The following is a 57671-nucleotide window of genomic DNA, read 5'->3' on the forward strand; positions in this document are numbered from 1 at the left end:
CTTACATTAAAAGAATTACTGCCTTTGACTTGGCAGTAATTCTTTTTTTTACATATGGGTATAGCTACTGTATTCTATCCCTAAAACAATCGTTTGACTAAGTGGTAAGAACGCAATACATGCAATAATTGTAAGTACTAAGATAATAAGTGAAAAACACCCTACTTCTTGCATTTTTATTCTCCCTTACAGTTTTTTTAGTAAATTAATGTAAAATTTAACACATTCAATAAAGTCGTCTTTGTGAATTTTTTCGTTTACGCCATGAATGGTTTTTAGTCCTTCTTTTGATAAACGCATTGGGCTAAATCGGTAAACATTTTCACTTATTTTATGATAGTGTCTAGAATCTGTAGTGGCCATCATAAGATAAGGGGTTGGAATGGTTTCTTCAAAGGTTTCATAAATTGTGTCTACGATTTTTTGATAATTTAAGTCTCTTTTAGATAATGACGGTGGGTCACTTAAATAAAGCGTATTGACTTGTATGTGATCATTGTTAATAATTTTTTTGATTGATTGAATGGTCTTTTCACCTGTTTGGTTTGTTAATAACCTGTAATTAATTCCAACACTTGCTTTTGTTGGTAAGACATTTATGGCTTCACTACCTTCCATCATTGTAAAAGCTTGGGTTGTTTTCATGAGTGATAATAATTCACCGCCTGAACGGCTAGCCATTTGTTTGACTAATGGTGAAAACACCCATAAGTTCGCAAATATCATTCTAATAATAAAACTTTTTGAATAGCGAGCAACCGTATCAAACATTGCGTATACACCTTCTGTTAAGGTTAGTTTGAAATGTTTGGGTTGATTAAGTTTAACAACTGCTTTAGACAGTTGTGTAATGGGGGTGTCTTTTGGCGGCATCGCTGCATGCCCTCCAGATGAAGATGCCGTAAGTTTTAAACTTAATACGCCTTTTTCACTAATGCCAATAACCGCAATAGATTCTTTTACGTTAGGAAATATATCTTTTACGACTGCGCCGCCTTCATCTAAAACGAGTGCTGGTTTAATATGGTGTTTATCTAAGTAAGCGACCATATTGTGTGCGCTTTTGCCATAAACTTCTTCATCGCCTGAAAAGCATAAATACAAATCTTCTTTAAATGTATACAGTTTTTTTAAGTGATGTTCTACGGATTCCATCACAGCACATAAGGTGCCTTTTGTATCGAGTGTACCTCTACCGTAAATATAACCCTCAATGATTTCACCTAAAAATGGATCATGTTCCCATAGTCCGTTTTCAGGGACAACATCAAAATGAGACATGAGCACCGTTGGGTGTTCATGGGCATCCCCTTTAATTTTAAAGATAAGTCCCATCGGTTCAATGCGGATAATTTCAGCGTGTTTTACAACAGTTTTATAGCGTTGCATTAAATATTCAATAAACATCTCAAAAGGTGCATTATCTATTTTTGATGGATCAACATGTGATATGGTTTTAAATTTTATCATCGCCTTTAGCGATTCAATTGCGTGCGTTTCATCTAGTTTAACTTTATGTTTTGGGTGAGATTGAAAGTTCTCTTTAAAATTAATGGTTCTAATGATGATAACACAAATAAGAATAAATAATAAACTCATACTTATATAAAAAGTAATCATTTTAACCCCTCCTTATGCTTTTTGTTTATTGTAAATAATTCTTGCAGTAAATACCGCAATCAAACAGCTTACTGGGATAAATATCCCTAACAATCCACTAGAACCAGGAATCGTGAGAAATAATACACTCATAAGGATAATGGACGGTAATGCAATTTTAAAGTTTTTCGCTAAGTAAACCATACCAAGTGCCCCGAACAAAGCTGGGGTTGTATTTTCAAATGCTGGAACTAAAAATGGGGATTCAAGCAGTGGCGTCATGGGTAATATAAGGATTGCCCCTAATAAGATAATAATCGTAGTAATAATACTACTTGCAGCAATGGCAATAGTTGAGATAACTTCCCCTTTTTCGCTCCCCATTTCTACATTTAAATTATTGAGTGCATTCATGGCTGCAGGAACTTTTAGATTGGTTAAGTTTCCTGTAACAAACCCTAAGTAGGTTCCACCACTACCAAGCATCGGAGAATAGGTAAATACTTCAATCGTCGTAACCACCCAAAATATGATGGCTGTTAAATAAAAACCATATAAAAAATCATTTAATTTTGGCCAAGTACTAAACCCAATACTGATAATAACCGGAATAAGTAACATTAAAAACAACGCACTTAACATCCAACTTCTACCCCAAAAATGAATTTTATCGTTATAATTATTCATCGGATAACCCCCATACTTGCATAAACAATCGCTAAAATCATCGCACCAATCATACTAATAGGAATTGCGTAATTTCTTAACCAAGTTTGTTTATATTTATTAATAATAATTCCTATGATACTAATAATTATTGCTGCAGATAAAAAGGTTAGTATGGCTAAATAAGAAATATAGGTTTCTCCTGTTTCTTCTATGGTTCTTGGGGCAATTACATAGCCTAAAAAAGCCGAAATCATCCCAATGAACATGGCTTGCATAAATAATTCGCCCCATGCTTTATCTTTTTCACGCATTAAACGGACTCTAGCCTGGATTTTTTTAAGAAATAAGGGAATGATAATCATTGGGGGTAATACCCCAAACGTCATGACCCAAACAACCGTTACAAACATTTGCGGATCTGTGATTCTTAAACTCATATTACTAGAAAACACTTGTGTAACAACGTTAATCGTTGCAGGCATTTCATAAGTCACCGCACCTAGTACACTCAAACGGATCCAGGGCACGACAACCCCTAATGTTTTTGAAAGCAATAATAAGCCTAGTAGTATCGCCACAGATGGTGCAACACTAAACACCATCGCTTGAATTACAGTTTTTTTTATGTCTTCTTTAGTAAAGCCTAACTCTTTTGCTCTTATGGATGCTTTATTAAGAAAAAAAATAGATTGACTTATAACAAAAATAACAACGATAAAGCCTAAGACAAATAACCAAGACGCTTCAGGATTGAACATAATGACCCCCTAGAATATAGTATAAAATTAATTTTATTATACTTTAATCGCCTCATATAAACAATTCTTTATATAATTAAGCCCTTTGAGTAATAAAAAAAGCCTCTTTCAAGGCTTTAATTTTCTGATTGGATTGTTGGTTTTACTTCTGATTTTTTAAACATATAAAAGTCATGGACATAAATTAAAATCTTAATTACTAATAAAAAGAATAATAAGTATAATGTAATGTCTTGAGCCACAATTTGGCCTTCGTGCATCACTTGTTTAGATAAAAAACCTGTTGTTTCTAAATTAGTATAAATACCCTCAAGTGCAAAGAGCTCAGTAACATAATATACTTTAGCAACAAGAACAACTGCAAATCCATAGATTAATGCAAATTGTTTTGACTTTTGTAATACTAAGTAAATCAGTAATAAACTGTAAATAACAGTAAGGGTTGGAAAGTAAATTTGGGTTATATTTAAATCTACAAAATGAAAACGCATAAGTAAAAATGAACGGCTTACTTCAATTGCAGTTGCAGTTTCTGGGTTTCTAAACGGATAAAACGAAGAAAATGCTAACTGTAATACAATTAATAAGACTAAGAAAGCAATATCTTTTTGGTAATGATTTAGTTTTTTCATAATCGCACCTCGTTTTCATGCGTCTTCATTTTATCATAGCTTAAATTATTATGACAACAACTTAACACACTCTTAACATTTATTGATTTTGTTGTTTTTGTTTTTCTGTTAATACAATCAATTGTTTGTATTCGTGTGGCTTAAGCAAGCGCACTTCGCCTTTGTGCATATTTTTTAATGTAACGGTTCCAAAACGAACACGTTTAAGTTTTATAACTTCATGGTCAAACATTTCAAACATTCTTTTAACTTGATGGTATTTACCTTCTGTGATGATGACGGTTAACTTAGTGGTTTCTCTTTCTTTATTATAAACCACGTTTTTAATACGGGCACGTTTGGTTTTCACGCCATCAATGACAATACCTTTTTCAAGTTTTTTACTTGATTCTTTTCTTAAAAAGCCTTTTAATGTGACTTCATATTCTTTTTCAATGCCACTTTTTGGATGAATCATCAAGTTAGTGAAATCACCGTCATTTGTTAATAACAATACACCTGAGGTGTCATAATCAAGTCTTCCAACTGGAAATACTCTTAAACTAGTATCCACTAAATCTATAACTGTGCGTCTATTTTTTTCATCACTTGTTGTGCTTACGTAACCTTCAGGTTTATATAACACATAATAAACTGGGGCTTCTTTTTTGATTGGTACCCCATTAACTATAACTTCGTCGTTTTTAGTTACTTTAGTTCCAAGTTCTGTTACTTTTTGGCCATTAACTTGTACTTTACCAGCAGTAATTAGTTCTTCTGCTTTCCTTCTAGAACAAAGACCACTAGAGGCGATAACTTTCTGTAAACGTTCCATTTTATTCCTCCTCGTTTCTTTCTTCTAACTCTAAGATCTCTTTTAATTGAATATGAACGTATTTTATACGTCTATCTTTAATTTCTTTAATAATAAAAGTTAACTGAACGACTTTTGGGGTTTCATTGTGATGATAAGTTATGAGTTTTTGTTGCATGGTATAAGTCATATCAACCTCAGGAATATCTTCAAATATATCATAAAGCCAAGCTCCTATGGTTTTATCACTTGAAGGTGGGTTCCCTATCTCTAATTCTTCAAATAAATCGGCTAAATACATATCTGCATTAACCCCGTATTCATTTTCATTTAACATTTTTAAATGGTCTTCATCGATGTCATCATGTTCATCATAAATCTCACCAACAAGTTCTTCTAAAGCGTCTTCCATTGTAACAATACCACTGGTTCCACCGAACTCATCACTGACGATAGCAAGGTGAGAATTTTCACGTTGTAAGGTTTCAATTAAAGTGTCTACTCGCATCGATTTAGATACGAATATTGGCGTTTTCATCATTTCTCTAATCTTAAAGGATTCGCCTTTAATTAAACAAGTGAAGAAATCGCGTTCGGTTAAAACACCAATGACATTATCTCGATACTCCTCGTATACTGGTAAGCGTGAAAATTGATGTTCAAAAAAGACTTCTTTAATTTCTTCTAACGTATCTTCTACTTCAATCGCAATCATATCCACACGTGGTGTCATGATCTCATAAACTTTACGCTGACTTAAATCAAGTACGCTTTGTAGCATTTCAGCTTCATCTTCATCAATCGAACCTTCTTCTTCCATTGTATCAATGATGGTTTCAAGTTCATCCTCAGTAACGCTTATTGTGACACGGTTATCTGGTTTAATAAACCATGACTTAATCAGAATAAAAATCGCAGTAATCGGTCTTAATAGTTTAATCACTATGTATAAGAATCCACTAATCTTTAGTGCTAAAACATCCGAATGTTTTTTAGCCAAACTTTTCGGGATAATCTCACCAAAAATTAATATAATCGTGGTCATTACAAATGTGTTAAATACCATTACTAACGTTTCTGAGTTTTCAAATATACGCGAAAAAACGCCCACGCTAATGGTGGCAAGGGCGATGTTGGCTAAATTATTACCCACTAATATCGTTGAAAGCGTAAGATCAAAATGATCATGAATCCAGTACGCTTTTTTACTTCCTTTTTTGTGATCTTCAATAAATGTGCGAATACGAATAATGTTTAGGCTTGAAAAAACAGTTTCGCTCATAGAAAAGAAACTAGAAACAAGTAAAAACACGATAATTAATGCTATGCTAATCCAAGATATGTCGGAAATAGCTAAAAGCCTGGCGGGATAATCCAATTGTCATTCACTCCTTTATGCTTTAGTGCTATATTTACCGGTTTGAGTATTGACGATAATTTCGTCGCCCTCTTCAATAAATAATGGCACTTGTACACGATAACCTGTTTCTAAAATTGCATCTTTAGTCGCATTCGTTACCGTATTACCTTTAACACCTGGTGCTGCTTCTACTACTTTTAAAGCAACTTTTTCCGGTAGGTCAACACCTAAAATTTCATTTTCGAAAGAAATTATGTTTACTTCCATCATTTCTTTTAAAAAGTTTAATTGTTCTTCAATATTTTCTTTAGGAATTTCGATTTGTTCATACGTTTCGTTATTCATAAATACATGCATGTCACCATTGGCATATAAATATTGCGTTTTACTTTTATCGATCATTGCTGTTGCAACTTTTTCTCCAGCACGCCATGTTTTCTCAATTACTGCTCCAGAACGTAAATTACGTAATTTACTACGTACAAACGCACTGCCTTTACCTGGTTTAACGTGTAAGAACTCTAAGACAACGTAGAGGTTACCGTCGTGTTGGATGGTAAGTCCTGTTTTAAAATCATTTGTAGTAATCATTGTTTCACTCCTTGTCTAGAAGATATTATATATGTTTTAAGCAGATTGTGCAAACAGTTTATTATTTTTCAAACCAACTGTTTTCTACTAATTTATTCCATCCTACAATAACTTCTGTAAACGCGAACCTAACACGTTGCTTTTTAACACCATGAGACATAATAAACTCAATGTGTAACCCAACCTCATGTTCTTTTGTCTCAGCTTCAAATATAATCGCATTTTTAGTTGTATCTCTTAGGGTTTGAATATTAATCCCTAAAATGGTTTCTCTATCATTTTCACCACTGATATTTAAGACTTCAACATCTTGAACATTTTCAAAAATTACAATGGCTTCATCTGTTTTTTGCGCTTTAAATTTGGTGTTTTCTGGATGATTGGGTTTTATATCTAAGTGAGAAAGATAAAATACAACATGTTTAGCCTCTGTTAACTGTATGCGTGAAATTTGATTATTATAAAAAATAATCTCTTCAAAAAACCCTGGGGTTAAGAAGTTATATTTGTTAATATATTTTTCAAATAAATGCGAAGTATCTTGATTCATTACACCAATAAGTTCTTCTACTCTAATTTTATTATTTTCAAAAATCACTTCGTAATCAAGTGGTTTTTCGTTAAAGAATCCTCGATATTTTAAAATCGTAAGAACCTCTTTTAAATCACTTTCATATAACGAGAATTTTAATGCAATTTTTTTATCATCTGAAAGAAGAACCAAACGTTTTTCATGATCAGTTAACATGCGTTGAACTTTACTAAAAGGAATCCCAACCCAATCGTTTTTATAGGTTTGTTTAAAGATTGCTTTCTCAGTAAACACAACATTTTGTCTTTTATAATAAAATATATAGATGATTGGACCCACTAAACAAAGTACAGTAACAACGATTAAAAATGGAATTGTTACAATGGCTGTATCAATCACATTGAACAGTTCCACAATAAATAACGATAAAACAAGAACAAATAAAAGTAATAAAACATATGCTTGTGGATTAATACGCTTAATCACTTTAAACTGTTTATAGGTTGATAGTGGTCTTTTAAATAACTCAAAATATTTAGCTTCGATAACTTTCATAATACACCTCTACACTTTAAAAATACTAAAAAATAAATTGATTAAAGTAACCCCAAATAGTGCCCCAATAGGTGGAAAAAATAAAGAGTGCTTTAATGGTTTAATAAGATGACTGAATGTATCAGTTTTACTATAATAATACATAATAATAAGGAAAGTAAGGATATAAATTGGCCAAAGTAAATAGGCACTACCTATCAACAGGTTGCCCCAACCTTGTTGATTGTAAGAAAACACATGGGTTCCAATTATAAATAATGTAACCATTTTGAACCCAATATAGATTCCTAAAAAATATGGCCACAGTATCTTTTTGCTTTCCAAGATGCCACCTACTTTAATTTGATGAATATATTATACCATAGTTTCACGTGTTTGAAGGGAAATCTAACAGGTTTTTACAAACTTAAAAGCGTTGACTTTTAAATGAGGCATCTTTATAATAACGTTGAATGGAGGTTAAATGATGGAAAGATATTTACAATACTTAATTTCAATTATCTTAGGACTTTATATTGGATGGTGGCTAAGTACACGTAGTGAACGCAAAAAAAGTTTGAAAAAAGTAGAGTCTTTAGATGTTGAAACCTTTAAGAAAAACATGCGTAAAGGTCAATTAATTGATTTAAGAAAAGCGGATGATTTTAAAAAAGATCGTATTAAAGGGGCAAGAAATTTTAAAGCAGGCTATTTAAAATCTAAACGCACCACCCAAGTAAGAAAAGACCAACCGCTGTTTATATACTGTAATAGTGGATTAAAAGCTAATCGTTTGGCTAAAAAACTTGCACGCAAAGGGTATGTGTTTATCTATGTGTTAGATGGCGGATTCAAAGCATATAAAAATGAAGAAAAAAGCGCTAATTAGCGCTTTTTTTAATCGTTTAACTCGATACTTTCAAAGATAAATTCACTGATTTCACCTAGTGAAGATTCCAAAATTAGATGCAGTAAATTACCTTCTTTTCTAACATCTATATCGTGAATAATCATAATATAGGCATCACTACTATCGGTATTAAAGCGAATAGAGTGAATCTTTTTTAAATGAAGTTTAACTTGTGTATCGTTATTTAATAGTGGATTATTTTGTGCAAGTATTTTGATGTCTAAAATAACGGTATCTGCATTGATTAAAACATGTTGTAAATAACCATCATTAAAAATTGGTGGACCGCCAAGTTTTTTAGCTAATTTTGTTGATTTAATTACATCTAAAGGATACATATATGCCTCCTACAGGTTTTTTACTTAATTATAGCTAAAGTGTACATTATTTTCAAGATTCAAACGTGTATCCTCTTGGCGCAAATGCAGCTTCGTTGCGTTTTAAGCGTTCAAACAATGGAGTTGGTAGTGTGTTTTTAGATAATAATTTACTCGGTGTTAATCCTTGCTCAATCGTAAGAGGCCAGTTAGGATCTGATAATAAAATCATTCCCGCTGCAACTAGGTCATAGCCAGATTTAATCGCATCTTCTACGGCTTCTTTTGTTTCAATTTGGCCAACACCAATAAACGGGATTTCGTGATTTAACGCTTCTTGAATATGATCAATAATTTTAACGTTATCCTCTGCATCTTTATTAGAGGTTTGATTATATTTTCTTAATGAAATATGGAGATAATCTAGTGGTAATGTTTTAAATTTTTGAACGAGCTTTTTGGTATCATCAATGGTTATACCTGGTTCTTCTAGTTCTTCAGGTGAGAAACGATACCCTAAGATAAATGGTTCATTTGTTGTCATGCGCATAATTTCGTGTGTTCTTTTTATTAATAATTCGATAAACTTCATGCGGTTTGTTAGTGTGCCTCCAAACTCATCGTTACGACGATTTGAATGGGGTGAGAAAAATTGTTGCAATAAATAAGTGTTCGCACCATGAAGTTCGACACCATCAAATCCAGCGAGTAATGCCCGTTTTGCAGCTTGTGCAAAGTCTTCAATGGTTTGATAGATTTCCTCTTTTGTCATGGTACGAGGGGTAATATAAGGATCTCGTTCGGCTTTCACATTACTAGCTGAAACGATATTTTCATGATCTTCATATAGTTTCGGATCATTCATTCTACCACCATGATGGATTTGAACAACGGCTTTTGCTCCACCATCTTTAATGGCTTTAGCTAATCGTTTCATTGATGGTATATAAGAATCATTTTTCAATGTTATTTGTAAAGGAAATGCTTGCGCTTGTTCATTGACACTTGTTGCTGCTGTGATGACCATACCTAATGATTGACTACGTAAATAATAGTAGTTTAACTCTTCATCTGATACCGTTAAATCTAGCTGACTACTATACGTGGTCATAGGTGCCATAACGAGTCTATTTCTTAATGTGATGCCTTGCTTTAATTCATAGGGTTTAAATGGATTCATAATGGTCCCTCCTCAAAGGCATTATAGCATAATAGCGCGTTTGTTTTTCTGAAAATACTCATTGTTTTAAATAACGAAATAAAAGCGTTTTCATTTTAGGGTTTATTTTTAGTGCTTAGTTGTGTATAATGGTTTTATCAGATTATGAGGAGTTGGATTATGGATAAAAAATATATGGCAGAACCTTATCGTATAAAAATGGTGGAGCCTTTAAAACAAACGACTAAAAGTGAGCGTGTACAACTTTTAAAAAATGCGGGTTATAACCCTTTTTCTTTGAAAAGTGAAGATGTATACATCGATCTATTAACCGATTCAGGCACCGGTGCAATGAGTCAAGATCAATGGGCAGCTTTAATGCGTGGAGATGAAGCATATGCAGGAAGCCGAAGTTTTTACCGATTAGAAAGCGTTGTTAAACACATAACACAATATAAATATTTTATTCCTGCCCATCAAGGGCGTGGGGCTGAACAAGTTGTCCTTCCTCAGTTAGTCAATAAAAAAGGGATGTATTTTATCTCGAACATCCATTTTGATACGACGCGTGCTCATGTAGAGATTGCTGGTGCACGTGCGATTGATTGTGTGATTAGCGAATGTTTTAATACGAGTGAATATCATCCGTTTAAAGGAAACTTTGATTTAGAACTACTTGAAAAAATCATTATTGAAAAAGGTAAAGAAAATATAGCTGGGATTATTATGACAATTACGAATAATTCTGCGGGTGGCCAACCTGTAAGTATGGAAAATCTCCATGCCGTTAAAGCCATTGCTAAAAAATATGATCTTACCGTTTTAATTGATGGGGCTCGTTATGCAGAAAATGCTTATTTTGTTAAAGAGCGTGAAAAAGGTTATGAAGATAAAAGTATTTTAGAAATTGCTCAAGAAGCTTTTTCACTTGCTGATATATTTTTAATGAGTGCTAAAAAAGATGGTTTGGTTAATATGGGCGGAATCATTGCCATTAAAAATGATGACGCATTATTTCAAAAATGCCGTACATTTGTAGTACCGATGGAAGGATTTCCTACATATGGTGGAATGAGTGGACGCGATATGGAGGCTTTAGCTGTTGGCTTAATGGAAGCCTTAGATGAGGCTTACTTAAAACATCGTTTAGATCAAGTCCGCTACTTAGGCGACCGTCTAAAAGATGCTGGTGTTCCTGTACAATATCCTATTGGTGGGCACGCTGTATTTGTAGATTGTAAAGCCTTTGCCCCTCATATTCGGTTTGATCAATTTCCAGCACAAAGTGTTGTAAATGAACTCTATCTTGAAGCTGGCGTTCGCGCAGTTGAAATCGGTTCTTTCTTACTTGGTAGGGACCCTGATACAAAAGAAAACTTAGAAAGTCCGATGGAGTTTATGCGTTTAACCATACCAAGACGTGTTTATACTTATAATCATTTAGACGTTGTTGCAGAAGCTGTTATTAATGTTTATAAAAACAGAAACAGTTTAAAAGGACTTACATTTGAATATGAAAGCCCTGTATTAAGACACTTCACTTCTATTTTAAAACCAATTAAATAAAAAAACGCTTAAGGCGTTTTTTTGCTTTAAAGACTTAGTAAATATCAATAAATATTTTTTAAACTTTTCCTTGAAATATAGTTGTGGTGAAAACGCTAACATGTTATAATGTATCGTGTTGTTTAAATGGAAGAAATAAGGAGGACAATATGTCATTAAAAATACTTGCAATAAACCCTGGTTCTACGAGTACTAAACTTGCGGTTTATGAAAATGAAACTTGTGTGTTTAAAGTTAGTGTTAAACACGAAAGTGATGAAATTACTAAATATGAACGCATTATAGATCAATATGAGTTTCGTGAAAAAGCAATCTTAGATGCATTAAAAAAATCCGATATCAACCTTAAAGATTTAGATGCGGTTGTGGGTCGTGGTGGTATGCTAAAACCGATTGAAGGTGGAACTTACGCGGTTAATGATGCGATGATTGAATATATTAAAAAAGCACCTCGTGGTGAACATGCATCTAATTTAGGGTGTGTAATCGCTAAGGCGATTGGTGATGAATATACTATCCCATCATTTATAGTCGACCCAGTCGCAGTAGATGAGATGGAAGATATTGCTAGATACACTGGGATGCCTGAAATTAGACGTGATAGTTTATTTCACGCTTTGAATCAAAAAGCAGTTGCTTTAAAAGCTGCTAGAGATTTAAAAAAACCTTATAACAAACTTAATTTAATTGTGGCTCACCTTGGTGGGGGCATTAGTGTTGGTGCTCATCAAATGGGCCGCGTTATTGATGTTAATAATGCGCTGGATGGGGACGGACCCATGTCTCCAGAACGTAGTGGTTCAGTTCCTTTAGGTCCCCTTTATAAAATGATTTTTACTGGTGATTACACCTTAAAAGACATTCAGAAAAAGAATTACGGACAAGGTGGATTGGTTGCATACTTAGGCACAAATGATGGGTATGAAATTGAAAAAAGAATTAAAGACGGCGACGAACACGCTAAGTTTATTTATAGTGTTATGTGTTATCAAATCGCAAAAGAAATTGGCAGTTGTGCAACGGTATTAAAAGGCAAAGTTGATGCCATTATTTTAACTGGTGGGCTTGCTTATGATACATTTGCTATTAACTTAATAAAAGAACGTACCGAGTTTATTTCACCAATCATGGTCTACCCTGGAGAAGATGAAATGGAAGCATTAGCTCTGGGTGGATTAAGAGTCTTAAAAGGTGAAGAAATCGCAAAAGAGTATAAATAAAAAAGAGGGATGATGTTTTATGATTAAAACCATGAACGATTTGGTTGAACGTGCACAAGCCTTAGAAACCAAAACACTTGTTGTTGCTGTTGCAAATGACCATCACGTTTTAGAAGCTGTACATAAGGCTAAAGAAGCCAATATTATAAGGCCAATTTTAGTAGGTGATGAAGCAAGTATTCTTGAAACACTAGAAGATTTAGGCATTGAAAAAGAAGGCTATGAAATTGTTCACATTGTAAGTGATGTTGAAGCATGTGAGACTGCCGTTAAACTTGTTAGTCAAAACGATGGTTACTTCTTAATGAAAGGCTATGTTGATACAGCTGTCATCTTACGTGCTGCTTTAGATAAAGACTATGGTCTGCGCACTAAAAACCGTATTTCACATGTTACAGTTATGGAAGTACCAAATTATCATAAACTACTTATGATGACTGATGGCGCTATGAATATTGACCCAGACGCTGCAATTAAACAAGAGATTATAGAAAATGCGATTGTAATTGCAAATGCCATTGGCATTGACGAACCTAAAATCGGTGTCCTAGCCGCTGTTGAAAAGATTAATCCTAAAATGCAAGCAACATTAGATGCCGAAACATTGGTTGCTAAAAATCAAAAAGGTGAAATAAAAGGGTGTATTATCGGTGGGCCGTTTGCACTAGATAACGCCATTAACAAAGATGCCGCTGAAACAAAAGGGATTACTGATCCAATTGCTGGTAATGTTGATATGTTATTGATGCCGCAAATTGAATCCGGTAATATATTTTACAAAAGCATGATGTTCTTAGCTGGTGCAAAAAGTGCTAGTGTCATTGCTGGGGCAACTAAACCAATTGTCTTAACAAGTCGTGCTGATTCAACAGACAGTAAATTTTACTCGATAGCTTTATCTGCTTTAATTGCAGATATTAAACAATAAAAAATAAGGAGAACGCGATGAAAAAGAAAGATGAATTAACCAATGATGTATTCAAATACACAAATAGTGGGTTTGAACAAATTATTTATTTTCACAATAAAGAAACAGGGTTAAAAGGAATCACTTGTATTCATGATACTCGTTTAGGACCTTCTTGTGGTGGAACTCGTTTTTTTAATTATTCTTGTGAAGAGGAAGCATTATACGATGTAACCCGTTTAGCTAAAGGAATGACTTATAAAAACGCAGCTGCTGGTTTAAATATTGGTGGGTGTAAAACTGTTATTATTGGCGATCCTAAAAAACTAAAAAGTGAAGAGTTCTTCCGTTCATATGGACGTTATATTCAAAGCTTAAATGGTCGTGTTTATACAGGGCAAGATATGAATATCACGTTAAAAGATTGTGAATACATGGACATGGAAACTGATTACGTTTCAGGGGTTTTAAGAAAAGGAGCAGGTTCTACTACTATTTTAACTGCTCGTGGAACATATGTTGGAATTTTAGCTTCTGTTAAAGAAAAATTAGGTAAAGATAATTTAGACGACTTAACCATTGCTTTCCAAGGGGTTGGAGCTGTTGTGCAAGAAATGGTTCAGTATTTAAAAGAACATAACCTTCGTCGCATTTATTTTACAGATATAGATAAAGAGCGTGTAGAGCAATTTAAAAAATTATATCCTCTTGCAGTGTATGTAGAACCAGATGAAATTTATGGTAAAAAAGCGGATATTTTCTCGCCAAATGCGATTGGGGCAATCATCAATGATGAAACCATTCCACAGTTAAGATGTTCAATTATTGCAGGAGCTGCAAATAATGTCCTTAAAGAAGAACGACATGGTGATAAATTACATGAATTAGGTATTTTATATGCACCAGATTATGTAATTAACGCTGGTGGCGTTATCAATGTGTATCATGAAATGATTGGTTACCATGAACCAAGTGCGATTCAAACAACCGAAAGTATCTATGACCGTTTAATGGAAATATATCGCATTAGTAAAGATGAAAGTATTCCTACTTACAAAGCTGCTAATATTATGGCTGAGCGTCGTATTGAAAAAATGATGCGTGTAAAAAGCGATTACGTTCATGCAAGAAATAAATTTAAATGGAATATTGAGTAATAAAAAAGCAGTTTACTGCTTTTTTATCGATAGAAAGGAAGTTTTTTCATGGCAACTAAACATCAGTTAAATCGTACAGATATCGGATTGAAAAGTCCAAAACTGTATAACCGTATTCGTACAACCATTGAAACGGCATTTTACAAAAACAATGTTATAAAAATCACTTCTCTTGAAGAAGCTTACCAGTTAGCGAAGCATTCACCTGGGACAATCATTACGGACCTACCCGTACACCGTGCAGATGAACTCGGATTACCAATAGATGCTAAAGTCTTACTTTTTAATGATGGTATCATTACAGGAAGACAAGCTCAAGCACGTCGTTTAATCGATAAATCAAACCTAGATCATTATGCGAACATTATTCGTGATTGTATTTACGAAAATCGTGACCGCACAATGTATCATGCAACCGTTGTAATCGGATTACATGAAGATTTTACAGTTAGAGCCCATTTGCTTATTCCTGAAGGGTTTGAAAACACCATGTATTCTTGGATGCTGAACTTCCAAGTAATGGATGAAGAAACACTAATGATGTATAAGAATTCACACGTATTTGACGAAGGTGATATCTTCTTATATTCTGATCCAGACATATTTGTAGACGGTTTTGAAGATGGGTTGGCATTATTTGACCGCGACCATAACTGTGCTGCATTATTTGGTTTACGCTATTTTGGTGAACACAAAAAAGGCTCACTTACAATGGCCTGGAGTATTGCCCAACGTAATGGATTCACCGCATGTCATGGTGGACAAAAACGTTTTAACTTAAAAGATAAATCGTATGTTATGGGTGTGTTTGGACTATCTGGTTCTGGAAAGAGCACAATTACCCACTCAAAACATAATAATAAATATGATATTACTGTTTTACATGATGATGCATTTGTTATTTCGAATAAAGATGCCTCGAGTGTGAGTTTAGAACCAACCTATTTTGATAAAGTTCAAGACTATCCAACAGACAGTGAAGATAACAAGTACTTAATTACGATGCAAAATACTGGCGCTACTTTAGATGAAAACGGATTTGTTGTGCCTGTTACTGAAGATATTCAATCCGGTAATGGACGCGCAATTAAATCTAAGTTTTGGACCCCTGCACGTCTTTATAAATTCGATGAAAAAGTCAATGCGATTTTTTGGATTATGAAAGATGATACACTACCACCACTCTTAAAAGTTAACTCAAGTACATTAGCCTCTACTTTAGGCGCAACCCTTGCAACGAAACGTAGTAGTGCTGAACATGGTGCTGATACAACTAAACTTGCGATGGTACCTTATGCCAATCCATTTAGACTTTATCCACTTTCCCATGATTTTGATAAATTTAAAGATTTATTTGAAAATCATAAGGTAGAATGTTATGTTATTAATACCGGACATTTCTTAGATAAAAAAATTCCACCAAAAGTTACCCTTGGTGCAATTGAAAGTATCGTGGAAGGTTCTATTAAGTTTGAAACATTTACACCACTAAAAGATACTGCATTCGCAGTGATTGATGGCTTTATCCCACCTCTAAGTGATTCAAAATACATTGATTCATTTAATGAGCGTATGCATAGTAGAATAGAATATTTAAAAGCTTTAGACCCACGTGATATACTCCCTGATGAAGCCTATGAGAGTATTGAAAGTCGTCTAAACAAATAGCACGAGGTGACTTAAATGAAATTATTTATAAGTGAAGTTGTTCATGATAAAGAAATTGTTGATACTGTATTTGAGGCAAGTCAAGGTGCCATAGATGCGAGTAAAAAATATGGTCCAGAAAACGTTGTAAATGGCGCTTTTGGAACCTATTTTGACGAAACTGGAAAACTGTTAACTTTTGATACAGTCTATCGTACTTTTGATAAAATTGATGATATTACAAAAGCACGTTATGCCCCAAGCATTATGGGCTCACCTGATTTTCAAGAAGCAGTTAAAGACTGGTTATTTAAAAGTGTAGGCTTAGATATTGACTGTGATGTCATCGCAACACCGGGTGGAACAGGCGCTTTAAGTAGCACTATTAAGAATACTTTAGTTCCAGGTCAAACCGTTATTCATCCTGATATAGGATGGGGGCCTTATACGACGATTGCTAAAGAACAAAGAACGCCGATTGAAACCTATACCTTGTTTGATGAAAACGATCAATTTAATATTACTTCTTTTAAAGAAGTTTGTACGAAAGTAATGCAAGAACAAGGTAAAGTATTAGTCTTTATTAATGACCCGTGCCAAAACCCTACTGGTTATACGATGACCGAAGATGAATGGACACAAGTGTTAGATGTTGCCAAAGAATTAAGTGAAAAGGGAGCATTTATCCTTTTACATGATATTGCGTATATCGATTTTAATTTAACTGGTGATGACTATAAGAAAATATTCCAACGCTTCGTTGGGTTACCTGAAAATATACTAACCGTTGTGTCATTTAGTATATCTAAAACATTATCAGCTTATGGCATGAGAGTAGGCGCACAAGTATTAATTTCAAGTAATGAAAAACAACGTTTAAAATTACGTAATGCTTGTGGCAATACTGCAAGAGGGTATTGGTCTACTGTTAATACTGGCGGAATGAAATTATTTTCTGATATTGCCTTGAATAAAGAACTAAAAGCAACCTATTTAAAAGAAAAAAACTTTTATGTTGATTTATTAAAAGAACGCGCTGAAATCTTTGTTAAAGAGGCTAATGAGGTCGGATTACCAATCTATCCTTACAAAGAGGGCTTCTTCGTTACTATTAGAATCGACAGACAAGTTATTAAAAATGAACTTCACTTAAAATTAAAAACATTAAACATTTTCTTTGTTAATGTTTATGGTGGATTACGTGTTGCCATTTGTAGTATTCCAAAAGATAAAACTTACGGACTTGCAAAACGCGTTAAAGATGCACTAGATGAATTATTAGAAACTAGAGAATAAGCAAAAAGGCTCGATAATCGAGCCTTTTTTTATATACGCGGTTTCGCGCTATAAGAGGTGTGAAGAAGTTTATGGGCTTTAGGAGACCCTGGTTTATCTAAGAACTCTTCATAGAGTTTTAAGACCATTTCATTTTCATGTGATTTTCTACGTGGAGCGGCTTTATCAATAGCATATAATGCTTCTTGTCTTTTTTTAAGTGTTTGAATATTACCGTGGTGATAGGGTTGCCCTCCACCACCAATACATCCACCTGGACAAGCCATAATTTCAATAACATCAAAGTGACTTTTGCCATCGCGAATCGATTCAAGTAATTTTCTTGCATTCCCTAGTTCATGTGCAATGCCAATTCTTAAAGGCGTACCTTCTATATCAATCGTCGCTTCACGAATGCCTTCAAAGCCTCTCATTTGTTTAAAATTGACTTCTTTAAGTTCTTTACCTGTAATCATTTCATAAGCAGTACGTGTTGCAGCTTCGATGACGCCACCTGTTGTACCAAAAATTGCAGCTGCACCAGTTGACTCACCTAAGAGCATATCAAAAGGGGTGTCATTTAATTGTTTAAAATCAATGGCTGCTTCTTTTAGCATTCGTGCTAACTCACGTGTTGTAATAACAAAATCAACATCCATAAGACCATCTTCATTAAGTTCTTCTCGTGCAGCTTCTGCTTTTTTTGCAACACAAGGCATTACTGAAACGGAGATGATATCTTTGGGATTAATATTATTACTTTCTGCATAATAAGTTTTAATTAATGATCCTACCATTTGCTGTGGTGATTTACATGATGATGGGACATCTAACAACTCAGGAAATTGATGTTCGATAAACTTAACCCATGCAGGACAGCACGATGTTAACATTGGTAAGCGTCCACCATGTTCAATACGGTGCATTAACTCAGTCGCTTCTTCTACAATCGTTAAATCTGCACCAAAGTTTGTATCAAATACACTATCAAATCCCATACGTTTTAACGCTGTTACAATTTTTCCAGTTGAGATTTCACCTGGTGCAAAGCCAAACTCTTCACCGATTGCTACTCGTACAGCAGGTGCAACTTGAACAATTACATGTTTATTAGGTTTGTTTAATGCACGCCATACCTTAGGAGAATCATCCATTTCAGCAAGTGCAGCTGTTGGACAAACCGAAATACATTGTCCGCAGTACGTACAACTTGTATCGGCTAAATCAAGATGAAATGCAGTTGCAACAACTACATCAAATCCACGCTTTAAAGGACTTAAAACCCCAACCGTTTGAACGTCATCACACATCGTAACGCATCGTCTACACATAATACATTTGTTTGAATCTTTAATAATCCCACGTGAGGTATTATCCTTAGGGTGATTCATTTTTTCCCCTTGATAACGAATCTCTTTTATGTTCATTTCATGCGCTAAAGATTGTAACTCGCAATCAAGATTTTTAACACAGGTTAAGCAATCTTGTGGGTGATTTGATAAGAGCAGTTCTAAACTCGTTCTTCTACCCATAACAGCTTTTAGTGAATCGGTTTGAATACGCATCCCTTCAAATACTTTTTCAGCACATGAAGGAACTAGTACATTTTTATTTTCCTGTTCAACCACGCAAATACGGCAATTGGCACTTTTATTTACTACACCAATATCATGTAAGTCTAAGTGACATAATGTAGGAATATGGATGCCAACTTTTTTTGCTGCTTCTAAGACCGTAGTCCCTGCTTCGACATTAACTTTTATATCATTGATGTATACTGTAATCATTTTTTCTATAAGTTTCATCTTTGCATCCTCCTTTACGGTCTAATAATGGCATTGACTGGACATGCATCATAACATGCACCACAAGCAATACATTGACTTTCATCGACAATATGGACTTCTCTTACTTTTCCAGAAATACAGTTTACTGGACATACTCGTGCACATTTTGTACACCCAATACATTTTTTTGCATCAACAGCATAAGTTGTACGTTTAGTTCTATAAGCATAGGCTTCATATTCTTCTTTAAAAAATTTCATTGTACTAAGTACTGGATTGGGAGCAGTTTGTCCTAACCCGCATAAAGATGCATTTTTAATGTTATTTCCTAACACTTCAAGACGTTCTAAATCGGCAGGTTCTCCTTCCATGTTCGTTAATCGTTCTAAGATTTCGAACATGCGCTTAGTTCCAATTCGACATGGTGTGCATTTTCCACAAGATTCATCTTGGGTAAAGTCTAAATAAAACTTTGCGATTTCTACCATATCACTATCTTCATCCATTACAATCATTCCACCAGAACCCATCATGGCACCAATGGCTAAGAGTGAGTCATAATCAATAGCGGTATCAAAATAATCTTCGACAATTACCCCACCACTAGGACCCCCAATTTGAATGGCTTTAATACGTTTACCGGTTGGATGGCCACCACCGATATCATAGATAATTTCTCTAAATGTTGTTCCCATTGGAACCTCAACTAATCCGATATTTCTAACATGACCAGCAAGTGCAAATACTTTTGTTCCTTTAGAGCGTTCTGTACCAATAGAAGCAAACCATTCTGCGCCATTTAAAATAATAACCGGAATATTGGCAAGGGTTTCTACATTGTTTACACATGATGGTTTACCACGATACCCGCTTTCGCTTGGGAATGGTGGTTTTTTATTTGGTTCCCCTCGATGACCTTCCATCGAGCGAATCAATGCTGTTTCTTCGCCACAAACAAATGCCCCTGCACCAAGTTTTATCTCTATAGTAAAATTAAAATTGGTATCAAAAATATTTTTTCCTAAAAACCCCGATTTCTCGGCTTCTTTTAACGCCATACGTAAACGCTCTGTGGCAAGACCATATTCAGCACGTATATAGATAAGTCCTTTGTTTGCGCCAATTGCATAGCCTGCAATTGCCATCGCTTCAATGATTGAATGTGGGTCACCTTCTGCTATACTACGGTCCATGAATGCCCCTGGATCACCTTCATCAGCATTACAAATAACGTATTTTTCTTCACTTTTTACTGCGGCAGTGTATGCCCATTTAAGACCGGTCGGAAAGCCACCGCCACCGCGTCCTCTTAAACCACTTTGCTTAATAATATCAATAACCTCATCAGGTGTTTTTTCAGTTAAACACTTTGCTAAGGCTAAGTACCCATCATTCACAATATATTGTCCTATATTTTCAGGATCAATTTCACCACAATTTCTTAGGGCTACGCGTAATTGCTTTTTATAAAATCGCATCCCTTTAGAATCTTCAGTAGCTTCTTTTTGGTTCGGTTCTTTATAAAGTAATCTTTTAACCGTTGTCCCTTCAAGAATATGCGTTGTAAATATTTCTTCTACATCTGATACTTTTACTCTTACATAAGTAATATCGTCTGGTTCAAATTTAATGATTGGGCCTTGGCCACAAAAACCAAAACATCCTGTTTTCACAAGATTAACATCCATAGATAAATTATTTTTTTCTATCAAATCATGAAGTAACTCAACGATCAAATCACTTTCAGAAGAGATACAAGAGGTTCCAGCACATACTAAAACAGATATATTATAATCAGATTTTTTAGGTAACTCATTTTTACGTTTAATTAACGCTTCCATTGATTTAATCAACACGTGTTTCACCTCTATATCTTCTTATAATTTCATCGACATCTTTAGCTTTAACATTTCCAAATACTTTTTCATTTACTGTCACAACTGGTGCTAAACCACATGCCCCAATACAACGAACATCTTTTACTGTAAATAAACCATCATCAGAAATTTTGTTTTTTTCTGTTTTGGTTATATCTAAGATGCGTTCTAATACCTTATCTGCACCTTTAACAAAACATGCAGTCCCCATACATACACTAATGGTATATTTCCCCATTGGTTCTTCATTAAAATAAGAGTAAAATGTTACAACACCATTTACTCTTGCTCCAGATAAATCAAGTTTTCTTGCGATATAAAGTTGTAAGTTTTGAGGGAGATGTTTAAACAGTTGTTGTGCAAAATGCAAGACATGAATTAGTTGTTCTTGTTTGTCACCTTCAAGTGCATCAATATAAGTATCCAAGTCATTTAAAAGGGTTGAATCTAATGTACTTATATCTAATATTTTATTTTTCATTTTGGACCTCCATTCATTCATTAATCACGTTTTTATTATAGGGTATTAAATAATTTAAGTAAACACTTTTCGAATGAAAAACGTTTACATTTGTAATACAGATTTTCTGTATTACTTATTTTTTTGTTGTAATACATCTTTTTAATGCGTTATTTAGGCATTATATAAAAAAAGACCATTTTTATTATGGTCTTTTAAGATGGAAATCAATATGCTTTTTTACTTCATTTATTGTTTGATCAAACTGACTTAAGTTTACGTTAAACCAATGAACCTTTAATTGGTTATTGAAATAGGTATATTGTCTTTTAGCATATCTTCTAGTATTTCTTTTTATGAGTTCTTTTGCTTTTTCTAAATCATAATCCCCATCAAAATAGGCATAAAGTTCTTTATATCCGATGGCTTGTACTGATTGAGTATTTATGTTTTTTTTATATAGGTCTTTGACTTCTTTTACTAGGCCTTCTTTAAACATTTCATCGACTCTTTGGTTGATACGTTCATAAAGCAATGCCCTCTCCATTGTTAACCCAATGATAAGATAGTCATATAAGGGTTTGTTTCCTGACTTTTCTTCACTTATTTTGATGTCTTGTTCAGCTCTATATAGTGCTTGTAATATTCTTTTACGGTTATTTACATGAATTTCACTAACCGCCTCTGGATCTATTGTTTTGAGATGGTTATATAATGTTTCGTTATCAACTGTATTAAACCGTTTTTCAAATGCTTCATCGCGATGAGCACCATCAAAATTAAAATCATGAAGCACGCTTTTTATATATAACCCAGTTCCTCCAACAACAATCGGCATTTTATTTGTTTTTTGAATTAACTCAATTTTTTGTCTTACCATTTTTTGATATACTGCCACACTAAATGGTTCTGTTGGCTCTAATATATTTATCATATGATGTTTAATATTTTGCATTTCTTTCGGAGTTATTTTAGCACTTCCAATATCTAACCCTTTATACACTTGGACACTGTCACCTGATATGATTTCTGTACTGTAATATTTGGCGAGTTCTAAAGATAGTTTTGTTTTTCCAACGCCCGTAGGACCTATAATGACGATGATCATGATTGGATCCTTTTGAATAGTTTTTCAAGTTCGTTTTGGGTAAAATGAATAATCGTAGGTCTTCCGTGTGGACAGTGATAAGGGTTATCTGTTTGGTTTAGATCTTTGATGATGGCATCAACTTCTTCTTTTTTTATAAACTGGTTTGCTTTTATTGAATGTTTACAGGAAAGATCAATCGCTAGTTGATCAATAAGTTTTGATTTAGAAGGCAAATCATTTTGTAGTAGTGTTTTAATGATTGTTTCTGTATAGGCTTCTTCTAATCCTTCTAAAAACCAGTCTGGAATTTCTGTAATTTGTAAAGTTTTATTATCTTTTATCGTTGTAAAAACACCGAATGCTTCAATGGCATCTTTATAACTTTCATAGGCAATAATTTCATCGCTTGATAGATGAATATCAAAAGGAATAAGTAACGGTTTTGTGATAGTAGAATTTGCAGACATTCTTCTAGCGTATCGTTCATACCTAATTCTTTCAGCGGCTGCATGTTGGTCAATCATATAAAACCCATCATCATTTTGAAAAAGTAAATAGGTACCTAAAGCTTGACCAATATATTCTAAATCAGGTAATTTTTTAGCAGAGGTTTTTTGAAAAGATAATGATTCAATCTCCAAATTTTGTTCGTTTACTTGATAATCATCAACTGTGATATCTTCTTCTTCAACTAAGTTACCATAAGTAAATTCAATTTTAGTTTGATTTGGCTTTTCCACTGATTTTTGAGATGGTGAGACGCGTTGAATGAGTTCTGCGTTTTTTAGGGTTTTTTGGATGGTTTCTTTTATTAAGGCTATTAATAGATTTTCTTCAGTAAACTTTATTTCTAGTTTTTGCGGATGGATATTTACATCAATTAATAGTGGATCTACCTTAATTTCAATATAAGCAATTGGATATTTTCCAATTGGTAAATACGTTTTAAACGCTTCAACTACCGCAGATAAAACACGATTATTTTTAATTAATCGATTATTAGCAATTAAAGTAATGTGTTGTTTGCTAGAGCGGTTATATAATGGTTTACAAACATAGCCTTTAATTTTAAAATACGTGTTTTTAGCTTCAAATTTTAACATACTTTTGACAATATCTAAGTCATACACTTGATACAATATTTTTAATAAATCACTATCCCCATTTGTGTGCAAAATTGTACGTTTGTTATGTGTTAACGTAAAACGAATATCCGCATGAGACAAAGCAATTTTATTTACATAATCAACAATCATAGATAGTTCTTTTGATTCGCTTTTTAGATGTTTTAATCGTGCAGGTGTATTATAAAATAAATTTTTTACGGTAATAGCGGTGCCTTTTCTAGCACTTGATAACGTATCTTCAGTGATCTCGCCATTTCTTAAAGTTAATCTTCTACCACTTTGATTATCTGTAGAGGATTCAATGGTAAGTTCTGATACACTAGCAATACTTGGTAGTGCTTCACCTCTAAATCCAAGTGAAGCAATGTGAAATAAATCGTGATGTGTTTTTATTTTACTTGTTGCGTGACGTTTAAAAGCCATCATTAAATCATCAGAATCCATACCGGTTCCATCATCAATGATCTTTATTTCTTTTAAGCCATAGTCTGTTAAATGAATTTCAATAACCTTAGCTTCTGCATCAATTGCATTTTCGGTCAATTCTTTAACCACACTTGCCATATTTTCAACAACTTCACCTGCAGCTATCATGTTAGATAAAGCTTCATCAAGTTGAATAATTTTTCCCATTATATCACCTTTTTCTCCCTTATATTTTAACATGAAATGCCGTCAATGCGTAAGATAAATCTAAGATTATGTAAGTGATTATGATATGTTGAATTTTTCGATTTATAAGTTCTATAATGAAGTTAGATTAAATAGGAGGTTTTACCATGCGAAAATTTCTAATACTAACAATGACATTTTTTACTATTATATTTTTAACTGCTTGTCAATCAAATCGTGTCTTAAAAGATGAAACTGATTTTGGATTAGCGCAAGTTCAAGATAAAGCTGATTTAGCACGTCTAATTGAGAAGAGTCAAACTAGTCGTGGGTGGTTAAACTTTTTCAGTGCAAACCGTTCTGATACCGATGCAATGCCAGAAGCTGATTCTGGTACTGGTGAGAATGGCTCATCAAGTCATTCAAAGACAAATGTTCAAGTTGAAGGCATTGATGAAGGTGATATTGTAAAAACAGATGGTAACATGATTTATACTATCTCTTATAACTTATTAACGGTTATTGAAGTACTGAGTAGCGGTGAAATGGTTATCGCGATGCAGCAAGAGATGGATATGTTTCATGGTTGGTATTCTGATTTATATATCACAGATAATTATTTAGTAGTTCTCGGATATCATTATCAGTATACTTATATAGATTCTGAAGGCAATGAGATATCACCTTATAGTGGTGATGATAGTGATAGTGATGATAGAACTTATGGGTACTATTGGTATTCTAGAAGTATGACAATTATCGAAATTTATGCTTTAGATACATTAGAACTAGAAACAACTATAGAACTAAGTGGCCATGTGGCAACCTCTAGACTTATTGAGGATCGTTTAGTGGTTATTTCTACGATGTATGTATCTACGGGTTCAGATGAGGCTGATCCTCGTCCTTATTTTAAACACGATGATACGCTGATTGTTCCTGAATATAGCGATATTAAGTATTTGCCAGATACTGTTTATCAATCTTATACAATTATTTCGACTATATTCTTAGAAGAGACTGTTACATTAGAAACTGATATCTTTTTAGGAACGTATAGTTGGGGGCATATTTATGTCAACCAAACTGGTATCTACTTAGCAAGTCATTATTATGAATATACCGTATTTGGTAATTATAAACAACATGGTTTATTAGTGTCTTATATCTTTGATGAAGATGGTTCTATTAGCTATGGCGGTTCAGGGAAATATAAAGGTTATATCATTAATCAATTTGCGATGGATGAATATGACGGCTATTTCCGTATGGTAACAACAGAAGGTTGGGGCGATAGTGTTGTGAATCGCTTGTATGTCTTCCAAAGAGTAGAGTCTGATAATATCCGTGAGTTACGCGTTGTGGGTTTAATTGATGAAGGATTAGGTAAACCTAGAGAAACGGTACGCTCAGTAAGGTTTATGGGGGATCAAGCGACGGTTGTAACCTATGAACTAACCGATCCATTTTATGTCGTTGATTTATCCGACCCAACTAATCCTACCATTCAAGGTGAACTTGAAATTACCGGATTTAGTACCTACATGCATCCTTGGGAAGATGGCTTTATGATTGGGATTGGTTATGAAGCAAATGGTGATTTTATTACTGGCATAAAACTTGCTTTATATGATATTACAAATCCAGAACTACCTGTTGAAACAGGGACACCTCTTGTAATAAGTAACGAGTCTAACAGTTGGCAATACGGAGAAGCTTTACATAATCATAAAGCCATTTTAATCGCTAAAGAACATGATTTTATTGGATTTAGCATATGGCGTTATTATTACTTTAATCATCAATTTAGACAAACCAGTGATTATATTATTTTTAATATAGATAAAGAAAGTGAAACACCAATTACCATTGAAAAGATTATTACACATTTTGATTTATATGATCAATACAAAGATGATTATAATACCAATCAAGATTGGCATTACTATTACGGATTCAATTTCAGTGTTAATCGTGCAGTCTATATTGGGGATTACTTATTTGTTATTTCAAATGAAGCGATAACTTCTCATGATATGCGTAATGACTTTGAACTAACTCAAGCCTTAATGCTACGACTAAACTTAAATGAATAAGTCTATACTATTTAAAAACTCAGTTCGATTTTGAACTGAGTTTTTTTATTGTCTATTTTTTAATTTGCGTTTTATTTCATAAATTAAATTTAGTGCCTCAATCGGTTTTAATTGATCAACGTCTAGTGTATCAAGTTGATCGATAATATCTTGAGACGGATGCGTTATTTCTTCTACTTTTTCTTCTACTATGTGTTGATCTAAATTAAATAAATTTAGTTCTAGTTCTTTAGATGAAGTTTCTAAATACTTCAATATTTTTTCACTTCTTTTAATAAGTGATGGGGGTAGTTTAGCTAGTGAAGCAACATTTATCCCATAGGACTTATCTGCTTTTCCACGTTTTACTTTATGAAGGAAATGAATTTGACCTTCTCTTTCTTCTGCAGAAACATGAATGTTTTTTAAATGTTTTAGCGTTTCTTCTAATTCAGTAAGTTCATGATAATGCGTAGAAAATAAAGTCTTACATCCAATTTTTTGATGGATGTATTCAATGATCGCTTGGGCAATCGCAAGCCCATCGTAAGTAGAGGTTCCTCTACCGATTTCATCAAATAAGATTAATGATTTTTCTGTGGCGTTTTGAATGGCATGATTTGCATCGAGCATTTCAACCATAAAAGTAGATTTACCACTAATAAGATCATCACTAGAACCAATACGTGTAAACAGCTGATCAAAACAAGGAAGATTTGCTTCTTTTGCGGGAACATAAGATCCAATTTGTGCTAAGATTGCGGTAATCGCTAGTTGACGCATATACGTAGATTTACCACTCATGTTCGGTCCTGTAATTAATGCGATATGCGTCGACTCATCTAAGTAAATATCATTTGGAATAAACACCTCTTCTAGTACTGTTTCAACTACAGGGTGGCGTGATTCTTTTATATCAATAACATGTTTATCATGTAATGTTGGACGAACAAAATTATAACGCTCACTCGTAATACTAAATGCGATAAACATATCAATTTCACTAATGATTTCGGCATTTTTTTGAATGATTGAAAGTTTTTCACGGATTGAGTCTCTTAATTCTATAAATAGTTCGTATTCTAACTTAATGCTTTTTTCTTCACTTGAAAGAATGATTTGTTCTTTTTCTTTTAATGTTTCGGTAATATAACGTTCTGCATTCGCTAGGGTTTGCTTTCTTGTGTAACCAAACTCATCTTTAACATTTTCAATTTGGCCCTTTGGAACTTCGATATAATAACCAAAAACTCTATTATAGCCAATTTTAAGTTTTTTGATGCCTGTTTTTTCACGTTCTTCAGCTTCAAAATGTTCTAAAAATTCTTTTATATTTAAATGAATGTCTTTTAACTCGTCTAAAGCAACAGAATAACCCTTTTTAAACATGTTTCCTTCTTTGATAGTTAAAGGGACCTCTTCTAGTAAAGCTTTATCTAACAGGCTATAAACGTCTTCTAATGGATTGATTGAATCTGCTAAAAACGTGGCATAAGTAATATTAAATGACGCTAACTTTTCTTTAAACTTTGGTAATACTTCTAAACTTTTTCTTAATTGAACTAAGTCTTTGGCGTTCGTATTTCCATAGGAAATGCGACCAACAATACGTTCTAAATCGTAGACATTTTTAAGAAGGTTTTTAAGTTCGTTTGTGACAATAAATTCTTTGTTTAATATATCAACCATATCGTAACGCGTTTGTAATACTTCTTTATTTAATAGCGGTTTTAATAGCTGTTTTTTTAAGTAACGTGCGCCCATCGCGGTTTGTGTTTTATTTAGTAACCAATATAAAGAGCCGTTTTCATGATTTTGTCTCATGGTTCTTACGAGTTCTAAACTACGAATAGTGTTTGCGTCCATTTTCATTGTTGAGGTTGCTTCAACATGTTCGGCTTTTTTAATATGCATCAATGCACGTTTTTGGGTCTTTAACACATAACTTAGCAAACGTTTCACTGTTTTTTGTTCATTCGGTGTTGGTAGATGTTTGTATAAATGATCAAAAAGTGTATCGATATCCGTGTCGCTATGAATCGAAATTGTAATGCCTTCGTGGTCTGTATAATGCTTGATATAACTTATATCAAATTGATGGGAAACAACTACTTCCTTTAAAGGAATAGCTGAGAGTTCGTTAACCAACGCATTCATATCTTTAGCTATTTTTAATGCGTATAATTCACCGGTAGAAATATTTGCGTAGGCAATCGAGTAAAAATATTCACTAAGTCCAACCGATGCAATATAGTACTCTGCGGCATTAATATCGTCAATGTTTGTTCCTGGTGTAACCACACGAACAACATCTCGTTTAACAAGAGTTTTTGTGGCACTTGCTTCTTCAATTTGTTCACATATAGCTACTTTATACCCTTTTTCTACTAATCGGTTAATGTAACTTTCTGCTGCATGGTGCGGCACACCGCACATGGCAACGCGTTCTTTACTTCCTGCATCTCTTGCGGTAAGTTGAATTTCTAGTTCACGGCTTGCTAAGTACGCATCTTCAAAAAACATTTCATAAAAGTCCCCTAATCTAAAAAAGACTATAGCATCTTTATAGTCTTCTTTTATGGATAGGTATTGTTGCATCATCGGTGTATAATCGTTTTTATTGATGTTCATAGCACTCACCTTTTTTATATAATGTCAAGAACCACCACGGCGATTGCAGCTGCGATAATGATTAAACTAATCACAATATTTCTTATAAGGCGTTGGCGCTTCTTCTTTTGAACATTAAATTTATGTGTGATTTCTTCAAATTTTGATTCATAAAGATATTCTTCGATATTCATACCTTCAAAGATTTTTAGACTCTCTTCGTGTAACGGCACACGTGGTAATTCGCGTTTAAGAAGAATATATTCTATCATATCTGCTTTTTTTAATTCAATAGAGATATTAATTTTCTTATTTTTTGCATAACGTTCTAGTTCTAGAATGGATTGTTTACCTAACTCTTCTTGCTCAGTATCACTTAACTCGAGTTTTAATGCAATAATATCAATAAGCTGTTTTTTGTTAATACGTCTTGGGATTTCTACATTATATTTTTTACCGAGATCACGGATATCAGTTAAAGTCGTTGAATTGAGTAAAACATCTTTAGCTTCATCAATTTTACATCCTTCGAAATAGCCTTTTGGTTCAAAATAAATGGTTTCAAATTGGTTTTTTAATGTGTCATAAGTTTCTGGTGAAGATTTTTGGTATTTCATGGTTAGGTTTTGCAACTTAACAAATTCTAAGTTGTTAATTCCTAAATCAGCGCGGTGTCTAATAACGATATCCCAAAAGTCTTTTTTGTATTCATTAACGTTAATTTCAATACGGTAGCTTTCAGCTAAACGCTCGAGTTGAAAAATAGTATAATCATCAAACCATTTTAAACGGTGTTTCATTTCATCGGAAAATTTGTCATCGTTATCCGCATTTGCAATAATTGGTGCAATATTTTTTCGTATAATAGCTTTATGAATATAGTTGGGTAAAAACAGTTCTTTATTTTTAAGATATTTTACGATTTCGGTTGATGGAATGACCACAAACTCTTCTACGAGTTTTGAAATTTTAACTTTCTTTGAATAAAGATATATAAATTCTTCTTGGGTAACTTGTTCTTTAGTCATAAAATCCACTCCTTCATTAAAACTATGTTTATTATAACTTGTTTAAAAGTTAAATTCAATGGAAATCTTTTAATAAAGCAGTTTCCCATTAGTTTAAAAAACCTTTCAATCCATATTGAAAGGTTTTTTTAATGCCACTTCTATGAGTGAAGTGATGGCTTGTAACTCTTCGTTTATTTCTTCTTGTAAGATCAAATATTGATGAATGACTGGATGATCTTCAAGTTTTTTTCTAGCCACTTCATAACTTGCTTTATCTTGTGCATAAGTTTTACGATTCGTATGTTCACTTTGAACCATACGTTTTTGTTTATTTAGTAAGTCATTATAGGCATTTTTATACATTTCATTTTCTTCGATGATGGCTTCAATTTTATTAAATGCTTTTACGGTTTCACTATTTGCCAAATAATCTTTTAACTCTTTAAGCGCTTTCATATAGTTCACCTAATAAAAACCACGTTTTAGCTTCGGTTACTTTAACCGGAACGATTTTTCCAATTAAACTGTGATCACCTTTAAAATTAACCAATTTATAGTGTTCTGTATAGCCTGCTAAGACTTCAGGGTTTTTAGTACTTTCGCCTTCTACTAACACATTAACGACCTGATCAACAAAACGTTGATTTCCTTTTAAGTAGCCTTCATTAATGATTTTGTTAAGTCGTTGTAGACGCGCTTTCTTATCTTCGATTGACGTTGTGTCTTCATAGTTAGCAGCGGGTGTACCTTCTCTTGCAGAGAAAATAAATGTAAATGCTCCTTCAAAGGCTGAGGCTTCAACAAGTTCAAGTGTTTGGTTGAAATCCTCTTCTGTTTCATAAGGGAACCCAACGATAATATCTGTTGTGATGGCCGCATCAGGAATATGTTTATAGATTGTATTAATAAGAGATAGGTAACTATCTTTAGTGTACTTTCTATTCATTTTTTTTAGTACTAAATCACTGCCTGATTGAACAGGTAAATGAATATGAGGCATAATATTGTTTGATTTGGCGATGATTTCTACAGTGCCTTCATCAAAGTCTTTTGGATGTGAGGTCGTAAATCTGACACGTGGGATTGATGTTTTAGTTAAATCATTTAATAAATGCTTAAATGTATAGTCTTTATCGGTAAAATCTCTACCATATGAATTTACATTTTGTCCAAGGAGCGTGACTTCTTGATACCCTAGTTCAGCAAGTTCTTTAACTTCATCAATAATATGTTGTGGGTCGCGTGAGCGTTCTTTACCTCTGGTATAGGGAACAATGCAATAGGTACAAAATTCATCACAACCAAACATAATATTTACCCATGCTTTATATTTATGGTCGCGCTTTTTAGGAAGATTTTCAATGATTTGACCTTCATCACTGAATACTTCAATTACACGTTCTTTTGCGTACATAACACTTTCTAAATAATAAGGAAGTTTATGGATATTATGCGTGCCAAAAATAAGGTCAACAAAAGGATAACTCTTTAACAGTTTGTCTACGACCTTTTCTTCTTGTGGCATACATCCTGATACAGCAAGTACTAAGTCAGGGTTCGTACGTTTATATTTTTTCAAACGTCCTATGTTACCAAATACTCTGTTTTCGGCATTTTCTCTGATGGCACATGTATTAAGTAAAATGAAGTCTGCTTCTGTTTCATCTTTTGCTTTTGTGAATCCTAGTTGTTCTAGTATCCCAACAATTGTTTCGGAGTCTGCTTCATTTCCTTGACAGCCAAAAGTTTGGATAAGATATTTCTTATCTACGCCTATATTTTTTAAGTTTACATGTTCATCGAAATCGATGGTAACAGTATCTTTTGTTTTTCGTTTACGTGCTTCTTGTAAAGAAGGCTTATTGAAAAATTTTGAGTAATCTTTTGCCATTTTATCACCTTGTTTAATTGGATTTACTTATTGGTTTAATCGTTTGGTTTAATAAGTCAATAAGTACTGCATTAAATTGTAACACTGTATCATTTGATGGTTGGATGCGGATGGGCATACCAGATGTGAATTTCTTTAAAACTAAATCTTTATCCGCACCTAAAATACCGTATTTTACACCGGTCATGCCGACATCTGTAATATAAAAGGTTCCATTTGGTAGGCGCATCGCATCATTGGTTTGAACATGAGTATGTGTTCCACAAACCGCCGTTACGCGTCCATCAACATAATGGGCTATCGCTAACTTTTCACTGGTTGCTTCTGCATGAACATCTAAGAAAATATAATCGGCATCGATGTTTTCTAAAATATCATCGAGTGCTTCAAACGGATTATTCAGTGGATCATGCATAAATACGCGACCCATTACTTGAATAACAGCAAGTTTTTTACCGTTATAATTAATGGTTAATATGCCTTTACCTGGCGTGTTTTTAGGATAATTTAACGGTCTAACAATTTTAGCATCATCGATGAAATCAAATAACTCATTTTTTGAGAAACTATGGTTACCAAGTGTAATAACGTGGGCACCATGTTGCATAAGTGTTTTGTACTCTTTTTCTCTTATGCCTAAGCCATCTGCAACATTTTCACCATTAATGATTAGAATGTGATAGTTCGTATCTCGTTTCACTTCTGCTAAAAACATATCTAAAGCTTCTAAACCCTTTTTACCATAAACATCGCCAACATATAATATTTTCATAATTTTAACTACTTTCTAGCAACGAAAAATATTCGTTGAATCTTAATAGTTTTGGGTAATCCCAAAACGTATTTTCTTGAATCATCTTTTTAATAGTTTGTAGACTAACTTTTTGAATATTCAATACTTCTTCTTTATCAAGAACAATTTTTGACTGATCAATGGTTGTCTCAATTAAGTAAATATAGGTTATCGTTTGATAACGACCTTCACTAGTTACAACCTTATTAAGTAATTTTAAATCATCTTCATTAAAAGATAAACCAATTTCTTCACGGGTTTCTCTAATAGCACTTTCGATTGGTGATTCTCCTGATTGTACTAACCCACTAGCAATCGCCCATTGATAAGGAACTGGATCGGTTTTTTTAGCCCTTTGCTGGATTAAAAAGGATCCATCTTGATCTTTTATCCAAATATGAACAACAGGAAAATATTCACCCTTTTTTAAGTTAGATCCTCTTGCTGAAGTTTTTCCAGTTTGTCTACCATAGTGGTCATAAATATCAAATTTTTCCATTAGGCACCTCTTAATGAGAAAGCCTTCCAGACGGAAGGCCTTTTAGTTTATTTTGCGATATCTTGTGCACGGGTTTCTCTTATTACAGTTACTTTAATCGTACCTGGATAAGACATTTGTTCTTCGATTTGTTGTTTGATATCACGCGCTAATTTATGGGCTAAAACATCATCAATCTGATCTGGTTTAACAATGACACGTACTTCTCTTCCGGCTTGAATTGCATAAGCTTGCTCAACACCGTCAAATGCAAGAGATAACTCTTCTAACTGTTCTAATCTCTTAATATATGAATCAAGCGATTCGCTACGTGCTCCTGGTCTTGCTGCACTTAGTGCATCAGCCGCAGCAACTAATACAGCAATAATGGTTTTAGCTGGTTTTTCACCATGATGAGATTCGATGGCATCAATAACTGCAAGGGGTTCTTTGTAACGACTTGCGATATTAGAACCAATTTCAACATGTGACCCTTCAATTTCATGGTCAACGGCTTTACCAATATCATGGAGTAATGCTGCACGTCTCGCTAAAATTTCATCTTCACCTAACTCAGCAGCCATTTTTCCTGCTAAGAATGCACACTCAATTGAATGTCTTAAAACATTTTGACCATAACTAGTTCTAAAATGTAAGCGACCTAGAAGTTTTACAATATCTGGATGGACTTTACCTATTCCAACTTCAAATACTGCTTCTTCTCCTTTATCTCTTATAAAACGGTCAATTTCTTCTCTTGATTTTTCAACTACTTCTTCAATACGTCCTGGATGGATACGACCATCACTGACTAATGTTTCAATCGCGCGTTTGGCAATTTCTCTCCTAATTGGATCGAATCCACTTAACACGACTGCCTCAGGTGTATCATCGATAATTAAGTCGACACCTGTTAATGCTTCAATTGTACGGATGTTTCTACCTTCACGACCGATAATACGACCTTTCATATCATCATTTGGAAGGTTTACGACACTGACAGTTCTTTCACTTGTAACATCTTGTGCGTATTTTTGTAATGCGAATGCAAGAAGATGTTTTGCTTTTTTATCAACTTCATGTTTTGCTTCTTCTTCTGCATCTTTAATGTATTGCGCTATTTCGTGGCTCATTTCACTTTCTACTCGTTTGAAAATTAAGTCACGTGCTTCTTCTACAGTGGTTTGTGCAATTTCTTGTAGTCTTACGTTTTGTTCTTCAATTAAACTCTCTAGCTTGCTGTTTTGCTCGTCTAAGGCTTTCTTTCTTTGCTCAATCGACTCTTCTTTACGATCTATATTTTGCTCACGTTTATCTAAATTAAGCGAACGGTTGTCTAACGTTTGTTCGCGTTGGAATAACTTATTCTCCATATTAGAAAGTTCACGTTTACGCTCTTTTGATTCTTTATCGAGTTCTAATCGTAAATTATGTATTTCTTGTTTTGTTTCAAGAAGAGTCTGTTTCTTTGTTTTCTCAGCTGTTTTTAACGCTTCATCAACAATTGATTTCGCTTGATTTTGAGCTTTTTCAAACCCTCGTTCAACGAGGATAGCACGGGTGATAACACCAATGGCAACACCCACTACTAATAATAGCAAACCGGAGATGATTAATATGATTGTACTTGGCATATTAAATCCTCCGTTCATATTCATTTAATATTTCGTTTTTTATTTAAAAGGTTACTTATTAACTTTATAGATTTTGAGTAGAAAATAAGGTTTTACTTTCTCATTATACATGAAAACCCGCTTTTAAGTCAATGAATATCACTTAATAGAAACTATTTATTCATGCCGTTTTTATAAACCTTTTTAAATTAAAACTATATTTTTTGTTTGCTTGGGTTAATATATCGGTTTAAAGTATTTCTAAATCAATCAATCCAATAAAAAAAGAAGTGTTTGCACACTTCTTATATACCTAGTTTTTCTTTTATTTTTCCTTCTAGTTCTTCAAATAATACTGGTGTATCTTCTAAGTACTTCTTAACGTTTTCACGGCCTTGACCGATTTTCTCGTCATTGTATGAAAACCAAGAACCACTTTTCTTAATGATTTCAAATTCTACGGCTAAATCAACAATTTCACCTGATTTTGAAATACCCGTTCCATAAATAATATCTACTTCTGCGCTTTTAAATGGTGGCGCAACTTTGTTTTTAACTACTTTAATTTTAGTACGGTTCCCGATAATATCATTCCCAATTTTTAATTGCTCACCGCGGCGAATATCAATTCTAATACTGCTATAAAATTTTAGCGCACGCCCACCTGGTGTGGTTTCAGGATTTCCAAACATAATCCCAACTTTTTCACGGATTTGATTAATAAAAATAGCGATGGTATTTGATTTTGAGATGGCTCCTGAGAGTTTTCTCATTGCTTGACTCATAAGACGGGCCTGTAAACCAACATGACTACTTCCCATGTCTCCACGAATCTCAGCTTCTGGTACAAGGGCTGCAACACTATCAATAACCACCATATCAATCGCACCACTACGAATTAAAGCTTCGGTAATTTCTAGTGCTTGTTCTCCTGTATCTGGTTGAGAGATAATTAAGTTATCAATATCAACACCTAAACTTTTAGCATATTTAGGATCTAGTGCATGTTCTGCATCAATAAAGGCTGCAAATCCACCTGCTTTTTGCGCTTGAGCAATTGCATGAAGCGCAAACGTTGTTTTACCAGATGATTCTGGTCCGAATACTTCAATGATACGTCCTTTAGGGTATCCACCAATACCAAGTGCTTGATTTAGTGCTAGCGAACCACTTGAAATCTTATCCATATTTTTAGTTCCAGCATCTGCACCCAGTAACATAATTGCCCCTTTACCATGGGCTTTTTCTATTTCTTTCATTGCTAAGTCTAACGCTTTTTTACGATCATCTTTTGCCATATTTTTACCTCCTCTTCACTTTATCATACGATAAAAGTAAATGGTTTTCTTTTATTTAGATTTTAAAATTAATATTTTATTTTTTTGGAAATAATCAAAGCCTGATATAACAGTTAAAGCAACACCTATATAAAATAATACTAACCCAATCATTTCTATTGTTGCATTAAATCTTAATAATAAAAAGGTGATTGCGAGCATCGTAGAAAAAGTTTTGTATTTTCCTAAGTTACTTGCTGCTATAACGTTTCCTTCTTCTCCAACGGCAACTAAACGTATCCCTGTAACAATAAATTCTCTAGTTAAAATAACAAGGACTGCCCACATTGGAATAATTGTTAATTCTTGTAAAATAAGTAATGCACACATAACAAGTAATTTATCTGCTAAAGGATCTAAAAATTTTCCGAATGTTGTAATCAGATTATGTTTTCTAGCTAAATAGCCATCAAAATAATCAGTAAGTGAACCAATTATAAAAATAATCCCTATTGTAATACTATAACCGCTTGCAAGTATTGCTTCTTTTTCAATGTAATAAAGTACAACAATAACTGGGATTAAAATAACGCGTAGCATCGTGAGTTTGTTTGGTAGATTCATTTTTTTCACCTCAATGATAATTATAGCACATTAGCCTAGATGTAACAATAAAAACAACTGGATATAGGCGTATTTTACAGTTTTAAAAAAGCCTCTTAAGGAGAGGCTTTATACTCAATTGATTCATATTGATGGGATGCAGTTAATGGTTCTACAAATTGCTTTTTCTTTAGTGCACTTTGGCTTATAAATAAGAGTATGAATGCGATGATGAACATGATACTTGAAATATCAAAAACTAGTATCGGGTTATAATCGTATATGAACCCAGCAACTAAAGGGCCTATTACCATTCCCATCGCAAAGAATGCCTGCCTTACGCCCATGATTGAACCATATTTTTCTCCTTGTGCATTTAAGGAAATATAGTTTTGCTCGAGTGGTTGATAAACCGATTTTAAAACAATGTAAAACATATAGCCAGTGTAGAGTGCTACAATAATATATTGGCTTCTAAATACAATAAAAATAGTTATGGCTGATAAAACTTGAATCCATTTCATTAAAGCAAAATCTTTTTGAAGTCTTGTAAGAAAAGGTACAATGAAGAAGTTTGTAATAAACCCTACAATTCCCGTTATTAATACAAGATCACCAAGTTCATTTGTACTTCTTCCTAAGTCTAAAGTTACATAAACATCTAAATAGCGTTGGATGATGGTTGCACTTGTTGTTGCTAATGTTAAAGCAATCAAAAAGATGAGTAAAGATAGATCCATTTTTGTGATATCTTTGAATCCTTGAACAAAGGTTTCTTTTTTATGAACGCTACTTCTTTTAAGTTCTTTAAAACTCATCAAAACAAACCCAGCATAAACTAGGTTCGTTATTACTTGGATATAAAATACTTCTTTAATAAAATAGTCACCCATAAACCCGCCTATTTTATAGCCAATCGTTGTGCCAAGAGCAAAAAGTGCTGCATATATGGTTAAATACTTCGTACGCAAATTATTAGGGGATAAGTTGATAACTTGTGAAAGAATTAATGTCACGGGCGCACTAACACTAAAACCAGAAATAAATCTAAAAAATGTCATTAAGTATAAGTTCGTTGTACTCACAAATAAAAACTGACCTAAACTATACCCAGCCAAACCTAATACAATTAACATCCTTTTATTTTTTTGATCGCCTAAAATGCCCCATATAGGTCCACCAATTAATAATCCTAAACTCATCGCTGAAAAAAAGAATCCAAACATGTATCTTGGAATCTCATTTTGAGCTACGAATACAGGCGTAACCACATGGCCTAAGTTATGAATAACAGATTGAATAAATGCATAACTTAGTGTAATGTATAGGGCTTTTTTCATATTAACCACCATTGAAAAAAACTCTTAACGAGTTTTTTTATTCTTGTGTTTCGACATTATCATAGACGTTTTGAACATCTTCACAATCATTTATTAGTTGAATAAATTTGTCGTATTTTTCTAAATCTTCATCGGATAAAACTACGTATTCATGTGGATACCAGCCTTGTTCTGAGTCAATGATTTCAACAGCTTCTAACTCACCTAAGGCAATTTCTATTTTTTCTAGATCATAACCATCGGCAGTGATTTCTATGCCTTCTTCAGTTTCATCTAAATCTTGTATCTCTATATCTTTATCAAGTAAATATTCTAGTGTTTCTTCGCTATCTAACCCTTTTATTGTAATAAAACTTAGATGTTGATACATGTGTTCAACTGAGCCTTTAACACCCATTTTGGAACCGATTTTTGTGAAACAGTTTCTAACTTCGCTTACGGTTCTGTTTACATTATCTGTTAAAGTATCAACAATAAATGAGCTACCATTTGGACCAAATCCTTCATAACGAATAGCGACGAATTCTTCACCAGTACCACCTGCAGCTTTATCAATATTACGTTTTATAATATCCATAGGTACTTGCTGCTTTTTTGCACGTTCAATTAGATGTTTTAACGCTAAATTAGAGTCAGGGTTTGTTCCACCATTGCGTGCACATACATAAATTTCTTTACCAAAACGTGAATAGAGTTTACTTTTATGTAACCCTGATTTCATCATTGAGGCTTTTCTAACTTCGAACTTTCTTCCCATCTTAATCATCCATTTCTTAAAAATCTATCGGTATTATATAAGAAAAACCTTAATTTATCAATCGTTTTTAATTAAAACTGTTTGTGTAGCTTCAAGACTAACTTTTTTTGCTTTATATAAACTACCTAGTGCACGCTTAAAAGCAGCCTTACTCATTCTAAATGTTTCATATATTTCTTGAGGACTTGATTTATCTGTATGAGGCATAGTTCCACCTAAATCTGTTAAAACTTCTAGTACTTTTTTAGCATCCACGTCAATCATAATCTCTTTTTGCTCAATTAATGTAGCATTATAATGTCGATCGTCTTTTTGAACCGTTACGATTGCTTCAACACTTTGACCAAGTCTTAACTCATCTCTAACATGTTTAAAGAACACAAATAACTCATGGCCTTCTTCAGTAAATAAGACATAGCCTTCTTCACTTATATAAAAAACAAATGCGGTAACTTTTGATTCTAGTACTAATGGTTGTTCTGGATTAAAATAATCAACCATTTTAAAGCGGCTGACAAGTCTTGCAATAATTTGATTTTTACCACTTTTTAAATAGCAAAATAATTTATCGCCAACATTTGGCCAATGTTTTTTCATAAACGGTAAATCATCTTTTGAAACTAACATATCTTTACTTAGTCCAACATTAACAAAGACACCTAATCCTGGTTTTACTTCGACTACATCAACAAGGGCTGCTCTATGGGTATCGATTAATGGTTTTTTCATGGTAACTACAATGTTTTTATTTTGATCCATAAAAACAAAGCCATCAACGAAGTCTCCGATTTTAACGGGTTCGATTGCTTCATCTTTTGGAAGTTCTAATGTTGCGTTTTGATAGGTTACAATGTACGCTTCTTTTGTGGTTTTAATAACGTTAAAAATATAGTTTTGTCCTAGTTTTATGATTGACATAAAATCACCTCAATTCATTATACCAAAACAAGGGTTAAACTTCACGTGTTATGACACGATTTAATGAAAAATAAAGCCTTTTTCAAATTAAAGATATGGTATAATATCGATGGTTATTTATAATCAATTATAAAAAAACCGTTTATTTTTCAAACTATTTAGCCTATCCATATAATTTGACTATTTATTCTTGTTTTTCTCAGTGGATATTAAACTATTTTTTACTAAAAATACATACCGTTTATAACTATGTTAGTAGCTATTTAACTAATCGTCACAATCGTCTCAAACTTTGTGATTGTTAGATTAACAGTAATTGAGTCCTATACTTATTGATTAGTGATTTAAAATTAATGCTTTTGTAAAAACTAATCACATATTAAGAAGATAATAATTGTTGCAATTTCAGTATGTATTTGATACAATTATATCGCTTATGATACGGAGGTGAAACCATGGCAAATATCAAACAACAAATTAAACGTGTAAAAACGGATGAGAAACGTCGCCAAGCAAACATGATTGTTAAATCAAGTTTAAAACGCGCAATGAAAAAAGTAGAACAACATGCGAAAGAAAACGATAAAGAGAAAGCACTTGTTGCATTAAATTTAGCGAATCAAAAGTTAGACAAAGCGCTAGCAAAAGGTGTTCATCATAAAAATTTTGTTGCTAGACACAAATCACGTTTAGCAAAATTAGTAAACACTTTATAAAGTTCAATAAAATCTTGTAAAAAAACGCGGAAAAAGCTAATAGCTTCTTCCGCGTTTTTTTTATGTGCTTAGGATAAATAGTTCTAATCCGATTTTTTTATCCACTCTACCAGTTTTAATATGGTAGTCTAATTTTTCAAGATTAAGTAAATGTTCTTTTATATTTTCTAAATTTACAAATTTAGCGTTTTGTACCATGTAATAAGCGCGTCCACTTGAAACGTTGTAGTAATCTTGTATTGCTTGCTGGTTTTTGCCATCATTTAAAAGAATTTTAACGTGAAGCAGTTCTCTATATTTATTAATAATTGTGCTTAAGATTCTTAATGGGTCTTCACTATAAAGAACTAAATCATGATAAACCGCTAAAGCTTTCTGTTGATTTCTAGCTAAAAGGGCGTTTGTAATTTCATAAACGTTATCCTCAATGTTTTTAGTAATAACCTTTTTAATCATTTCAATATCAATATGATTTTTATCTTGTGCATATAGCAACAATTTTTTCATTTCTAAGTAGGCAAACTCAGTACTGTGCGCAACGCGTTTAATAAACTCGTCTAGAGCATCTGGATCGATTGTCATGGATAAATTACCCACTTGACGTTTAGCCCAAGATACTAAGTCTTTTCCTGATTTTAATTTACATTCAACGACTTTATGTGTCTTAAGCTGTTTGACTATAGCTTTTCTATCATCTAAGGATGATACTGGCGCTGACACAATTAATACCGTTGTTTCTGCTGGGTTTTTTAAGTATTGTGCTAATAAATCAATATCGTGGTCTAATGCTTTTTTAAGTTTCTCTGTTCCTAAAAAACGAGCATTCTGACATATAATCACTTTATGATCGCTCATAAACGGTATCGTCATGGCATCATTGATTGCTTCAGTTAATAATGTTTCATCTAAATCATAATAGGCAATATTATATTCATCTACCTCATACTGTTTAATGATTTGATTTATTTTACTTTTGATATAAAAGGTGTCTTCTCCATAAAACAAAATAACCTGTTCTTTCACCTTCATCACCTCGAAACTATTATAGCATAAATCAAGGGTTAAAGACTGTTTTTTTTATGCGTTTATTGAAAATGTACTGAAAATGAATCGTTCCTTCTAGGTTTGTTTGATGAACTGTTATATTTAGCCTTTTTAACCGCTCAATCACTTCTTGATGTGGATGATCGAATGGATTATTCGCAGAAGCTGAGATTACGGCTTCTTTATGATTAACCGCTGTCAAGAAAGCCTCTGTAGAAGACGATCTTGATCCGTGATGCGAAACCTTTAGTATATTTGCCTTGATATCTTCGTTTAACAAAAGTAGTTCTCTTTCAGACTCAATATCTCCCGTAAATAAGTAAATATCCTCTGCAATCCATAACTTTAAAACAACTGAGCGATCATTTTCACTTGATGAGTCGTAAGTGTTTGGATAAATAAAAAAATTAATGCGTCCACACTGAATCATTTGGGCTTCATAAAAAACTTGATTATCGGTTGTAATGATTGTATTAATAATAAAATAGTCTTCAATTAAATCTAAGTTCCCGTAGTGATCATAATGCCAATGGGTAATCACAACATAATCAAAGTGTGTTATTTGCATCGCTTTTAAACTGTTTAGTAAACTGTTATGAAAATCAGGGGCGCCAGTATCGATTAACATGTTACATTGGTTAAAGGAATCTTGTATTAAAATGGCATCCCCATGAACGTGAAAGAATGTTACTTGTTGTTTATAAGATAGATATGGCGATAAGTGAATTAACATTAGATAAACAAACATTGAAAAATAAAGCATTATTCTTTTTGGTTTTGCTAAAATATAAAGAAAAATGGTGTAATAAAGGATGATTTTATATAGATGATTAAAAAACAGTCTAATTTCAACATAAAAATACTTTTCAGTAATAAAAATGGATTGTTCAAAGAGAAATATAACCCAAATATATATCACTTCAAAAAATGGAAATATAAAAGTAAGGTAACCAAATGGTAATAATAAAATCATCGTATAAAAGACAAAGTATATATTAAATAAAATAGTAAACGGTGTAAAGCTATAATTAAAACTTGTAATGATAGGTAACGTAGAAAAAAAGGATATAGTACTCACAAGGAGTGATTGATATACCTTTGATAAGCCATTTAATTGCTCACTAAAAAGAAGTAAAGAACCACTCACTAAAAATGTTAAGATAAATCCTAACTGAAGATAGTAAAGTGGATTAATAATAAGTAAAAAGAGTGCTAAATAAGTACATAAATCAAAAGCTGTAAAATGTAATTTAAATCGTTTATTTAAAATGAGTAGAATAACCATCATGCTTGCTCTTATAACACTTGATGCAAAAACAGTTAAAATGATGAACTGAAATAAGAAAACGCCAAGTATAATTTCAATAAAAAGGTCTTTAATTTTCAGAGTTTTTAGAATTTTGAAGATAAGTAAAGACATAAAAGAAATATGTAAACCGGATACCGCAAAAAGATGTGCGATTCCAAGTTTAGATACTGAGTTTAGTAATTCACTGTCAAACTCACTTCGATTCGCGGTAATAAAGGTTTGGATGTAAGGTAAACTTTCTGAAAAGTTATTTGACATGTAGTCATCTATAAAGCCCTTTATAAAATAAACTGAGAACCCACTTTGTGAAACGTTTACCGAGTCTGCATAATAGATTGCGTGAATATTTTGACTTAACAAATACTTGTTATAGTTAAATCCAAAAGGCATCGTTTGAACCCTATCATCTTGCTTTACTCCTGTATAAGTTATTGTGTCACCATTTTTAATATCACTAATCTCATCATAATATAGGATGAACTTGTAATTTGTCTTCGCAATGATACGGTTTTTTTCTGGTTCTACTCTTATGACTTTAGCAGGTTGTGTAAAATCAACTGGCCTTGGCATACGCTGTAGGTGCCTTATTGAAAATATTATCAAAAAAGCAACTGTAAAGTAGAAGAGTGGTTTACTATATCTTAATAGTTTGTATAAAAACAATATTACAAGACTGTAAAAAATTATATAATAAAACGCAATTATATATAAAATAACAATAATAACTACACGGTGTGCCTCACCTTTAAAGTTTAATAAAAGGTTTGATGGCTTCAAAAGTTGCCTCACCAATACCACTTACTTTTAAAATATCTTCTAATGATGTAAATGGTCCATTATTTGTTCTATATTCAATAATTCTATCTGCCGTTGCAGGACCAATATTTGGTAGTGAGATTAATGCTTCTTTTGTCCCGTGATTAAGCGATATTTTTCCGTCATCAAAAGCATCTGTTATATCTGAATCTCCATTGTGGTTTTGTGGTGGAACTACAATAACGTTTTGATCGAATAATATTTGAGATAAATTAATTTTTGACTCATCCGCATTCACTGTTAATCCACCCGCTAAATGAATAAGCTGAAACAACCTTATATGTTCGTTAACTTTGTAAACTCCTGGATGATTCACTTCTCCTTTTAAGTCGATATAAATGTAAGTACTTTTTGGTTCTTCTCTTACTTCATTGATGTAATTAGGTGTTATAGTTTGTGCACTAACAGATTGTATTTTATTTAAAATAAAGGCAATCACAAGTAATAATAATATGCTTACAATAATAATTTGGTTTTGGTATTTTTTTATCATAAAAAAACACTCCTTTCACTTATATAGTAAAGTTAGAGTGTTTATTTTTCTTTTTGTTTTAAAACATAAATGATGCGTTCTTCAAGTTCTATTTTATCGATTACATTAAAGGCGCTAATCATTTGATAAAGGTCTTCTTCTAGGTATCCTTTAGTAATGTGTGTTTCGGTTACTTTATTCACTGTCACTTGGTGTTGATGGGCACAATGAAGATTTACCGATTTAACTTCCCATTCAATATCGTAACCTTCAATAAGAATAGCTTCATTATGACCGATTAAACTTTCTATATACGTACACTTTAGACTATCAAAAATACATAACCCGTTATTATTTAAACTATTAAACACATGTTTAAATAGTTGGTAGACTTCATCTTTGGTATTTAAGTGGTTTATGACATCTACAGGCATAATAATTAGATCATATCTTCCAGTTATCGCTTCAGTAATATTATGTTGTAAAAAGGTGATATTAACGCCATCATTACCGGCATAATAACTTGCCATTTCTAACATTTCTTCATTATTGTCCATAGCGGTTGCATCATAGTCTAATTTTGCAAGTTCACGCGATAAGTAAGCCGTGCCACAGCCAAGTTCTAACACTTTAGATGGGGTTGAATATTTTAGAATTAAATCAAGATAGATTGTATATAACACATCGTCCATGAGTTGTTCATAAATCGGTGCTAATACGCTATAACTCATAGTTTGTCTATATTGATTTGTGGCACATCTAACCACATTTTTTCCATATTGTAAAACTTTCTTTCTTCTTTAGTAAAAATATTCACAACGATATCTTTAGCATCCATTAATACCCATGCGTTTGAATGATTACCTTCTACATTTGGCAAATCGTATTTTGCTGCTGATAAATCATCTTTTAAATGTTTAATGGCTGCTTGAAGTTGTCGAGTATTTGAAGCGGTTGAAAGAATAAAATAATCAAAAAATGGACTTCTCTCACGCATATCATAAACGATAATATCCTCTAATTTAAGTGATTCTAGTGCATTGACAACAATTTTAATTTTAGACATTATTTTCTCCTTGTCTTTTATAGTAGTTAAAAGCATTATAAGCTATTTTGGGAATAGTGCCTCCCGTGTTTTTAAAAAAATTGATTGATGTTTTTATGGCTTCGTAGACGGCCATATCTAAGTCTTTAAAGGCGATTTCACGAACATTTACACAGGAAGGGTACATTCTATTTGGTTCAATATAATCACTAATGAAAATGATTTTTTCAAGCTTGCTCATGTTTGGTCTTCCTACTGTGTGCGATTCAATGGCACGGATTATATCTTCATCATTGATTAAATATTTTTCTTTAGCTACTGCTGCTGCACTATAAGCATGATATAGCGGTTCAGAAAAATCCTCAAGAATAGATTCATCATAGTATTTCTTAATAATATCTATATGATATTGAATTGGTTCATATTTAGTTAAATCATGTAAATAGGCTACGATTTCGGTTTTTTCTAAAGAAACCCCGTACGTTTTTGCAAGTTTAAGCGCTGTGTTTTTCACACCATAAATGTGATTTAATCGGTCGACTTTATGCTTATATACCTCAAGTAAATCCTTTTTTATGGTCTCTAACATTAAATAATTGCCTCTCTTTGATAAGGGGTTATCCCTACTGGTGCATGTAAAGTGACTGTTGTTTTACCTTTTATTGTAATAAAGCCTAACCCTGGAATAACTAAATCTGTTTTCACATTATGTTTAGTCATAAAACGATGCGGTTTTAATGAAATATCTTGATCATCTATTGTTGGTGGAGATAATAGCGTAAACTTATGTTTTTCATAAAACTCATCAGCATTTTCTGTTTTTTGTCTATGAACTTTAAGGGTATTGTTCATATAAATCACAAAACTTGCTTCTTCACCTTGATTAAAATCTAGTCTGACCAACCCTGTTAACCATAATGTTTGACCAGCTTTTAGCTGAAATATTGAAGGTTTAATTTCTTTTTTAGGTTGAATCATTTGATAAGATTTTTCTGATAATAAATGGCCTAGGTGGTTTTTATTAAACAATCCTGGTGTATCATATAAAATTTGATCTTCAAAAGGAATTGGAATAAATCCTTGTGTCGTACCTCTTGTGTTTGAAACTGTGATGAGCGTATCTTTAAAGGCAGTACTTGCTTGTAAGAAAGTGTTGATTAAAGTACTTTTTCCTACATTCGTTGCGCCAACAATATAGATATTTCTTCCTTTACTATACTTAAATACTTGATCAATTAACGCATCAATATCCATACGTTTTATCGCACTAGTTAAGAAAACATCTAAAGGTTTAATTTGATTGACATGTAATTGTTTCATCACGCGGTGCTTAAGTCTAGCATCCGTAACACTCTTAGGTAATAAATCACGTTTATTTGCTATAACGATTAAATCGTTATATTCTGTGAGTTTATGAATTTGTGGCAACATTGACCCTTCTAAATCAAAAAGATCAACAACCATAACAACAAGTGCTTTTTCAAGTGCTATTTTACTTACAATATTTTGATAATCAGCCTCAGATAAATAAGAGGGAATGACTTCGTTGTAATGACGCATTTTAAAACAGCGTTGACATAATATATCAACAGCTTCTTCTAGTTTCTTTGGTGTATAAAAGGGTTTTTTAGGGTCGGTATTTTGTAAATGCCCTCCACAACCCATGCAAGTTCTTTCCATCATTATCGCCTCTTCAAATCTAAATTTTGGTACGTGTTAGGATGTTCTTTTTCAATTCTTCTTAAGATTCTGTTTTCTAAATAACGATTAACTTTTGTATACCATTTTTCGCTTTTTTTCTTGATTGGTAAGACGAGTACAACTTGAAGTTTTAGTCGTTTTGCACCATAAACATCTGTCATAATTTGATCACCAATCATACAGATTTCTTCTTTTTTATAAGATTTTTTTGCTAATTTGATTGCTTTTTTAAAGCCTCTTTTTAATGGTTTTTTTGCGGATGCAATAAATGGTGTTTCAACGGCGTTCGCAAATAGTTTAATGCGTGCTTTATGGTTGTTTGAGACAATGATTGTCTCAAAGCCCATGGTGTTTAGCCCTTCAAAAAAATCATGAAGTTCTTGGTGAGGAATGCTTTGATCATAAGGGATTAAGGTGTTATCAAGATCAATTAATAAAAGCCGTATCCCATTTTGATACAGCGCTTTAAAGTCAATGTCACAAACAGTGTTTTCGTGGTAATCAGGTATAAAATGTAAAGTATTAAAAAAGTGATGTATCATAGTAGCCTCCTATTTATACCGTAATTATACTAAAGCCCATAGACTTTGTCTATCTTAGGACGATGTGTTCTGAAAGTATAGTGTTTTTCGTAAGTGATTTAGTTGATGTTTTAACACTTTATGATTGGGAATATATGTAGCTAAAAGTGTATAGTAGTTTTTTGAATGATTTGCTTCGATTAGATGACATAGTTCATGTACATAAATAAACTCAAGGAACTCTATAGGATAATGAATCATTTCTAAATTAATAGAGATGTGTTTTTTTGTAGGTTGACAACTGCCAAATTTAGATTTCATATATTGCATGCGATATTTAACATGCTCTAAAGAAAAATGGTCTTTATACTTAGCTTCAAGTTGCATAACCTCAGCAAGTAAAATCTCTTTAAGTGTTCTTTTTAATGCTTTTGTTAAGCTATTTAAGTCATGATTTTTAACTGCAATCGTTACATGTTTGTTTGTGATATCTAAATTAAATGTATCTGTAAACTCTAATGTATACATCATGCCAAAAATTAAGACTTTTTTAGTCTTAATGATATGGTCAATAAGAGAAATTTGTGGTTTCATTTTTAGTAATGTTGATTCGTTTTCTTCTATGACTTTAATCAATGTTTTTTTAGTTGTATATTTGGGCATACTTACTTGAAATGATGTTTCATCTATTGGTTTGATGATAATGCGACGTTGACGTTTATTACTACGTGTATGAAACGTATACACTTGATTATTGATATGATGCTTAATCATGATAAATCATGTAACAGTTCATTTAATAGATTCGCTGCATTTAACGCTGCATTTTTTAAGAATGTATTGAAATCATGGCTTTGACTTTCATCACCAATAACATCTGAAATAGAACGGATAATTAAAAAAGGCACTTGTTCTAAATGGGCAATATGTGCAATCGCACCAGCTTCCATTTCAATCGCATTAAGATTATCATATAAAGCTATTACATCTTCTAGTGGTGAAAGTGAGGTAATAAACTGATCACCTGATGCTATAGTTCCGGTGTGAACATCAATATGAAGTTTCTTTGCGATTTGAAAGGCTTTTTCAAGTAACATACTATCTGCTTTAAAGGTTGGATTAAGTCCTGGTACTTGCCCTTTAACATAGTTAAATGCACGTACATCGACATCGTGGTAAGTAACTTGTTCTGATAAAACTACTGCTTGGTGGTTAACGTTAATACCACCAGCAACCCCACTATTTAGTAAAATCTCCACTTGATAATGTTCGATTAATTTAGTGGTTGCATACGCTGCATTTACTTTTCCAATCCCAGATAAAATCATCGTTAGATGATGGTTGTTAGTTTTAGTTTCATAAAATGTCAAATGATTGATTTTATTAATATGAACATTTTCACAGTATGATAAAAACGCATCTAATTCTTCTTGCATAGCAAAGATTAATCCAATTTTCAATGTGATCACCTCTTATTAATTATGAAAAAAAGAATGGCAAGCATTCTTTATTTCACGTCAACAATCGTTACTTTAACTTCTTTATTTGCTTCGGTTTTAAACGTAACTGATTCACCTTTTTTATGACCAATAACGGCTTTACCAACCGGTGATTCGTTCGAAATTTTACTTTCTAGTGGGTTCGCTTCTAAAGTCCCTACAATGGTGTAGTCTTTTGGTTCTAAACCATTTAGTTTTAAAGTCACGAGTTTTCCAATGTTAACTTTATTAGAATGATCTTCTTTTATAAGTTCAGCATTTTTTAAAATAATCTCGAGTTCTTTAATACGCTTTTCAATACGTGCTTGTTCATCTCTGGCTGCATCATAATCTGCATTTTCACTTAAATCACCTTGTGCACGTGCTTCTTTTAGGGCTTCTAGATTGCGTTCACGATCAACTGTTTTAAGTGTTTCTAGTTCTAATCTTAACTGATCGATACCGGATTGTGTTAATTTATATTTTCCATTTGGATCCATGATTATTCCTCCTTATTTGCATCTAGACATGTATTTTATCATGAATTGATGCTTCTGACAACATGATTTTAGTTTTGAACTTTACGTATCATATCAAACGGTTTTAGTGGCATGGGAATTTTTAATTTTAATACTTCTTTAGGATGTCTTGCGATGGTAATGATTTCACCATTTTCGTTCATAAGTTCTGGGGCAATTAAGCTTACGGCTTCGTAGCGCGGGGTAAATACTTCGATTAAATCCCCAGTTTCAAAGTAATTACGTTGTTCTATTGTCGCAATTTGGGTTTTTTCATCATAATCAAGGACTAACCCTATAAATGCTTGGGTTGGTTGCTCACTTCTTAAATTATATAATTGTTCATTTACGGTTGTCATACCTTCCATAAACCCATGTGATGTGAGACGATTTTCAGCTTTTTTTATTTCGAGTAAATATTTAGGTAATTCTACTTCTAGTTCATCACAAATTTCATCGATGAGTTTACGATAAGTTTTAACAACGGTTGCGATGTAATGGATACTTTTCATTCTGCCTTCAATTTTAAGTGATTCAACCCCAATATCAATAAGTGATGAAATATGTCTTATGGACTGTAAGTCTTTTGAACTCATCGCAAATGGGATAATGTGATTTTTCTTATCATCTTCTTCAAATAAATCGTAGTTCCATCTGCAAGAATGCGCACAACCACCTCTATTAGCATCGCGATCTGTCATATTATTTGAGAGTGTACATTTCCCAGAATAAGAAACACACATCCCTCCATGAATAAAGACTTCTAAGTCAGCATCTGTTTGACTTCTTAAAGTTCTTAATTCATCAAGGGATAATTCTCTAGCTAGAACAATTCTTTTCACACCACGCGTAACCCAAAATTTAACGGCTTTATGGTTAGTGATTGATTGCTGAGTAGAAAGATGAATTTCTAAATTAGTATGTTTTCTAGCAACATCAATTAAACTCGATGATGCACAAATGATGGCATCAACTTCTGCTTCCTCTAGTGCTTTTAAGTAAGGTAGTAAATCATCTAAATCCTCTGTATGAGGAATAATATTAGTGGTAACATAAACTTTTTTCCCTAATTGATGCGCAAATAGGCAGGCTTCTTTTATTTCTTCAATTCCAAAGTTTGATGCCCTTGCCCTAAGTGAAAACTGTTTACCGCCAATAAATACGGCATCAGCACCATACATAAGCGCAATTTTTAGTTTTTCTAAATCACCTGCAGGGGCTAGTAATTCCGGTTTTCTCATAGGATTTCCCCCTTCTTATTTAGAATGGTTTTTTTAAAGTAAAAACCATCATCATGGGTTTCTTTATATTTTTCAATGATTGCCTCATAGGATTTGCTGTTTAATGCTACATAATAGTCATTAATCAAGTCGAATGTATGCTGTTCTAAAAATAAAGTGTCGATAATGAGGGTATCTATATGTGGTTTAATTTGTTCTAAGACCGAAAAACTAGCCAGTGGTTTTGCTCTGAATATATGTGTACCAAACGCGTCTTGAACAATTTTATATGATTCATCACGTTGTTCTTCAACAATCGTGAGTTTTTTACTGTTTTTAATGGAATCTGGGTTTTCTTCTTCTGTGTATTTAAAGAAGTTTTCAACAAGTGGTCTTCTTGAATGAAACATATTTAAGTATCCATGGCCTACTAAAGTAATAGGTAGTGGTGCATCTATTGATATTTCTAGGACGTCTTTTAATGTTAACTCTCGTGCTAAAACAATGGATTGAATTTTTTCATGTTTCCAAAATTCAGCATCAATTCTTGAGGTTGTATAGGTTTCAGGATAATAGATAAGTTTATTGGTTAAACCAAAACTTTCTGAAAGTACATAAACGGCTAAATCCGCGAATAAAATACCATCAATATCAAGTTCTTTTAAGTCAGATAGGGCATCTTGTGCTGCTTCAATATGATCATCATGCATAATAATATTCATATTAATCCACACTGATTTTTGGTGAGATTTCACCTTGTTAACTAGTCCTTTAATGGTTTCGATGTCATAGGTTACTTTCATGCGATGGGATAGATTTTCATAGCCGATAATAATCGTATCCACTTCAGTTTCTAATAGTTGTTCTAACGTGGTTTCGTCATTCAAAGTAACTGCAAGTTTCATCGGCTCACCTCTTTTGCTTTAGACTTACACTCATCCCATCCCCAATGGGATAGATGACTGAAAAATATTCATTTCTGGTCATTAAGTATTGATTGAAGGCATCAATTTTTTTGGTAAGACTTTTAACGTTTTTTGATGTGTTTTCTTCAAACAATAACCCATGGAATAATAAATTATCTGTCACGATGACCCCTTCTTCTTTTAGTAAGGGTTCAAAACGTTCAAAAAAATTGATACTTTGTGCCTTAGCAGCATCGATAAAGATTAAATCAAATGGTGCGTTTAAAACAGCTAAATCCACCGTTAAAGCGTCGCCTTTTATAAGTGTGATTTGATCTTTATAAGTGCTATTTTCAATATGTTTTAGGGCAAGCTTTATCATCGATTCATCACGTTCAATTGTCGTAATCTGAACATGTGATGCAGTTGATGCCATGTGTAGTGCACTATAGCCTATTGCTGTACCAATTTCAAGAATATTTTTAGCGTGTTTTAGCGCAATTAATTGTTTTAAAAAAAGCATCCCTTCATAGGTAATAATCGGGACATTATTCTCTTTAGCAAACGTTCTTAAGGAAACGAATAAACTATCCGTTTCCTTAAGATTTATTTGTTTTAAATAGGTTTCGTTATTCATGGGTGTGATGATCATGGTCATGATCGTGATCATGCTCATCTTCATCTAAGAATTGTTCTAATTTTTCTTCAATCATGTCCCATTCTTCATCTGATTCAATTGGTAATAAATTTCCACCTTCTCCATCTTCAGTGTAAATGGCAGCAAATACTTCATCAGAATCACCTTGTTCTTTATAGACTACATAAGATTTTTGTGTTTCTTCTGATGTGAAGGTAAAGAGAATCTCATAATCAAATTCGTTTCCATGTTCATCTTCTACGCGTAAAGTTTTGTCATTCATTGTAGTATCCTCCTTATTTTTTACTGTCAAGATAGCTTTGTAAAATAATTTTAGCCGCTTCTTGATCAATATTTTGCTTTCTTTTTTTTCTATTTTTATTACTATCAATCATTTGCGCTTGTGCCATTTTAGATGTTAATCGTTCATCCCATAAATATATTGGTATAGAAATGGATGCTTCTAATAAAGCTTTAAACGCCAATGTTTTTTCCCCTTGTGAACCTATCGTACCGTTCATATTTTTTGGTAGGCCTAAGACGATGCCTTCAACTGTTTCTTTCGTTAGAAATTGTTCTAACTTTTTAATCGCATCAGGATAATCATCTTCTTCAAAGCGGATAGTCTCAACACTACGTGCTAAGATTTGATAAGGATCACTTAAAGCGATACCTAATGTTTTTGTGCCCAAATCTAGTCCTAAGATTTTCATAATAATGATGCCTTAACGTAGCGAATGACTTCGTCTACTTTTGAAACATCTTTTGCACCAGCTTGAGCAAAGTCAGCTCTACCACCGCCACCGCCACCTGCAATGCGTGCAGCTTCTTTAACTAAGTTTCCTGCATGCACATCAATGGTTGATTTTGCGATAAATAACACTTTATCTTCTGTGACATTTGCAATAAACACAACACCTTTTTGCAAGTGACTCATAAGTGTATCCGCTAAATTTTTAACCGTTTTTGGATCATAGTTGCTAACTCTTAGTACTATTTTACCATCTTTTGCTTCTTTAAGATAGGTTTGAACATCTTTTAATGATGCTTGCTCTCTTAAATCATTTAATGCTTTTTCTAATTGTTTTACATGGTGTTGTAGTTCTGTAAAATATTGACGTTTGTTTATAATATCTTGGTAAGACCCGCGTACTTTTTTCTTAACTGGGAAATCAATTGATAAATTGAAGCCTTCTTTTTTAGCAGTTTCAATTAATTGATTCGCTTTTTGAAGGGTATTTTCTATGTTATCTTCAATCCCACGCATAAAGTATTCAATATCATAAACTTTATCTTTTGCTAAGGCTGTAATACGATAAATTCCTGAACCTTTTGATTCAACACTTGCAATGGCGAAGCGCTCAATATCACTGGTATTTTCAACATGAGTTCCTCCACATAAATCAAGGGTAACCCCCATATCAATGAGACGAACTTTGCTTTCGTATTTTTCACCAAACTCTGCGATTGCACCACGTTCTTTAGCTAAATCAACTGTGGTACTTTCAATGTGTACGTCTTGGTTTAAAGCAATCTTTTCATTGACTAATGCTTCAATTTTCAAAATCATATCTTCATCAATAAGTTCAAAATGATTAAAGTCAAATCGTAAATATTCAGGTCCAACTAAGCTGCCTTGTTGGCTTACATGTTCCCCTAAAACCTCGCGCAAGGTTTGATAGAGCAAGTGGGTCACAGAATGGTGTGCCATCGTACGTTTACGCATAATGCTATCTACTTTTAAAGTAACCGTGTCATTTTCTTTTAGATCATGGTGTTCTATAACGTGAATAAATTGGCCGTTTGGTAGCTTCTCAACATCAATAACTTCATAAGATTGGCCATTTTTAACAATGACGCCGGTATCAGATACTTGTCCACCACTTTCTGCATAAAATGGGGTTTGATTAAAGACAACGCCTTCAGGAAAGACTTTTATAACTTGGGAAGTAACCTCTAAATTATCATACCCAACAAATTCACTTTTTTCTTTAAAGTTTAAAAATGCTTCATTTTGATTTTTCATAGAGGTCATAACTTTTCGTGCTGAACGTGCACGATCTTTTTGCATTTGCATTTCGAAGTCAAAGCCTTTTTTATCAATTTTTTTCCCTTTACTCTCAGCGTATTCCTCTGTTAGTTCTACTGGGAATCCAAATGTATCATAAAGCATAAAAACATCTTTACCACTTATAACATCGACTTCATCACTAAGTAAGTGTTCAAGAATTTTTTCACCTTGATTTAAAGTTTCTAAAAACTTAAGTTCTTCTTTTTCAATGACTTGTTTTGTAAAATGAATCGTTTTATTTAAATAAGGATAAGTCTCTTGCATCATATCGACAACGGTTTCTACTAGTTCTTTTAAGAACGGTCGGTTAATTCCCAGTTGTCTTCCATGTTTTACCGCACGGCGTAACAATCTTCTTAAGACATAACCTCTTCCTTCATTAGATAAGGTAGCCCCATCACTGATTGCGAATGTAACGGTCCTTATATGATCTGCGATGACTTTAAAAGACATAGACCCGTCATAGGGTTTGTTTGCTAAACGACTAATATGTTTAATCACTGGGAAAAATAAGTCTGTTTCAAAGTTTGTATCCTTACTTTGAATCACACATGCCATGCGCTCTAGACCCATTCCAGTGTCAATATTTTTATTTGGAAGCTCTGGGTATTCTTCTCTTGATAACCCTGGCTTTGCGTTAAATTGTGAAAAGACAATATTCCACACTTCAATATAGCGATCATTTTCAATATCATCACGGATGAGCGATATATCGCCTTCACCAAATGCACTACCTCTGTCAAACCATATCTCAGTACAAGGTCCGCAAGGCCCGCTACCAATTTCCCAAAAGTTATGGTCACTTTCGATAATATGGGATGGATCCACGCCAACTTCAATCCAACGTTTTTTGGTTTCTTGATCGGTTGGATATACGGTATAATATAGTCTTTTCGGATCAAACCCATAATAGGATTCGCTTGTTAAGAGTTCATATGCCCAAGGAATGACTTCATCTCTAAAATAATCCCCAATTGAAAAATTCCCTAACATTTCAAAAAATGTGTGATGTCTAGCCGTTTTTCCAACATTTTCGATATCATTTGTACGAAGACATTTTTGTGCGTTTACCAGTCTTGGATTTTCTGGAATTTTAGAACCGTCAAAATAACCTTTTAGTGCTGCAACCCCAGCATTAATCCAAAGTAATGTTGGATCATTAATTGGGATTAAACTCGCACTTTCTTCAATCTTGTGATCTCTTTCTTCAAAAAACTTTAACCAGATTTGCTTTATTTCGTGCCCTGATAAATATTTCATCGTCTCACTCCTTTAAAATAAAAAAAACGTCCTTAAAAAAATCATTTAAGGACGAAAAAATTCCGCGGTACCACCTTAGTTCTATTACTAGCACTCGATGCGTTAACGCTGCATAGCGGATGTAATTTCTTACATCTCTCCGAAGTCGCTTCAGTCAAACGCGCATGTTTGTTTACACCAACCACAAACTCTCTTTGCTTTACGCTTGCTTACTTATCTTCATCATCAATTGAATGTATTATAACGGAAGTTAGTTAAAAATGCAAACGTTATTGCTCATCATCTAAAAAATCATATGGGCTTAAATTTTGCATCTCTTCGCCTAAATAATCAAAGGGAATGGTTGAATCATTTATCACATGATTAGGTGCAATTACATCCTCATCAACCGTTTGATATGCTATCTCATTTAATAAGCGCTCTTTTAATTTGGTTAAGCGGGATTCTTCTAAATTTTTAACGGCATAACTTAGTTTATCTATATGCCCTAAAATCATAATCCTCTCTTTGGCACGGGTAATGGCTGTGTAGATTAGTTTACGCTTTAACATAATAGAATAACTACTAAAAATAGGTAAAATAACGACTTTGTATTCACTCCCTTGTGCTTTGTGGATACTCATCGCATAAGCATGGGTTATATTGACTAAATCCTTCATTCGGTATTTTACAGTTGCATCTAAAAAATCTACTGTGAGTTCTTCTGTATCATTATCAATCGCTATAACTTTTCCTTGATCACCATTCATAACCCCATCTTCAATTTGATTGGTGAGTTGTAATATTTTATCACCTACTTTAAAGAGGCGATTATTGTATTTAAGTACTTCTTCATTATTATGGTTATAGGTTTCTTGTAAGAACCGATTGGTTTCATCAATCCCAACTGTGCCTTTATACATTGGAATGAGCACTTGGATATCATCTTGTAGGTCATACCCTAATTGAATTAAGTAGTCGATGGCTTTTTTAAGTCTTGGTTGAAAATTTTGCGGGGTTTCTTTAAATATATAGCGGTCATCAAATTGTTCATCTAAATTACTAGGTAAATGGCCTAAACGGATTTTTTGGGCCAAATCAATAATATGAGAATCACTTGCTTGTCGGTGAATAACATCGAGGGTTATCGTGGGAATAATTTTAGAATCAATTAAGTCTTTAAACACTTGTCCTGGTCCTACACTTGGTAACTGAGCATCATCACCAACAAAGATAATATTAGCATAATCAGGTAAACTTTGTAGGAGTTGACTTGCTAAAAATAAATCAATCATACTCGCCTCATCAATGATAAATAAGTTGCCTTCTACTTGATGATATTTATCGTGTTGAAAAGACCCATCAAAACTATACCCTAAAAAACGATGAATGGTTTGGGCGTATGCATTGGTGGATTCTTGCATGCGTTTAGCCGCACGCCCTGTTGGGGCGATTAAATGAATGGATGATTGCTCACTTAGGGCTGGTTTTTTCAAATTATAATACGTGTAATAAACATGAATTAATCCTTTGATAACGGTTGTTTTTCCTGTACCTGGACCGCCTGTTAATATCATCATTCGGTGCTTTAAAGCATTTATAATAGCGAGCTTTTGTTTGCTGGAATAATTAATGGCTTCTTTTGTTTCGAATTGTTTAATTAAGTTATGAACTTTTGCTTCATCGATGGTTTGCGGACTTTCATTTAAAACTTTGATTTTATGGACAATTTCTTTTTCTGCTAAAACGACTGTTCTTAGCGCAATATTATCATCTTCAACCATTAATTTTTTTTCGTTTATTAATGTGTTCACGTGATCTAAAACAGCCGATTCATCTATAAATGCGTCATCTTTACTTAATCGATTGGCTGCAGTTTCAATAAAGGCATCCTTTGGTAAAAATGTATGCCCTTGTTGGTAAGTAATAAACTTAAATAGGTATATAATCATGGCACGGATACGTAAAGGATTTGTATCTTCAAAACCTAATTTTTTAGCTATGTGATCGGCACGATCAAAACCGATACCTTCTA

Annotated in this window: 56 protein-coding genes and 1 other annotated feature (1 of these 57 running past the window's edge); of the genes, 9 read left to right on the forward strand and 47 right to left on the reverse strand. The window is 33.2% G+C overall.

Annotation, left to right across the window (positions count from 1 at the left end; genetic code table 11):
• Positions 1 to 48: 48 nt before the first annotated feature.
• The 10 genes from ACHAJD_RS03675 to ACHAJD_RS03720 form a co-directional block, all read right to left on the reverse strand.
• Positions 49 to 174 (reverse strand): hypothetical protein, encoded by a 126-nt coding sequence (locus tag ACHAJD_RS03675; protein ID WP_435584514.1) that lies wholly within the window; start codon positions 172 to 174, stop codon positions 49 to 51.
• A gap of 12 nt (positions 175 to 186) precedes the next feature.
• On the reverse strand, positions 187 to 1620 hold the full coding sequence (locus tag ACHAJD_RS03680) for a M20/M25/M40 family metallo-hydrolase (RefSeq protein WP_435584515.1): 1434 nt from the start codon (positions 1618 to 1620) through the stop codon (positions 187 to 189).
• 12 nt (positions 1621 to 1632) lie between these two features.
• Positions 1633 to 2286 (reverse strand): hypothetical protein, encoded by a 654-nt coding sequence (locus ACHAJD_RS03685; RefSeq protein WP_435584516.1) that lies wholly within the window; start codon positions 2284 to 2286, stop codon positions 1633 to 1635.
• A complete protein-coding gene (locus ACHAJD_RS03690) occupies positions 2283 to 3026 on the reverse strand; it encodes a DUF5058 family protein (RefSeq protein ID WP_435584517.1) in 744 nt (247 codons plus the stop codon). The genes ACHAJD_RS03685 and ACHAJD_RS03690 overlap by 4 nt, the downstream gene beginning before the upstream one ends.
• Before the next feature lie 116 nt (positions 3027 to 3142).
• A complete protein-coding gene (locus ACHAJD_RS03695) occupies positions 3143 to 3658 on the reverse strand; it encodes a hypothetical protein (protein ID WP_435584518.1) in 516 nt (171 codons plus the stop codon).
• 79 nt (positions 3659 to 3737) lie between these two features.
• Entirely contained in the window at positions 3738 to 4472 is a 735-nt protein-coding gene (locus tag ACHAJD_RS03700; RefSeq protein WP_435584519.1) for a pseudouridine synthase, read from the reverse strand.
• Between the two features lies 1 nt (position 4473).
• Positions 4474 to 5829 carry a hemolysin family protein gene (locus tag ACHAJD_RS03705; RefSeq protein ID WP_435584520.1) on the reverse strand — a complete coding sequence of 452 codons (1356 nt, stop codon included), beginning with the start codon at positions 5827 to 5829 and terminating at the stop codon, positions 4474 to 4476.
• Positions 5830 to 5844: 15 nt separating this feature from the next.
• Positions 5845 to 6402: an elongation factor P gene (gene efp, locus ACHAJD_RS03710; protein ID WP_435584521.1), complete on the reverse strand. Its 558-nt coding sequence runs from the start codon at positions 6400 to 6402 to the stop codon at positions 5845 to 5847.
• A gap of 61 nt (positions 6403 to 6463) precedes the next feature.
• Positions 6464 to 7489 carry a hypothetical protein gene (locus ACHAJD_RS03715; protein WP_435584522.1) on the reverse strand — a complete coding sequence of 342 codons (1026 nt, stop codon included), beginning with the start codon at positions 7487 to 7489 and terminating at the stop codon, positions 6464 to 6466.
• Between the two features lie 9 nt (positions 7490 to 7498).
• Complete coding sequence (locus ACHAJD_RS03720; protein ID WP_435584523.1) at positions 7499 to 7813, reverse strand: hypothetical protein; 315 nt, start codon at positions 7811 to 7813, stop codon at positions 7499 to 7501.
• Positions 7814 to 7955: 142 nt separating this feature from the next.
• Between ACHAJD_RS03720 and ACHAJD_RS03725 the strand changes: the two genes are divergently transcribed.
• Positions 7956 to 8357: a rhodanese-like domain-containing protein gene (locus tag ACHAJD_RS03725; RefSeq protein ID WP_435584524.1), complete on the forward strand. Its 402-nt coding sequence runs from the start codon at positions 7956 to 7958 to the stop codon at positions 8355 to 8357.
• A gap of 8 nt (positions 8358 to 8365) precedes the next feature.
• Here the strand turns inward: ACHAJD_RS03725 and ACHAJD_RS03730 are convergent, their stop codons facing one another.
• Together ACHAJD_RS03730 and ACHAJD_RS03735 are read right to left on the reverse strand one after the other, a co-directional pair.
• The gene (locus tag ACHAJD_RS03730; protein ID WP_435584525.1) at positions 8366 to 8716 is read right to left on the reverse strand and encodes a hypothetical protein; all 351 of its coding nucleotides are present in this window, start codon (positions 8714 to 8716) and stop codon (positions 8366 to 8368) included.
• A gap of 52 nt (positions 8717 to 8768) precedes the next feature.
• Positions 8769 to 9875: an NADH-dependent flavin oxidoreductase gene (locus tag ACHAJD_RS03735; protein ID WP_435584526.1), complete on the reverse strand. Its 1107-nt coding sequence runs from the start codon at positions 9873 to 9875 to the stop codon at positions 8769 to 8771.
• A gap of 159 nt (positions 9876 to 10034) precedes the next feature.
• On the opposite strand from ACHAJD_RS03735, the gene ACHAJD_RS03740 reads away from it, so the two are divergent.
• From ACHAJD_RS03740 to ACHAJD_RS03765, 6 genes are all read left to right on the forward strand, one after another.
• Positions 10035 to 11420: a tryptophanase gene (locus ACHAJD_RS03740; RefSeq protein WP_435584527.1), complete on the forward strand. Its 1386-nt coding sequence runs from the start codon at positions 10035 to 10037 to the stop codon at positions 11418 to 11420.
• 149 nt (positions 11421 to 11569) lie between these two features.
• Positions 11570 to 12640, forward strand: a complete 1071-nt coding sequence (gene buk, locus ACHAJD_RS03745) for a butyrate kinase (RefSeq protein ID WP_435584528.1) — start codon at positions 11570 to 11572, stop codon at positions 12638 to 12640.
• Positions 12641 to 12659: 19 nt separating this feature from the next.
• Positions 12660 to 13568, forward strand: a complete 909-nt coding sequence (locus ACHAJD_RS03750; RefSeq protein ID WP_435584529.1) for a bifunctional enoyl-CoA hydratase/phosphate acetyltransferase — start codon at positions 12660 to 12662, stop codon at positions 13566 to 13568.
• 17 nt (positions 13569 to 13585) lie between these two features.
• Positions 13586 to 14704 carry a Leu/Phe/Val dehydrogenase gene (locus ACHAJD_RS03755; protein ID WP_435584530.1) on the forward strand — a complete coding sequence of 373 codons (1119 nt, stop codon included), beginning with the start codon at positions 13586 to 13588 and terminating at the stop codon, positions 14702 to 14704.
• Positions 14705 to 14752: 48 nt separating this feature from the next.
• A complete protein-coding gene (locus tag ACHAJD_RS03760; RefSeq protein WP_435584531.1) occupies positions 14753 to 16372 on the forward strand; it encodes a phosphoenolpyruvate carboxykinase (ATP) in 1620 nt (539 codons plus the stop codon).
• A 15-nt stretch (positions 16373 to 16387) separates the two neighbouring features.
• The gene (locus ACHAJD_RS03765) at positions 16388 to 17647 is read left to right on the forward strand and encodes a pyridoxal phosphate-dependent aminotransferase (RefSeq protein WP_435584532.1); all 1260 of its coding nucleotides are present in this window, start codon (positions 16388 to 16390) and stop codon (positions 17645 to 17647) included.
• A 29-nt stretch (positions 17648 to 17676) separates the two neighbouring features.
• Here the strand turns inward: ACHAJD_RS03765 and ACHAJD_RS03770 are convergent, their stop codons facing one another.
• From ACHAJD_RS03770 to mutL, 5 genes are all read right to left on the reverse strand, one after another.
• Positions 17677 to 19431, reverse strand: a complete 1755-nt coding sequence (locus ACHAJD_RS03770; protein WP_435584533.1) for an NADH-dependent [FeFe] hydrogenase, group A6 — start codon at positions 19429 to 19431, stop codon at positions 17677 to 17679.
• Between the two features lie 14 nt (positions 19432 to 19445).
• On the reverse strand, positions 19446 to 21254 hold the full coding sequence (locus ACHAJD_RS03775; RefSeq protein WP_435584569.1) for an NADH-ubiquinone oxidoreductase-F iron-sulfur binding region domain-containing protein: 1809 nt from the start codon (positions 21252 to 21254) through the stop codon (positions 19446 to 19448).
• Positions 21255 to 21258: 4 nt separating this feature from the next.
• A complete protein-coding gene (locus ACHAJD_RS03780; RefSeq protein WP_435584534.1) occupies positions 21259 to 21771 on the reverse strand; it encodes an NADH-quinone oxidoreductase subunit NuoE family protein in 513 nt (170 codons plus the stop codon).
• Between the two features lie 184 nt (positions 21772 to 21955).
• The gene (miaA, locus tag ACHAJD_RS03785) at positions 21956 to 22858 is read right to left on the reverse strand and encodes a tRNA (adenosine(37)-N6)-dimethylallyltransferase MiaA (protein WP_435584535.1); all 903 of its coding nucleotides are present in this window, start codon (positions 22856 to 22858) and stop codon (positions 21956 to 21958) included.
• Positions 22855 to 24600: a DNA mismatch repair endonuclease MutL gene (mutL, locus tag ACHAJD_RS03790; RefSeq protein WP_435584536.1), complete on the reverse strand. Its 1746-nt coding sequence runs from the start codon at positions 24598 to 24600 to the stop codon at positions 22855 to 22857. Before mutL ends, miaA begins: the two co-directional genes overlap by 4 nt.
• A 146-nt stretch (positions 24601 to 24746) precedes the next feature.
• Here mutL and ACHAJD_RS03795 point away from each other — a divergent pair, with 146 nt between their 5' ends.
• Positions 24747 to 26675 carry a beta-propeller domain-containing protein gene (locus ACHAJD_RS03795; RefSeq protein ID WP_435584537.1) on the forward strand — a complete coding sequence of 643 codons (1929 nt, stop codon included), beginning with the start codon at positions 24747 to 24749 and terminating at the stop codon, positions 26673 to 26675.
• 45 nt (positions 26676 to 26720) lie between these two features.
• Here ACHAJD_RS03795 and mutS read toward each other — a convergent pair whose 3' ends face one another.
• The 12 genes from mutS to ACHAJD_RS03855 all read right to left on the reverse strand — a co-directional run bounded on the left by mutS (position 26721) and on the right by ACHAJD_RS03855 (position 39944).
• Positions 26721 to 29285: a DNA mismatch repair protein MutS gene (mutS, locus tag ACHAJD_RS03800; protein WP_435584538.1), complete on the reverse strand. Its 2565-nt coding sequence runs from the start codon at positions 29283 to 29285 to the stop codon at positions 26721 to 26723.
• A 14-nt stretch (positions 29286 to 29299) separates the two neighbouring features.
• A complete protein-coding gene (locus ACHAJD_RS03805; RefSeq protein WP_435584539.1) occupies positions 29300 to 30292 on the reverse strand; it encodes a hypothetical protein in 993 nt (330 codons plus the stop codon).
• A 105-nt stretch (positions 30293 to 30397) separates the two neighbouring features.
• A complete protein-coding gene (locus ACHAJD_RS03810) occupies positions 30398 to 30730 on the reverse strand; it encodes a YlbF family regulator (RefSeq protein WP_435584540.1) in 333 nt (110 codons plus the stop codon).
• Positions 30717 to 32165 carry a tRNA (N6-isopentenyl adenosine(37)-C2)-methylthiotransferase MiaB gene (gene miaB, locus ACHAJD_RS03815; protein WP_435584541.1) on the reverse strand — a complete coding sequence of 483 codons (1449 nt, stop codon included), beginning with the start codon at positions 32163 to 32165 and terminating at the stop codon, positions 30717 to 30719. The genes ACHAJD_RS03810 and miaB overlap by 14 nt, the downstream gene beginning before the upstream one ends.
• 13 nt (positions 32166 to 32178) lie before the next feature.
• Positions 32179 to 32937, reverse strand: a complete 759-nt coding sequence (locus ACHAJD_RS03820) for a TIGR00282 family metallophosphoesterase (protein ID WP_435584542.1) — start codon at positions 32935 to 32937, stop codon at positions 32179 to 32181.
• Between the two features lie 4 nt (positions 32938 to 32941).
• Complete coding sequence (locus ACHAJD_RS03825) at positions 32942 to 33457, reverse strand: NUDIX hydrolase (protein WP_435584543.1); 516 nt, start codon at positions 33455 to 33457, stop codon at positions 32942 to 32944.
• A 47-nt stretch (positions 33458 to 33504) separates the two neighbouring features.
• A complete protein-coding gene (gene rny, locus ACHAJD_RS03830; protein ID WP_435584544.1) occupies positions 33505 to 35070 on the reverse strand; it encodes a ribonuclease Y in 1566 nt (521 codons plus the stop codon).
• Between the two features lie 284 nt (positions 35071 to 35354).
• Complete coding sequence (gene recA / locus ACHAJD_RS03835) at positions 35355 to 36347, reverse strand: recombinase RecA (RefSeq protein ID WP_435584545.1); 993 nt, start codon at positions 36345 to 36347, stop codon at positions 35355 to 35357.
• Positions 36348 to 36398: 51 nt separating this feature from the next.
• A complete protein-coding gene (gene pgsA / locus ACHAJD_RS03840) occupies positions 36399 to 36950 on the reverse strand; it encodes a CDP-diacylglycerol--glycerol-3-phosphate 3-phosphatidyltransferase (protein ID WP_435584546.1) in 552 nt (183 codons plus the stop codon).
• A gap of 95 nt (positions 36951 to 37045) precedes the next feature.
• A complete protein-coding gene (locus ACHAJD_RS03845; RefSeq protein WP_435584547.1) occupies positions 37046 to 38269 on the reverse strand; it encodes an MFS transporter in 1224 nt (407 codons plus the stop codon).
• 37 nt (positions 38270 to 38306) lie between these two features.
• Entirely contained in the window at positions 38307 to 39026 is a 720-nt protein-coding gene (locus tag ACHAJD_RS03850; RefSeq protein ID WP_435584548.1) for a YebC/PmpR family DNA-binding transcriptional regulator, read from the reverse strand.
• 57 nt (positions 39027 to 39083) lie between these two features.
• Positions 39084 to 39944: a S1-like domain-containing RNA-binding protein gene (locus ACHAJD_RS03855; RefSeq protein ID WP_435584549.1), complete on the reverse strand. Its 861-nt coding sequence runs from the start codon at positions 39942 to 39944 to the stop codon at positions 39084 to 39086.
• 455 nt (positions 39945 to 40399) lie between these two features.
• Here ACHAJD_RS03855 and rpsT point away from each other — a divergent pair, with 455 nt between their 5' ends.
• Entirely contained in the window at positions 40400 to 40660 is a 261-nt protein-coding gene (gene rpsT, locus ACHAJD_RS03860) for a 30S ribosomal protein S20 (RefSeq protein ID WP_435584550.1), read from the forward strand.
• Positions 40661 to 40720: 60 nt separating this feature from the next.
• Here the strand turns inward: rpsT and holA are convergent, their stop codons facing one another.
• The 18 genes from holA to recD2 all read right to left on the reverse strand — a co-directional run.
• Positions 40721 to 41683, reverse strand: a complete 963-nt coding sequence (holA, locus tag ACHAJD_RS03865; RefSeq protein ID WP_435584551.1) for a DNA polymerase III subunit delta — start codon at positions 41681 to 41683, stop codon at positions 40721 to 40723.
• A gap of 31 nt (positions 41684 to 41714) precedes the next feature.
• A complete protein-coding gene (locus ACHAJD_RS03870; protein WP_435584552.1) occupies positions 41715 to 43583 on the reverse strand; it encodes a ComEC/Rec2 family competence protein in 1869 nt (622 codons plus the stop codon).
• Between the two features lie 175 nt (positions 43584 to 43758).
• Positions 43759 to 44322, reverse strand: coding sequence for a helix-hairpin-helix domain-containing protein (locus ACHAJD_RS03875; RefSeq protein ID WP_435584553.1), 564 nt, complete (start codon positions 44320 to 44322; stop codon positions 43759 to 43761).
• Between the two features lie 41 nt (positions 44323 to 44363).
• Entirely contained in the window at positions 44364 to 45032 is a 669-nt protein-coding gene (locus ACHAJD_RS03880; protein WP_435584554.1) for a class I SAM-dependent DNA methyltransferase, read from the reverse strand.
• Positions 45029 to 45367 carry a ribosome silencing factor gene (gene rsfS / locus ACHAJD_RS03885; RefSeq protein ID WP_435584555.1) on the reverse strand — a complete coding sequence of 113 codons (339 nt, stop codon included), beginning with the start codon at positions 45365 to 45367 and terminating at the stop codon, positions 45029 to 45031. The genes ACHAJD_RS03880 and rsfS overlap by 4 nt, the downstream gene beginning before the upstream one ends.
• Positions 45360 to 45935, reverse strand: a complete 576-nt coding sequence (gene yqeK, locus ACHAJD_RS03890) for a bis(5'-nucleosyl)-tetraphosphatase (symmetrical) YqeK (RefSeq protein WP_435584556.1) — start codon at positions 45933 to 45935, stop codon at positions 45360 to 45362. The genes rsfS and yqeK overlap by 8 nt, the downstream gene beginning before the upstream one ends.
• Positions 45935 to 47026, reverse strand: a complete 1092-nt coding sequence (gene yqeH, locus ACHAJD_RS03895; protein ID WP_435584557.1) for a ribosome biogenesis GTPase YqeH — start codon at positions 47024 to 47026, stop codon at positions 45935 to 45937. Before yqeH ends, yqeK begins: the two co-directional genes overlap by 1 nt.
• Positions 47027 to 47028: 2 nt before the next feature.
• Positions 47029 to 47589, reverse strand: coding sequence for a YqeG family HAD IIIA-type phosphatase (locus ACHAJD_RS03900; protein ID WP_435584558.1), 561 nt, complete (start codon positions 47587 to 47589; stop codon positions 47029 to 47031).
• Positions 47590 to 47643: 54 nt separating this feature from the next.
• On the reverse strand, positions 47644 to 48342 hold the full coding sequence (locus ACHAJD_RS03905; RefSeq protein WP_435584559.1) for a SprT-like domain-containing protein: 699 nt from the start codon (positions 48340 to 48342) through the stop codon (positions 47644 to 47646).
• Positions 48339 to 49028, reverse strand: coding sequence for a 5'-methylthioadenosine/adenosylhomocysteine nucleosidase (locus tag ACHAJD_RS03910; protein ID WP_435584560.1), 690 nt, complete (start codon positions 49026 to 49028; stop codon positions 48339 to 48341). The genes ACHAJD_RS03905 and ACHAJD_RS03910 overlap by 4 nt, the downstream gene beginning before the upstream one ends.
• A 47-nt stretch (positions 49029 to 49075) precedes the next feature.
• A complete protein-coding gene (gene greA / locus ACHAJD_RS03915) occupies positions 49076 to 49546 on the reverse strand; it encodes a transcription elongation factor GreA (RefSeq protein WP_435584561.1) in 471 nt (156 codons plus the stop codon).
• Positions 49547 to 49614: 68 nt separating this feature from the next.
• Positions 49615 to 50805, reverse strand: coding sequence for a peptidase U32 family protein (locus ACHAJD_RS03920; RefSeq protein WP_435584562.1), 1191 nt, complete (start codon positions 50803 to 50805; stop codon positions 49615 to 49617).
• Positions 50802 to 51689: a peptidase U32 family protein gene (locus ACHAJD_RS03925; RefSeq protein WP_435584563.1), complete on the reverse strand. Its 888-nt coding sequence runs from the start codon at positions 51687 to 51689 to the stop codon at positions 50802 to 50804. Before ACHAJD_RS03925 ends, ACHAJD_RS03920 begins: the two co-directional genes overlap by 4 nt.
• 4 nt (positions 51690 to 51693) lie before the next feature.
• On the reverse strand, positions 51694 to 52359 hold the full coding sequence (locus tag ACHAJD_RS03930; RefSeq protein ID WP_435584564.1) for an O-methyltransferase: 666 nt from the start codon (positions 52357 to 52359) through the stop codon (positions 51694 to 51696).
• Positions 52319 to 52609, reverse strand: a complete 291-nt coding sequence (locus ACHAJD_RS03935) for a DUF1292 domain-containing protein (RefSeq protein ID WP_435584565.1) — start codon at positions 52607 to 52609, stop codon at positions 52319 to 52321. Before ACHAJD_RS03935 ends, ACHAJD_RS03930 begins: the two co-directional genes overlap by 41 nt.
• 13 nt (positions 52610 to 52622) lie before the next feature.
• Positions 52623 to 53039, reverse strand: a complete 417-nt coding sequence (gene ruvX, locus ACHAJD_RS03940; RefSeq protein WP_435584566.1) for a Holliday junction resolvase RuvX — start codon at positions 53037 to 53039, stop codon at positions 52623 to 52625.
• Entirely contained in the window at positions 53036 to 55657 is a 2622-nt protein-coding gene (gene alaS, locus ACHAJD_RS03945; protein WP_435584567.1) for an alanine--tRNA ligase, read from the reverse strand. The genes ruvX and alaS overlap by 4 nt, the downstream gene beginning before the upstream one ends.
• A 44-nt stretch (positions 55658 to 55701) precedes the next feature.
• Positions 55702 to 55892 (reverse strand) — a binding site (T-box leader).
• Positions 55893 to 55926: 34 nt separating this feature from the next.
• On the reverse strand, positions 55927 to 57671 hold the 3' portion of the coding sequence (gene recD2, locus ACHAJD_RS03950) for an SF1B family DNA helicase RecD2 (protein WP_435584568.1). Its footprint extends 592 nt past the window's final position; 1745 of the gene's 2337 nt are visible here — the last part of the coding sequence; its start codon lies beyond the right edge, outside the window; the stop codon is at positions 55927 to 55929.

The sequence above is a fragment of the Liberiplasma polymorphum genome (genome assembly GCF_043951795.1).
In the GTDB taxonomy this organism is placed as follows: domain Bacteria; phylum Bacillota_I; class Bacilli_A; order Izemoplasmatales; family Izemoplasmataceae; genus Liberiplasma; species Liberiplasma polymorphum.

Bases quoted from the DNA above. Each gene is read 5' to 3' on its own strand.
- ACHAJD_RS03675 (WP_435584514.1), bottom strand. From the start codon at position 174: ATGCAAGAAGTAGGGTGTTTTTCACTTATTATCTTAGTACTTACAATT.
- ACHAJD_RS03680 (WP_435584515.1), bottom strand. From the start codon at position 1,620: ATGATTACTTTTTATATAAGTATGAGTTTATTATTTATTCTTATTTGT.
- ACHAJD_RS03685 (WP_435584516.1), bottom strand. From the start codon at position 2,286: ATGAATAATTATAACGATAAAATTCATTTTTGGGGTAGAAGTTGGATG.
- ACHAJD_RS03690 (WP_435584517.1), bottom strand. From the start codon at position 3,026: ATGTTCAATCCTGAAGCGTCTTGGTTATTTGTCTTAGGCTTTATCGTT.
- ACHAJD_RS03695 (WP_435584518.1), bottom strand. From the start codon at position 3,658: ATGAAAAAACTAAATCATTACCAAAAAGATATTGCTTTCTTAGTCTTA.
- ACHAJD_RS03700 (WP_435584519.1), bottom strand. From the start codon at position 4,472: ATGGAACGTTTACAGAAAGTTATCGCCTCTAGTGGTCTTTGTTCTAGA.
- efp (WP_435584521.1), bottom strand. From the start codon at position 6,402: ATGATTACTACAAATGATTTTAAAACAGGACTTACCATCCAACACGAC.
- ACHAJD_RS03715 (WP_435584522.1), bottom strand. From the start codon at position 7,489: ATGAAAGTTATCGAAGCTAAATATTTTGAGTTATTTAAAAGACCACTA.
- ACHAJD_RS03725 (WP_435584524.1), top strand. From the start codon at position 7,956: ATGGAAAGATATTTACAATACTTAATTTCAATTATCTTAGGACTTTAT.
- ACHAJD_RS03730 (WP_435584525.1), bottom strand. From the start codon at position 8,716: ATGTATCCTTTAGATGTAATTAAATCAACAAAATTAGCTAAAAAACTT.
- ACHAJD_RS03735 (WP_435584526.1), bottom strand. From the start codon at position 9,875: ATGAATCCATTTAAACCCTATGAATTAAAGCAAGGCATCACATTAAGA.
- ACHAJD_RS03740 (WP_435584527.1), top strand. From the start codon at position 10,035: ATGGATAAAAAATATATGGCAGAACCTTATCGTATAAAAATGGTGGAG.
- buk (WP_435584528.1), top strand. From the start codon at position 11,570: ATGTCATTAAAAATACTTGCAATAAACCCTGGTTCTACGAGTACTAAA.
- ACHAJD_RS03750 (WP_435584529.1), top strand. From the start codon at position 12,660: ATGATTAAAACCATGAACGATTTGGTTGAACGTGCACAAGCCTTAGAA.
- ACHAJD_RS03755 (WP_435584530.1), top strand. From the start codon at position 13,586: ATGAAAAAGAAAGATGAATTAACCAATGATGTATTCAAATACACAAAT.
- ACHAJD_RS03760 (WP_435584531.1), top strand. From the start codon at position 14,753: ATGGCAACTAAACATCAGTTAAATCGTACAGATATCGGATTGAAAAGT.
- ACHAJD_RS03765 (WP_435584532.1), top strand. From the start codon at position 16,388: ATGAAATTATTTATAAGTGAAGTTGTTCATGATAAAGAAATTGTTGAT.
- ACHAJD_RS03770 (WP_435584533.1), bottom strand. From the start codon at position 19,431: ATGAAACTTATAGAAAAAATGATTACAGTATACATCAATGATATAAAA.
- ACHAJD_RS03775 (WP_435584569.1), bottom strand. From the start codon at position 21,254: ATGGAAGCGTTAATTAAACGTAAAAATGAGTTACCTAAAAAATCTGAT.
- ACHAJD_RS03780 (WP_435584534.1), bottom strand. From the start codon at position 21,771: ATGAAAAATAAAATATTAGATATAAGTACATTAGATTCAACCCTTTTA.
- miaA (WP_435584535.1), bottom strand. From the start codon at position 22,858: ATGATCATCGTCATTATAGGTCCTACGGGCGTTGGAAAAACAAAACTA.
- mutL (WP_435584536.1), bottom strand. From the start codon at position 24,600: ATGGGAAAAATTATTCAACTTGATGAAGCTTTATCTAACATGATAGCT.
- ACHAJD_RS03795 (WP_435584537.1), top strand. From the start codon at position 24,747: ATGCGAAAATTTCTAATACTAACAATGACATTTTTTACTATTATATTT.
- mutS (WP_435584538.1), bottom strand. From the start codon at position 29,285: ATGAACATCAATAAAAACGATTATACACCGATGATGCAACAATACCTA.
- ACHAJD_RS03805 (WP_435584539.1), bottom strand. From the start codon at position 30,292: ATGACTAAAGAACAAGTTACCCAAGAAGAATTTATATATCTTTATTCA.
- ACHAJD_RS03810 (WP_435584540.1), bottom strand. From the start codon at position 30,730: ATGAAAGCGCTTAAAGAGTTAAAAGATTATTTGGCAAATAGTGAAACC.
- miaB (WP_435584541.1), bottom strand. From the start codon at position 32,165: ATGGCAAAAGATTACTCAAAATTTTTCAATAAGCCTTCTTTACAAGAA.
- ACHAJD_RS03820 (WP_435584542.1), bottom strand. From the start codon at position 32,937: ATGAAAATATTATATGTTGGCGATGTTTATGGTAAAAAGGGTTTAGAA.
- ACHAJD_RS03825 (WP_435584543.1), bottom strand. From the start codon at position 33,457: ATGGAAAAATTTGATATTTATGACCACTATGGTAGACAAACTGGAAAA.
- rny (WP_435584544.1), bottom strand. From the start codon at position 35,070: ATGCCAAGTACAATCATATTAATCATCTCCGGTTTGCTATTATTAGTA.
- recA (WP_435584545.1), bottom strand. From the start codon at position 36,347: ATGGCAAAAGATGATCGTAAAAAAGCGTTAGACTTAGCAATGAAAGAA.
- pgsA (WP_435584546.1), bottom strand. From the start codon at position 36,950: ATGAATCTACCAAACAAACTCACGATGCTACGCGTTATTTTAATCCCA.
- ACHAJD_RS03845 (WP_435584547.1), bottom strand. From the start codon at position 38,269: ATGAAAAAAGCCCTATACATTACACTAAGTTATGCATTTATTCAATCT.
- ACHAJD_RS03850 (WP_435584548.1), bottom strand. From the start codon at position 39,026: ATGGGAAGAAAGTTCGAAGTTAGAAAAGCCTCAATGATGAAATCAGGG.
- ACHAJD_RS03855 (WP_435584549.1), bottom strand. From the start codon at position 39,944: ATGTCAATCATAAAACTAGGACAAAACTATATTTTTAACGTTATTAAA.
- rpsT (WP_435584550.1), top strand. From the start codon at position 40,400: ATGGCAAATATCAAACAACAAATTAAACGTGTAAAAACGGATGAGAAA.
- ACHAJD_RS03870 (WP_435584552.1), bottom strand. From the start codon at position 43,583: ATGCCAAGGCCAGTTGATTTTACACAACCTGCTAAAGTCATAAGAGTA.
- ACHAJD_RS03875 (WP_435584553.1), bottom strand. From the start codon at position 44,322: ATGATAAAAAAATACCAAAACCAAATTATTATTGTAAGCATATTATTA.
- ACHAJD_RS03880 (WP_435584554.1), bottom strand. From the start codon at position 45,032: ATGAGTTATAGCGTATTAGCACCGATTTATGAACAACTCATGGACGAT.
- rsfS (WP_435584555.1), bottom strand. From the start codon at position 45,367: ATGTCTAAAATTAAAATTGTTGTCAATGCACTAGAATCACTTAAATTA.
- yqeK (WP_435584556.1), bottom strand. From the start codon at position 45,935: ATGTTAGAGACCATAAAAAAGGATTTACTTGAGGTATATAAGCATAAA.
- yqeH (WP_435584557.1), bottom strand. From the start codon at position 47,026: ATGGAAAGAACTTGCATGGGTTGTGGAGGGCATTTACAAAATACCGAC.
- ACHAJD_RS03900 (WP_435584558.1), bottom strand. From the start codon at position 47,589: ATGATACATCACTTTTTTAATACTTTACATTTTATACCTGATTACCAC.
- ACHAJD_RS03905 (WP_435584559.1), bottom strand. From the start codon at position 48,342: ATGATTAAGCATCATATCAATAATCAAGTGTATACGTTTCATACACGT.
- greA (WP_435584561.1), bottom strand. From the start codon at position 49,546: ATGGATCCAAATGGAAAATATAAATTAACACAATCCGGTATCGATCAG.
- ACHAJD_RS03920 (WP_435584562.1), bottom strand. From the start codon at position 50,805: ATGAGAAAACCGGAATTACTAGCCCCTGCAGGTGATTTAGAAAAACTA.
- ACHAJD_RS03925 (WP_435584563.1), bottom strand. From the start codon at position 51,689: ATGAAACTTGCAGTTACTTTGAATGACGAAACCACGTTAGAACAACTA.
- ACHAJD_RS03930 (WP_435584564.1), bottom strand. From the start codon at position 52,359: ATGATCACGATCATGACCATGATCATCACACCCATGAATAACGAAACC.
- ACHAJD_RS03935 (WP_435584565.1), bottom strand. From the start codon at position 52,609: ATGAATGACAAAACTTTACGCGTAGAAGATGAACATGGAAACGAATTT.
- ruvX (WP_435584566.1), bottom strand. From the start codon at position 53,039: ATGAAAATCTTAGGACTAGATTTGGGCACAAAAACATTAGGTATCGCT.
- alaS (WP_435584567.1), bottom strand. From the start codon at position 55,657: ATGAAATATTTATCAGGGCACGAAATAAAGCAAATCTGGTTAAAGTTT.